This is a genomic window from Streptomyces sp. AC555_RSS877 (genome assembly GCF_019049245.1).
Lineage (GTDB): Bacteria > Actinomycetota > Actinomycetes > Streptomycetales > Streptomycetaceae > Streptomyces.
Genome location: NZ_JAGMUK010000060.1, coordinates 1 through 57,671, shown reverse-complemented (window position 1 = coordinate 57,671; position 57,671 = coordinate 1). Strand labels below are relative to the sequence as shown.

The following is a 57,671-nucleotide window of genomic DNA, read 5'->3' as shown; positions in this document are numbered from 1 at the left end:
CCGCGGCGGCTGGCGGGCCGTCGGACGGGACGACGCGGGGGTCCTGGTGCCGGGCGCACCCGCGGACTACGCCGTCTGGCGCACCGAGGAACTCGTGGTCCAGGCCCCGGACGACCGGGTCGCCCGCTGGTCGACCGACCCCCGCTCCGGGACCCCCGGCCTGCCCGACCTGACCCCCGGCCTGGACCTCCCCGTCTGCCTGCGCACCGTGGTGGGCGGACGGACCGTGTTCGTACGGCCGGGCGAGTGATCTACCGGGGTGGCGCACCGCCGATCGGTCGTCGCCGCCTCTTCTCGCGACCTGCGTATCCTCAGCGCTGACCAGGGCTTTGACAGAAGAGGCGCAGGTGAAACGGCTGTTGACAGCCGACGGCAGCGGGCCGGTAGGTTCGGCCGAGTCCACCACCGGACGCCCGACCGGGGAACGTCCGCGTACTCGCCGCCGCGCCGCTGGGTCAGGGACGGTGTGCCGCACCGGGGCACCGCCACTGGGAGCCAGGCCCAGCGCCCGCGCCACGACGAGGGAACGTTCCGGCCGGTCGGGGAGGTGTGACCCGGGTGGGGCCCGGGCGTTCAGTAGACAACGGCTTTCGGTCGATCCGCAGCCAGCGGGTCCCTGGTCGGCCCGAAGGGCGCCGGGCCCCCATCCGCAGCACGCACAGCCGTCGACACCGTACGCACAGTCCCGAAGAGCGCACTCTTACCCCGCTTTTGTGGAAACGACACCACCATACTTACGTCCTGTCACGTCATCGCAGGCGGCGGCCACTATGGTGGACCTCTGCGTACGGACTTGAAGGGGCAGCAGTGAACGACGGCGACGGGACTCTCGCGGCACAGGACCGGGGGAGGCAGTTCGGCCCGCTCGGCACGGCGTTGGTGATCATTCCGACCTACAACGAGGCGGAGAACATCAAGGCCATCGTGGGCCGGGTGCGCAAGGCGGTCCCCGAGGTGCACGTTCTCGTGGCCGACGACAACAGCCCCGACGGCACGGGCAAGCTCGCCGACGAACTGGCCATCGGGGACGACCACGTGCAGGTCCTGCACCGCAAGGGCAAGGAAGGCCTGGGCGCCGCCTACCTGGCAGGCTTCCGCTGGGGCATGGACAACGGCTACGGCGTCCTGGTCGAGATGGACGCCGACGGCTCCCACCAGCCCGAGCAACTGCCCCGCCTGCTGACCGCCCTCAAGGGCGCCGACCTGGTCCTCGGCTCCCGCTGGGTGCCCGGCGGCCGGGTCGTGAACTGGCCCAAGTCCCGCGAGTACATCTCCCGCGGCGGCAGCCTCTACTCCCGCGTCGCCCTGGACCTGCCGCTGCGCGACATCACGGGCGGCTACCGCGCCTTCCGCCGCGAAACCCTCGAAGGCCTCGGCCTCGAAGAGGTCGCCTCCCAGGGCTACTGCTTCCAGGTGGACCTCGCCCGCCGCGCGGTCAGGGCCGGCTACCACGTCGTCGAGGTGCCCATCACCTTCGTGGAGCGCGAGCACGGCGACTCCAAGATGAGCCGCGACATCCTCGTGGAGGCCCTGTGGCGGGTCACGACGTGGGGCGTGGGGGAGCGGGTCGGCAGGATCGCGGGCCGGGGCAAGCCCTCACAGTCGTAGTCGCAGGAGTTCACAGCCCCGGTTGATCGTCCCCTTACCCCGTGCTGAGCCGGGCCCAGGCACACTGGAAGCATGACGACTGGCGCTCCGACTCCCACGCACCCCGCCCGGCCCCGGCGCTCCCGGCTGCTCACCTACCTGCCGCTGGGCGTCGCCGCCTGGCTGGTGCTGGAGATCTGGCTGCTGACCATGGTCGCCGGCGCGACCGGCGGGATCACGGTGTTCCTGCTGCTGCTCGCCGCCCTCGTGCTCGGCTCGGTGGTCATCAAGCAGGCGGGCAGGCGCGCCTTCCAGAACCTGAACGAGGCGCTGCAGCGGGGTGGAGCCCCGTCGGGCTCGAACGGCGGCGGAAACGGCCTCATGATGCTCGGCGGCCTGCTCCTGATGATCCCCGGCCTGATCTCCGACGCGCTGGGGCTGCTCCTGCTGATCCCGCCGGTGCAGCAGGCTCTCGGCCGCTACGCGGAGCGCACCGTCGACCGCAAGCTCCGCGAGGCCACCCAGGGCACCCTGGGCGGTGCCTTCCAGCAGGCTCGCATGCACCGCCCCGACGGCAAGGTGGTCCAGGGCGAGGTCATCAGGGACGAGCCCAGCGACGAGCCCAGGGACCCGCCTCAGGGTCCGCGCCCGCCGCTGACGCACTGAGTGGTCCGGGCCGCCGTGACGCACCGAGCTGTGCGGCGGCCCGGACAGCAACGCGAAACCGCGGGCGCCGTACGTGAACTCACGTACGGCGCCCGCGGTTACTTGGTGCGTTGTTCGTCCGCCCAGACCCCGAAGGGACTACGCCGACTTCCGGCTGTCTCGCGGATGGACCGCAATGTTCATCGCGCCGGAGCGAAGAACTGCCAGGCGCTCCTCGAGGACCTCTTCGAGTTCCTCGCGGGTGCGCCGTTCCATCAGCATGTCCCAGTGTGTACGCGCGGGCTTGGCCTTCTTTTCCTCAGGGCCGTCGCCGTCTACGAGGAGTGCCTGGGCCCCGCAGACCTTGCACTCCCACTCCGGCGGGATCTCCGCCTCGACCGAGAAGGGCATCTCAAAGCGGTGCCCCTTCTCGCATGCGTACTCCACGGCCTGGCGCGGGGCCAGGTCGATGCCGCGGTCCGTCTCGTAGCTGGTCACCACGAGGCGCGTGCCGCGAAGAGCTCGCTCACTCATGAATCGTGCCTCCCGGGCTTGTCGCCCACAGGACAGGTGTCGCTGTCGTCGTCATCCGGTCAACGTCCGGTCGGCGGTAAAGATTCCCGTTCCGGGTCCCGTCCCGGGCAATGGTCGCCGTCGTAGCCGCCCTTGTTGTACCCACCAGTGCCCGGTTTGTCACATCTGCTAACAGATGTGACACAGCGTTTCGGCATCTTTGACGCGCAGTAACGGTACGCCTGGCAGGCCAAACGCGTACACTACAGCGCTTTCGTGTTGAACGCTAAATCCTTTCGGGAATCGGATTGCCCGCGTCGCCGATCGCCCGCCGTACCGGAACCCGTGCCAGGAGCACGAACCCGATGACGAAGAAGGCCACCAGCGAGATGATCGCGTCCCGATAACTTCCGGTCACCTGGTAGGTGATCCCGAACAGCAGCGGGCCCAGCCAGCTCATGCCCCGGTCGCTCATCTCGTATGCCGAGAAATACTCGGCCTCTTTGCCGGGCGGCACGAGATGGGAGAACAGCGACCGGGACAGTGCCTGGCTGCCGCCGAGGACGAGGCCGATCCCGGCGGCCAGGACGAAGAACCACCCGGGCGCCCCGGCCGGCAGGAAGTACCCGGCGCCCAGGGTCACCGTCCACGCGACCAGCGAGCCCAGGATCGTGCGCTTCGCACCGTAGATCCGGGCAAGTCGCCCCATCGTCAGCGCGCCTGCCACGGCCAGCACCTGAACCAGCAGCACGGCGCCGATGAGCGTCGACTGCCCGAGGCCGAGCTCTTCGGAGCCGTACACCGAGGCCTGGGAGATCACGGTCTGGATGCCGTCGTTGTAGATGAGGTACGCCAGCAGGAAGGCGAGGGTGTGCGGGTGGCGGCGCATGTCGCGGACGGTCGCGGCGAGCTGGCGGAGGCCGGGGGCGGTCCCCTCCGGCGCGGCCTTCGTTTCGGAGCGGCGATCGCGCAGCCGCCGTAGCGGAATGAGGGCGAAGGCCCCCCACCACAGGCCCGCGGAGGCCAGGCAGATGCGGACCGCGGCGCTCTCCGAGAGGCCGAAGGACTCGTGGCCGGTGTAGAGGACGAGGTTCACGACCAGGACCAGTGCGCCCGCCGCGTATCCGAAGGCCCAGCCCCGGGAGGAGACGGCGTCGCGTTCCTCGGGCGGGGCGATCTGCGGCAGGTAGGAGTTGTAGAGCATCATCGCCACGGACTGCGCGGCGTTCGCGACGATCAGCAGGGCGCCGCCGAGCAGATAGCGGTCGCCGCCGAGGAAGAACATGCCCGTCGTCGCGGCGGCCCCGGTGTACGCGGCGGCCGCCAGGAGAGGCTTCTTGCGGCCGGTGCGGTCGGCGGCGGCGCCCACCAGGGGCATCACCAGCACGGCCACGACCACCGACAGGGACACCGAGTACGCGAAGAAAGACCCGGCGCGCACCGGGATCCCCAGCGGATGCACGAAGCCGTCCGCGTCCGAGGCCGACTTGGCGACCGAGGTCAGATAGGGGCCGAGGAAGACGGTGAGCACGCTCGTCGAGTAGACGGAGCAGGCCCAGTCGTAGAAGTACCAGCCGCGCTGCTCGCGCCGCCGTTCGGCGGCCTCGTCCGCCGATCCCGCCCGCACGGTGTCGGTGCCCATCCGTGCCCTCCCCTCCCCGTGAAGGTGCCGCGCGCGGACGTGCGGCCCGAGGGCTTCCGGGGTGTCAGACCCAGACGCCGCGGTCCTCCATCACCCTGCGCAGTGTGTCGATGTGATCGGTCATGATGCCATCGACTCCCAGGTCCAGGAGCCGGTGCATGCGTTCCGGCTCGTTCACCGTCCACACGTGCACCTGCAGCCCGAGCGCGTGGGCGGTGCGCAGGAAGCGGTGGTCGACCACCTGGATGCCAGACTGGATCTCCGGCACCTGCGCGGCGACCGCGGAGCGACGCACGGCCGCCGGCAGCCCCCAGGAGCGCAGCCGCAGGTTGAGGACACCGCGGGTGCCGTACGACGTCGCCAGGCGCGGGCCGGCCAGCCGCTGGGCGCGGACCACACGCGCCTCGGCGAACGAGCCGAGGCAGATCCGGTCCCAGGAGTTCGTGCGTTCGACGAGCTCCAGGAGGGGGAGCAGCGCGGACTCTGCCTTGACGTCGATGTTCCAGCGCGCCTCGGGGAAGGTCTCCAGAAGCTCCTCGAAGAGGGGCACCGGTTCCTCGCCCGCCACACGCGCGTGCCGTACGTCCTTCCAGGGCAGGTCGGCGATCAGGCCCGCCCCGTCCGTCACCCGGTCCAGGGTCGCGTCGTGGAAGGCGACGAGTCTGCCGTCCGCGGTGGCGTGGACGTCGGTCTCCAGATAGCGGTAACCCGCCTCGACCGCGCGCCGGAACTGCAGCGCCGTGTTCTCCAGACCGTCCGCCGCCCCGCCGCGGTGGGCGAAGGCGATCGGGCCCGGATGGTCGAGGTAGGGGTGGCGTATCCGCGAGGTCACGGTCGAAGTATCGCCTGCCGGGGTTGCCCGGTGGCAACGACCGCGCTGCCGTCGGATGCCGGCCGGACGGCGAAGACGCGCAGGAAGACCTGGGCGAGCGGGCCGATCGACACCGCGTACAGCAGAGTGCCGATGCCGATGGTGCCGCCCAGGGCGAAGCCGGTCACGACGACCGCCACCTCCACGGCCGTCCGCATCAGACGGATCGAGCGGCCCGTGCGCCGGTGCAGGCCGGTCATCAGCCCGTCCCGCGGGCCTGGTCCGAAGCGGGCCGAGATGTAGAGGCCGGTGGCCACCCCGTTGAGCAGGATCCCTGCCAGCAGTAGCGGAACGCGTACGGCGAGGGTGTGCGCCGCGGGGACGGCGGCGAGCGTGCCATCCAGGGCGATGCCGACCACGAAGACGTTGGAAACGGTGCCGAGGCCGGGGCGTTGGCGCAGCGGGATCCACAGGAGCAGCACCGCCGCGCCCACGGTGATCGACACGATGCCGATCGTCAGGCCGGTGAGTTCGGCCAGCCCTTGATGCAGCACGTTCCAGGGCTCCAGGCCCAGACCGGACCGGAGGAGCAGCGCCGAACTCGCCCCGTACAGCCCGAGGCCGACGTACAGCTGGATCAACCGTCGCCCGGTACGGCTCGGGCTCTTCGTGGACAAGAGGTCCCCCTGGAGTGTGGTGGCAGTGGCCTGATGCATGACACCCTGTGGCTTGGGTGGAAACATCATCTATGGCCAATTCGGGGAAGGTGGACTGATTTCCATGGCGCAGTGGACCTCGGCAATGGGTGCCGCGCAGCTCGCCCGGCTGCTCAACTCCCAGCAGGACCGTCCGGCCGGCCCGGGCACCCGCCGCCCGCCCGCCTACCGTGCGCTGGCCGACGGCATCCGGCTGCTGGTGCTGGAGGGCCGGGTGCCGGTCGCCGCCAGGCTGCCCGCCGAGCGCGAACTGGCGCTGTCCCTGTCCGTCAGCCGTACGACGGTCGCGGCGGCGTACGAGGCGCTGCGCGCCGAGGGCTTCCTGGAGTCCCGGCGCGGCGCCGGCAGCTGGACGGCGGTGCCGGCCGGCAACCCGTTGCCCGCGCGCGGCCTCGAACCCCTGCCCCCCGAGGCCCTCGGTTCGATGATCGACCTCGGCTGCGCGGCGCTCCCCGCCCCCGAGCCGTGGCTGACCCGAGCCGTGCAGGGGGCCCTGGAGGAACTGCCGCCGTACGCCCACACGCACGGTGACTATCCGGCCGGGCTGCCCGCGCTGCGCGCGATGATCGCCGAGAGGTACACGGCACGCGGGATCCCGACGATGCCCGAACAGATCATGGTGACGACCGGCGCGATGGGCGCGATCGACGCCATCTGCCATCTGTTCGCCGGGCGCGGTGAGCGCATCGCCGTGGAATCGCCCTCCTACGCCAATATCCTCCAGCTGATGCGGGCGGCGGGTGCCCGGCTGGTGCCCGTCGCGATGGCCGAAGGGCTGACCGGCTGGGACATGGACCGCTGGCGACAGGTCCTGCGGGACGCCGCGCCCCGGATCGCGTACGTCGTCGCCGACTTCCACAACCCGACCGGCGCGCTCGCCGACGAGGACCAGCGGCGGCAGCTGGTGGAGTCCGCGCGCTCGGCCGGCACGGTGCTGGTCGCCGACGAGACGATGAGCGAGTTGTGGCTTGACGAGGACATCGCGGACGTGATGCCGCGGGCCATGTGTGCCTTCGACCCGGCCGGCTCGACGGTCGTCACGGTCGGCTCGGCCAGCAAGGCGTTCTGGGCGGGGATGCGGATCGGATGGGTGCGCGCCGCTCCCGACGTGATCCGCAGCCTGGTCGCCGCCCGCGCGTACGCCGATCTGGGCACCCCCGTGCTGGAGCAGCTGGCGGTGAACTGGCTGTTCAGCACGGGTGGCTGGGCGAAGGCCGTGGACGTGCGACGACGTCAGGCCAGGGACAACCGGGACGCCCTGGTGGCCGCCGTGCGGCGGGAGTTGCCGGACTGGGAGTTCGAGGTGCCGAAGGGCGGGCTCACGCTGTGGGTGCGGACGGGCGGGCTGTCCGGGTCACGGCTCGCCGAGGCGGGTGAACGGGTGGGCGTGCGGGTGCCGTCCGGACCACGGTTCGGGGTGGACGGGGCGTTCGAGGGGTATGTGCGGCTGCCGTTCACCGTGGGCGGCGCGGTGGCAGAGGAGGCGGCGGCGCGGCTGGCCGCGGCGGCGCGGTTGGTGGAGAGCGGGGGATCCGGGGGTGGCGAGGCGCCTCGTACGTTCGTGGCGTGAACGGGGCCGGGCGGGCGCCGGAGGGGCCGCGCCCACCCGCGGCGCCCCGGCGGCGCGACCGCCCAGCTACGGAGCTTTCGCCGCCATGGCCTCTGCCGGCACCGGCTCCGTGGGCACGGCCTCCGTGGGTGCGGCCTCTGCCGGTACGGCCTCCGTGGGTGCGGCCTCTGCCGGTACCGCCTCCGTGGGTGCGGACTCTGCCGGTGTGTCGTCCGCGGGTACGGCCTCCGCGGGTACGGCCTCCGTCGGCTCCGTGGGTACGGCCTCCGTCGGTTCCGCCTCGGTGGGCACCGCCTCCACCGCTCCCCCTTCCGGTACATGCTCGCCGTCCGCCGGTGTCGTCCGTGGGGGCAGCAGGGCCAGGACCGCCTGGCGGTCCGCCTCGCTCGTCGCGTCGTCGTAGGGGTCCGGCGTCGACGGGACCTGGAGCCGGTGGACCGGGCCCGCGCCGAGGCGGGCGTAGCCGCGGCCGGGCGGGACGTGGGTGACCGGGGTCGTGTGCGGGGGCGCGCCCAGGACCGCCTCCAGTTGGTCGGCCGTGGCCGGCCCGAGCACGACACGCGCGCGTGTGTGCTGGCGTACGGCGTCGCTCAGGGCCTCCGCGCTGTCGAACTGGTCGGCGACGACCACCGTCACGTTGGCCGCGCGGCCGTGCCGGAGCGGGAGCTGGAGCAGGGCCTGCGGGTCCTCGCGGCCGTCCGCGGCGGCCACGTGGGTGAAGGCGCTCGGCCGGTCCAGGAGGATCCACAGGGGGCGTTTGGTGTCGTCCGGCGGCGGGTCGCCCGCTTGGCGGGCACTGTTGACCGCGATCAGCCGGCGCTCTGTCTCCGCGGCCGCCCACTCCAGGCTCGCCAGCGCCCCGGTCAGCCCGCACTCGACCGCGAGGACGCCGTCCCGGCCGGTGAGACAGGCGTACTCGCCGGTGCCGCCGCCCTCGACGATGACGAGGTCGCCGTGCTGGAGGGCCTGCAGGGCGATGGAGCGCAGCAGCGTGGAGGTGCCGCTGCCCGGCTGGCCCATGACCAGCAGGTGCGGCTCGGTGGAGCGGATGCCGGTGCGCCAGACGACCGGCGGTACGTCGTGCTGTTCCTCATCGTGGGTGAGGGGGAGTGTGCGCCGGACCTGGGTGGGGTCGGTGAAGCCGAGGACCGTCTCGCCGGGGGACGTGACGAAACGCTGGGCGGCGATGTCGGTGGGCAGGGGGGCGAGGGCCGTCACGGTGAGCTGGTTGTCCTGCTCGTCCCAGATGAAGTGGTACTCGCGGTCGCGGCCCGACTTGGCGTGCAGCAGATGCTCGATCCGGGCCCGGGACTCGGCCTCACCGTCCGTGAAGTACGCCGGGTAGTGGATCAGCAGGTGCGTGATGCGGCCGCTGCCGTCGAAGTCGTAGGCGGTGAAGGCCTTCTCCCACTCGCCGCCGTGGGAGTACAGCGGGGTCGGGTCCTCGGCGGCCGAGAAGTACGGCACCAGAGCCTCGTACAGCGACTGGAGGCGCTGGACCTGGGACTCGTCGGGGCCGTCGGGCTCCGGCTGCCCGCGGTCCCGGCCCTGCCATGCTGCCGCCGCCATCAGGGTGATGACGGCGAGCAGCGGGCCGTACGGCGCGAGCGCCACGACCAGGACCACCGACGCCACCAGGAAAAGCAGCGGTCCGCGCTTGTCCTTTGGGGTGTCGGCCCACTTGCGCCGCCCGGCCGAGGCCAGCCGGCGCAGACCACGGGTGATCGTGATCAGCGGATGGAGGACGTCGGTGGCGCTGTCGGCCGCCGTCCGGGCCAGCTCCCGGCTCCGGGCGATCTGCGCGCTGCCTGTGCTCAGGATGCGGGGGAGGGGGCGCCGGGCCACTGCTGTCTCCTGGTGGTGCGTACGGATGGTGGTGCGTACGGACGTGCGGGCGTCAGAACTTGATTCCGCCGAGGAGGCTCGCGAGGCTCTCGCCGCCTGCCTTGATGCTCGGGGCGATGGCGGTGCTCGCGAGGTAGAAGCCGAAGAGTGCGGCCACCAGGGCGTGGGAGGCCTTGAGTCCGTCCTTCTTGAAGAAGAGGAAGACGATGATTCCGAGCAGGACCACACCTGAGATGGACAGGATCATTTGAGTTCTCCTGGTTCGTGGGGACAGTCACCATGAGTACTTCCAGGATCACAGCATGTATCCATACGATAAAAGGTGCAACTAGGTGAATTTCCGACGATTACCCCCAGGTGGCGGAGTCGTCTTGGTCCGGTTGGGCAGGCTCTTGCGCCCGACCGGGCCTGCGGTGATCTTTACCTCCGGCACATCGGGTCATGTGCGGCGCGAGCCAGTACCCTGGCGATTCACCTGAACGGTTGCACTGAGAGGCGGACCGGCCGATGACTGAAGCCCCCGACCCCGAGGTCGTGGAGCTGGCGACCAAGATCTTCGATCTGGCCCGGCAGGGGCAGACCGAGGCGCTCGTGGCGTACGTCGACGCGGGCGTTCCGGCCAACCTCACCAACGACCGCGGCGACTCCCTGGTGATGCTCGCCGCCTACCACGGCCACGCCGACACCGTGCGTGCCCTGCTCGCCCGCGGCGCCGAGGGCGACCGGATCAACGACCGGGGTCAGACCCCGCTCGCCGGTGCCGTTTTCAAGGGCGAGGAGGAAGTGATCAAGGCGCTTCTGGAAGGCGGTGCCGACCCCGCCGCGGGTACGCCGTCGGCCGTCGACACCGCACGCATGTTCGGCAAGACGCAACTGCTCGAACTGTTCGACACGCACTGACACGTCCGCTCTGACCAGGGCGGACACGGAAAACGGGGGAGGCGGTAACCGGCCGCCGAAATTTCGGTCGCGGTAGATGGAACTGCCGAGTCATCATGACGTCGTGATTCACGGACGTGATGGCCGGGCAGGTGATGCCGCACCGCGCGGACCGTGATGCGGTCCGCATGGGCCACCGACGAGAGGCAGAGGAAGATGGCTTACAGCAAGCAGGAAACGGCGGGCGCCCCGACGTGTTGTCACGCGGCCAGGTAATGCACGTCCCCGGTTGCGTCGACGCTTGATGTGAGGCTGTTTCCCATGTTCGATCCGGTCATAGCGCCCAGCGGCACGCTGCTCGGCCTGCTCCAGCGGGGCCGCGGCGACGGCACACTGCACGCGCTCACCGCACCGCGCGCCGAAGCGCTCGCGGCGCTGAACCACTGTGTTCTGCGTGATCCCCGCCACGACTGGCAGGTGGAGAACCGCTCCCTCTACTACGCCCGTCTCTACCTCGACCTGAACGGCGAGCTGGACGAGATCGAGGCGCACCTCTTCGATGTCGAGGACGTCTTCGACTCCGAGGAGTCCCGCACCGGGCTCACCCTGGCCGTCCTCGGCCATCTCGCCTCGTACGGCAGGCGGGACGCGCTCGAACTGCTGCGCAGGTACGCCGCCTCGGGCGCCAACTGGGCCTGGGCCCTGGACGAACTGGCGCTGCGCGACGACGACGCCGGACTGCGGGCCCTCGCGGCCCCCGTCCTGGCGCGTTTCGCGACCGACGCCGAGGGCGAGGCCGAGCTGGCCGCCGTGGTGCGCGACGCCTTCGAGCCGCGGCCCTGGCGGCTGTGGGCCGACGATCCACGCGAATCCATCGCCACGCGTGTGCGTGCCGCCCACGAGGCGGGCTGCTTCGACCGCTGGCAACGGCAGATGCGACCAACCGGGCCCCGTCCGGGGTGGAGCGTGCAGGCGGTCTTCGAGTGGGCCCAGCAGGGCGTCGAGCGCGGCGCCGCGCTCCACGTCCCCGCCGCCCGCTGCCTCACGGCCGTCGCCGGTCCCGAGGACCGGCCGGAGATCCTCCGGGCCGCCAAGGACGGCACCGACGGCGCCCGCTGCACCGCTTTGCGCTATCTCGCCGACAGCAATGATCCGGAGGCCCTCCACCTGATCGAGGTCGCCGTGGTCACCGGCTCGGCGGCCGTGGTGGAGGCTGCCGTGGACGCCTTCGAACGCATGCGCAGTGTCGCCGCGGTGGACCGGGCACGCGGCTGGGCCCGCCGACCCGACCCCCTCGGCGACGCAGCCGCACGGATGCTCGCGTGCCGGGGCGGAGCCCAGGACGGCGAACTCGTCCTCGCGGCCCTCAGGGAGGCCGTACGGGGCGAAGGCCCCGACGCGCCGACCCTGTGGACCCTCGTCGACGGCACCGGGCGCCTCGGCATCGCCTGCGCGGCCCCCGTGCTCCGGCACGTCTACCGCGAGACCGCCTCCTCCCATCTGCGCGGCCGGGCCGCTCGTGCCCTCGCCGCCACCGACCCCTCCTTCGCCACCGGCTTCGCCGTCGAGTGCCTGTGGGACTGCGAGGAGACCACCCGCGAGATCGCCGCCCGGCATGCCGAGACCGGTGACGCCCGGGTCGTGGAGCGACTGCGCAGGCTCGCGGCCGATCCGGCCGAGGAGGCCGAGGTCCAGACGGCGGTACGCAGCCGCATCGGACCGGACGCGCCCGCCATGTGAACGATTGGTGACCCGCGGGTCAGGCGGGCATGGACGCGGTCCGACCTGCTCGGGTGTGCGGCGCAACGCTCACACGACGTTCCTCGTCCGGAAAGATCCACGTTGACGCGGCCACGTCCAGCCCGGCGAGAACATCGGTATGCGTGTCGTCATCGTGACCGAATCCTTTCCCCCCGATGTGAACGGCGTGGCCCACTGCGCGTTCCAGACCGCCCGGCACCTCGTAGACCGCGGTCACCTTCCGCTCGTCGTCGCGCCGGCCACCGTGGCCGGCAGCGGGCCCGACGCCCTCGCGCCGTGCCCCGTCATCCGTGTCCCCTCCCTCCCGCTCCCGGGTTACCCCCAGGTCCGCGTCGCCCTCCCCAGCCGACGCGTGGCCGCGGCGATCGCCGAGCACCGTGCCGACGTCGTCCACCTGGCCGGTCCCTTCGTCCTCGGCGTCCGCGGCATGGCCGCCGCCGCCCGGCTCGGCATTCCCGCCGTGGCCGTCTACCAGACCGACCTCGCGGGATACGCCCGCACCTACCTGGGCGCCGGCGAGGCCGCCGCCTGGCGCCGCATCCGCTCCGTCCACTCGGCCGCCGACCTCACCCTCGCCCCCTCCAGCGCCGCCCTGCACGACCTGGAGACCCACGACGTGCCCCGGGTACGGCTGTGGCGGCGCGGCGTGGACACCGCCCGCTTCCGCCCCGCACTGCGAGACGAGGCGCTGCGCCGCGAACTCGCCCCGAACGGCGAGCTGATCGTCGGCTACGTCGGCCGGCTCGCCCCCGAGAAGCAGGTCGAGCTGCTGGCCGGCGTCTGCGGCCTGGACGGCGTCCGGGTCGTGGTCGTCGGCGACGGGCCGAGCCGGCCGAGCCTGGACCAGGCGCTGCCGGGCGCGGCCTTCCTGGGCCGCCGCACCGGCGACGACCTCGCCCGGATCTTCGCCTCCTTGGACGTCTTCGTCCACACCGGCCCCTTCGAGACCTTCTGCCAGACAGTGCAGGAGGCCATGGCGAGCGGTGTGCCCGTCGTCGCGCCCGCCGCCGGCGGCCCGCTGGACCTGGTCGCCCACGGGCGCACCGGGCTGCTGGTCCCGCCGAGCGACCCGCACGCCGTACGGGACGCGGTGTGGTCCCTGGCCGCCGACCCCGGCCTGCGCACCGCGTTCGGCGCCGCCGCGCGCGCGACGGTCGAGGGACGCACCTGGGCGGCCGTCGGCGACCAGCTGATCGGTCACTACGAGAGCGTGCTCGCCGCGCGGAAGACGGTGGTGGCGGCATGAGCTCGTTGCGGATCGTGCGGCTGGCCAACTTCGTCGCACCGGCCTCGGGCGGTCTGCGCACCGCGCTGGGCGAGCTCGGCAAGGGCTACAAGGCGGCCGGGCACCAGCCGGTGCTGATCGTGGCCGGTGATCGCGCGAGCGACCGGGAGACCGAGCAGGGGCGGGTGATCACCCTGCCCGGTCCGCTGCTGCCGGGCACGGGCGGATACCGCGTCCTCACCGACAAGCGGGGCGTGGCGCGGCTGCTGGAGGAGCTGGCCCCCGACCGTCTGGAGGTCTCCGACCGTACGACGCTCAGGTGGACCGGCAAGTGGGCGCGGCGGGCCCGGGTCCCGGCCGTGATGGTCTCCCACGAGACCGCCGACGGCGTGCTGCGCACCTGGGGACTGCCTGAGGGCGCCGCCCGGCGCGCCGCGGACGCCCTCAACGTCCGTACGGCACACACGTACGCGCGCGTGGTGTGCACCACGGAGTTCGCCGAACGGGAGTTCGTGCGGATCGGGGCGCGCAACGTCGTACGGGCGCCGCTCGGCGTCGACCTGGTGCAGCGGCACCCCGCACTGCGCGACCCCGGGCTGCGTGCCCGGCACGCGCGGGTGGACGAGGTGCTGCTGGTGATGTGCTCCCGGCTGTCCGTGGAGAAGCGGCCCGGCACCGCGCTGGACGCCCTGGAGGCGCTGGTACGGCGGGGGAGGCGGGCCGTGCTGGTGGTGGCCGGGGACGGGCCCCTGCGGCCGCGGCTCGAACAGCGGGCGCGGGAGCGCGCGTTGCCGGTGACGTTCCTCGGGCACGTCGCCGACCGAGCGTCGCTGGGCGGGCTGCAGGCGTCGGCCGACGTGTGCCTGGCGCCGGGGCCCGCCGAGACGTTCGGGCTGGCCGCCCTGGAGGCGATGGCATGCGGCACGCCCGTCGTGGCCAGCGCCTCGTCCGCACTGTCGGAGGTGATCGGCTCCGCCGGGGCCGTCGCGGCCGACCACGGGGGCGCCTTCGCGGACGCGGTGGACATGCTTCTTGACCGGCCCGTGGAGGAGCGGCGGGAGGCCGCACGCACGCGTGCCGAGTGCTTCGGGTGGGACACGGCGGTCGCCGCGTTCCTCGACGCGCACGACGCGGTGGCCTCCGTACAGCCCTTCGCGCCCGGAGGCGTGACATGAGACCGCTGCGGTTCGTCGCCCTCGGCGACTCGCTGACCGAAGGTGTGGGCGATCCCGTCGGCGAGGAGTGGCGTGGCTGGGCCGCGCTGCTTGCGGGCGGGCTCGCCGCGGAGTCCTCCGGATCCGTGGAGCGGGTGGAGGGCGTGCACTGCAACGAGGCCGTCGCGTCCGTCGCGTCCGTGGAGTTCACCAACCTCGCGGTGAGCGGGGCGCAGACCGGTGACGTGCTGGAGAGGCAGCTGCCCGCCGGGCTGGCGGTGCGGCCGGACCTCGCGTCCGTCGTCATCGGGGTCAACGACACCCTGCGCTGCACCTTCGACGTCCGGGCCGTCGCCGCGCGCCTCGACACGGTGTACTCGGCCCTCACCGGGCAGGGCGCGGTCCTGCTCACCGCCTGCCTGCCGGACCCCGGTGCGATGCTCGGGCTGCCGGGTGCCCTGGCGCGTCCGCTGGCGCGGCGGCAGCGGGCGGTCAACGCCGTGGTGCACGCGCTGTCTGAGCGGTACGGGGCCGTGCATCTGCATGCGTGTGAGGGGGCCTGGCTCATGGACCGCGCGATGTGGAGCGCGGACCGGCTGCACCCCGGCGAGCGGGGGCACCGGCAGCTGGCCGTGCGCTTCCACGCGCTGCTGGCGGAGCGTGGCCTCGCGACGGGGAGCGCCCCTTCGCCCGAGCCCGAGTTTCCGGCGCCCACCCGGTCGGCGAGCCTGTGGTGGCTGGCCACCGCCGGCACCGGCTGGGTGGCCCGGCGGTGCACCGACCTGCTGCCGCAGCTTCTGACACTCGCCGCCGACGAGGTGCGCCATCGCGCGCGCGGGACGAGCGCCCGGCTCGATCTCCGGGCCTCCGCGGCGGTGTCCGCGGCGCTCGCCGCACTGTCGGTGGCGGATCAGCAGCCGGACGCCGCTTAGGGGTTCACCGGCGGCGTACGGCCACGAAGCGCACCGGCGTGCCCGGTACCGCCTGTGCGGCGGCCGGGAGGTCGGCCGTGCGGACGACGCCGATCACCGGATAGCCGCCGGTGGTCGGATGATCGGCGAGGAACACCACCGGCCTGCCGTCGGGCGGGACCTGGACGGCCCCCAGCACCATGCCCTCGCTGGGGAGTTCGCCGGACCGGGCCCGCTCCAGGGCGGGTCCCTCCGTGCGCAGTCCGATGCGGTTGCTCGCGGAGGACACCCGGAAGGTGCGCGTGGTGAAGGCCCGTACCGCCTCCGGCGTGAACCAGTCGTCGCGCGGGCCCGGCGTCACGCGCAGGACGAGTTCGGCCGGGGGAGCCGGCTGCGGGCCGACGTCGACGTGCGTGTGGGGCTCTTCCGGTCTCCCCAGCGGCAGCACCGCGCCGTCGCTGAGGGGCGGCGGGCCGAGCCTCGACAGCAGGTCCGTGGAACGGCTGCCGAGCACCGGTTCCACGGTGACGCCGCCGGAGACGGCCACGTAGCTGCGTACTCCGAGGACGGCCGCTCCGACCTCCAGGAGCGCACCGGCGGGTACGCGTACCGGCGCGCCCCAGGCGACCGCGCGTCCGTCCATGGTCACCCGGCAGGGCGCGCCCGTCACCGCCACGGTGACCGTCGAACGCGGGCGTACCGCACAGCCGTTGAGCGTGGTCTCCAGAACGGCGGCCTCGGGGCGATTGCCGACCAGCCGGTTGGCGAGGCCGGCCGCCGGTTGGTCCAGTGCGCCGGAGCGGGGCACACCCAGGTGCGCGTGCCCCGGGCGCCCCCGGTCCTGGACGGTGGTGAGTGCTCCGGCGCGTACGACGGACAGGGCGCGGTCCGTCATGACGTCCTCTCCGGCCCCGTCGCGACGAAGCGCACGCGCGTACCCGGCGACAGCAGGGCGGCCGGCACGCGCGCGTGGTCCCACAGCACGGCGTCCGTGGTGCCGATCAGCTGCCAGCCGCCCGGCGACGAGCGCGGGTACACGCCCGTGTAGGGGCCCGCCAGCCCCACCGAGCCCGCCGGGACGGCCGTACGCGGAGTGGCCCGGCGCGGCACGTCGTAGCGCGACGGCAGGCCGGCGAGGTAGCCGAAGCCGGGGGCGAACCCGCAGAAGGCGACACGGAACTCGGTGCTCGCGTGGATACGGGCCACCTCCGCCTCACGGACGCCCCAGAGAGCGGCGACGTCGGCCAGGTCGGGCCCGTCGTAGCGCACCGGCAGCTCGATCACGTTCCCCGCGCGCGGGGGCTCGGGCGGGACTTCGGCGGCGGCCAGTTCGGACGCCAGGCGGGCCGGGTCGGTGAGGCCGTCGAGGAGGACCGTGCGGGCCGCGGGGACGATCTCGCGGACCGTCAGCGAGCCCTCCGCGCGGCGGCGCACCAGCTCGGCGTGCAGGGCCTGGGCCTCCTCGCCCGAGGCCACCTCGACGAGCAGGGCGTTGTCACCGACGGGCAGGGCCTTCATACGAAGGCCTCCACCTTGACGCCGGACGACTCGAGCCGTTCGCGGACCCGGCGGGCCAGGTCCACCGCGCCGGGCGTGTCCCCGTGCAGGCACAGAGAACGCGCGCGTACCTCGATCGGTGCCCCGGAATGAGAGATGACGGTACCGGTGCGGGCCAGGCCCAGCGAGCGCTCCACGACCGCTTCCGGGTCGGTGAGCACGGCACCGTCCCGGCCGCGTGGCACGAGCGTGCCCGCGTCGGTGTACGCGCGGTCCGCGAAGGCCTCGGTGACGGCCGGAAGGTTCGCCTCCCGGGCCAGTTCCAGCAGGCGGGAGCCGGGCAGCCCCAGCAGGGGCAGCGTGCCGCCCGCCAGGAGCACGCCGGCGACGACCGCGCCGGCCTGCTCCTGGTCGTGCACGACACGGTTGTAGAGCGCGCCGTGCGGCTTGACGTACGACACCCGCGAGCCCGCCGCGCGCGCGAAGACCTCCAGGGCGCCGATCTGGTATGTCACCTCGGCCGCCAGTTCGTCGGGCGGCACGTCCATCGCGCGCCGCCCGAACCCGGCCAGGTCCCGGTAGGAGACCTGGGCGCCGATCCGGACCCCGCGCGCGGCCGCCAGCTCGCACACCCGACGCATGGTGGCCGGGTCCCCGGCGTGGAAGCCGCAGGCCACGTTGGCGCTGGTGACGACGGTCAGCAACTGCTCGTCGTCGGTCAGCCGCCAGCGGCCGAAGCCCTCGCCGAGGTCGGCGTTCAGGTCGATCGAGGTCATGTGTCCAGTGTCTCCTGCTCAGCCACGCGGTACTGCTCGTCGCGGGCGTCGGTGAGGAACATCTGTCCCGGTGCGTGAGTGATGGCGAACGGTGGGCGTGAGGCCATCACCGCGGCCTGCGGGGTCACTCCGCAGGCCCAGAACACCGGGATGTCGTCCGGCTCGGCGTCCACCGGGTCGCCGAAGTCGGGGCGGCCCAGATCGTCGATGCCGAGCGCCGACGGATCACCGCAGTGCACGGGGCTGCCGTGCACCGCCGGGAGCAGACTGCTCTCCCGGATCGCCGTCGCCACGTGCTCCGGGGGCACCGGGCGCAGGGACACCACCATGGGGCCGTGCAGCCGCCCCGCCGGGCGGCACTGGCGGGTGGTGACGTACATCGGCACGTTGCGGCCCTGTTCGACGTGACGGATGGGGACGCCCGCCTCGGACAGCGCCCATTCGAAGGTGAAGCTGCAGCCGATCAGGAACGACACCAGGTCGCCGCGCCAGTGCGCCCGCACGTCCGTCGGCTCGTCGACCAGCTCGCCGTCCTGCCACACCCGGTAGCGCGGCAGATCGGTGCGCAGGTCGGCGCCGTCCGCGAGGACGGTGGTCCAGGAACCGGCGTCCGTCACGTCCAGCACCGGACAGGGCTTGGGATTGCGCTGGCAGAACAGCAGCATGTCGTACGCCCAGTCGGCGGGCACCGAGATGAGGTTGGCCTGGGTGTGGCCCGCCGCGACCCCGGCGGTGGGGCCCGCGAGCCCCGCGCGGAAGCGCATCCGGGCGTCTGCCGGTCGCCACGCGTGCGCGTGCTCGTCGAGGAGGGTCAGGGGGCGGTCGTTCGTCACCGTGAGGGCTCGGTCTTCCGTGCGGTTCACGCGAGCTCCTTTCCGCGCGTCTCCGGCAGCCCCAGCAGTGCCAGGGCGGCGAGGCCGTAGCCGATCGCGCCGAAGACCAGCGCGCCGCCCACACCCCAGCTGTCGGCCAGGAAGCCGACCGTGGTCGGGAAGACGGCGCCCACCGCGCGACCGGTGTTGTACGTGAAGCCCTGCCCCGTGCCGCGTACCGCCGTCGGGTACAGCTCGCTCAGGAAGGACCCGAAGCCGCTGAAGATGGCCGACATGCAGAACCCGAGCGGGAAACCGAGGACCAGGAGCAGGGTGTTGGAACCGCTCGGGATGTTCGCGTACGCCAGGATGCACAGGGCCGAGAGCAGGGCGAACAGCCAGATGTTGCGCCGGCGGCCGAGCCGGTCGGTGAGGTAGCCGCCGGTGAGGTAGCCGAGGAAGGCGCCGGAGATCAGGAACGTCAGGTAGCCGCCGGTGCCGACCACGGAGAGACCGCGCTCGGTCTTCAGGTACGTCGGCACCCAGGTGGCGAGGGTGTAGTAGCCGCCCTGGACGCCGGTGGAGAGCAGGACCGCGAAGAACGTGGTGCGCAGCAGGCCGGGCTTGAAGATCGCCGAGAACGAGGCCTTCCCGGTCCGCTGTTCCCGCACGGCGATCGCCTCCGGTGCGTCCTGCACCCGGCGCCGCATCCAGATGACCAGCAGCGCGGGCAGCGCGCCGGTCCAGAACATGATCCGCCACGCCCAGTCGTCGCCGACGAACGAGAACACCAGCGTGTACATGATCGCGGCGAGCGCCCAGCCGACGGCCCACGAGCTCTGGATCGCGCCGAGCGTGCGGCCCCGGTGCTTGGCACTGGCGTACTCGGCGACCAGGATCGCGCCGACCGCCCACTCGCCGCCGAAGCCGAGGCCCTGGAGGGCGCGGAAGACCAGCAGCGTCTCGTAGTTGGGCGCGAAACCGCAGGCGACGGTGAAGACCGCGTAGGTGATCACCGTGATCATCAGCGCCTTGACGCGGCCGATCCGGTCCGCGAGCACGCCCGCCAGGGCGCCGCCGACCGCGGAGACCACGAGCGTGACGGTGGTGAACAGGCCGGTCTGGCCGCTGTCCAGGCCGAAGTAGGCGGCCAGGGCGACCATGCTGAGCGGCAGCGTGAAGTAGTCGTAGGAGTCCAGGGCATAGCCGCCGAACGCGCCGGCGAAGGCGCGGCGGCCGCGCGGTCCGAGGGCCCGCAGCCAGCCCAACGCCCCTTCGTCGTCGAGGTGTTCGTCCGGCGAGGGCTGCGCGCCGGTGGTCAGGGACTGAGGTGGAGGGGTCGTGCTCATGGGCACCTCGCAGAAGGAGGACGGAGGGTGCTTGGGGACTGAGCCGTGCCGTGCGGGGGCGTTGGACGCCGCGGAGAGGTGATGCGCCGTTCGTAGCAAGGTAGAGGATCGTTGAACGATCCTTCAATACCCGTGTTGTTTCGTTCTTGTATCTACGATTGAATTCCGGGCATGGCAGAGCAGCTGGCGGGACTGGCCGACGACCGCGCCCTCCTGGGCCGCACGAGTACGGCCGAGCGGGTCGCGGACATCCTCCGGAGCCGGATCGCCGAGGGGTTCTTCCCGCCCGGGACCCGGCTGTCGGAGGACAGCATCGGCGGCGCCCTCGGGGTCTCCCGCAACACGCTGCGGGAGGCGTTCCGGCTGCTCACGCACGAGCGCCTGCTCGTCCACGAGTTGAACCGGGGCGTCTTCGTCCGGGTCCTGACCGTCGAGGACGTGGAGGACATCTACCGGACCCGCGGCCTCGTCGAGTGTGCCGTCGTACGGGGTCTCGGTGAGCCGCCGTACGCTCTGGACGGTCTCGCGGAGGCCGTGGCGGAAGGGCAGCGCGCGGCGCGTGACGGCGACTGGAAAGTGCTCGGTACCGCCAACATCCACTTTCACCGGGAGCTGGTCGCGCTCGCGGCGAGCAACCGGACCGACGAGCTGATGCGCAGCGTCTTCGCCGAACTGCGCCTCGCCTTCCACGTGGTGGACGACCCGCACCGGCTGCACGAGCCGTACCTCGCGCGCAACCAGCAGATCCTGCGGGCGCTGCAGGCGGGGGACAAGGACGAGGCCGAGAAACTGCTCGCCGTGTACCTCGCCGACTCGTTGGAGCGAATCGTCGAGGTGTACCGGCGGCGGGTCGGCGAGGAGGGCTAGCTGGGCCGCCGCAAGGGTGTGATCACCGTGACGCCGGGTCGCATCTGCGTCGTTTGGGTCGTTGTCAGACCGAGGACCTAGTCTGTGCACCGTGACTTCGCCTGCATCGACGGACAGTGTTCCGCCCCAGCTCAGCGCGGGGCCGCGCCCCGCACCGGGACCGGCCGCCGACGAGGGACTGGCGCGGCGGCTGCGCGCGCTCGCCTGCACCGCGCCGCTGCACGACCTCGACGCCCGCAAGGCCAACCTCGCCGGCGAGTACTCGGTGTACGGCATGGCGGAGGTGGCCCTCGCGGCCATCGACCTGGTCACCCTGAACATGGACTTCGACACCGGCGCCGACCACGACCAGATCGTCGCCCGGCTCATCCCGCGCATCGCCGCCCAGGCCCCGCAGCGGCCCGTCGCGGAACACGAGCGGGTGGCCCGCTGGGTCCTGGAGAACCTGATCAACGTCGGCAGCGTGGACCGCGGCTTCCGCGCGGTGTACGGCACGTTCGCGCAGGACGGCACGTATGTGCGCCGTGACTACGACTTCAAGCTGATCGAGGAGGTGCCCGGCCCCGGCGGCTCGGTGTATCTCCGGACGACGGACGAGGCGGTCAACGTCCTCGTCGGCGCCCTCGACACCGATGTCACCAGCGCGCAGATCGCCGCCGAGGTCAAGCTGGAGGTGCTGATCAGCCGGGGCCGCCTCGCCGACGCCCAACTGGCCGCCGAACAGGCCCGCTACCGCACGGTCCAGTACTCGGAGACGCTGCGCAGAGCACTGGACGCGACCCGGCGCAACGTCCGCGCGGTGGACTGGCTCAACACCGTCCCCGACATGATCGCCGAGGCCCTCGACCATGTCGCCGACCGGTACCGCCACGAGAACGCGATCCTCACGAACATCCGCAAGGCGCGTGACGAGTCCGAGGACCCGGAGCAGAAGCGGCGCGCCGCCGAACTGGTGGACATCGTCAAGGACTGCATCCGACGGCACACCCAGTTGCAGTCCCGGCTGCTGGAGGCCGGGCCGCTCTTCCGTGCCGAGCAGGACCGGCAGGCCTTCGCCACGCCCATGACGACATCGGGCACGGACCTGTACGGGCATCTGCTCGCGCCGGTCCTGCCGCTGGCCCTGGAGCAGGCGGTCCGGGTCACCGACGCGTTCTTCGCGAGCGGAACGGGATTGCGTACGCCGGTGTCGGTGCGGGTGGGGGACCTCGTCGACATACTGCTGACGCCGCCGATGGAGCGGGAGCATCTGGGTGCGGAGATGCCGGAGCCGGATCTCATCGCCACGCCGGACGGCAGCCGGTTCAGCGAGGAGCAGTTGGCCTGCGCCATGGTGTTGCTCGATCTGCCGGCGGATGCGCCGCGCAGGCTTTCGGGGCTGCTCGCCGAGGCGCGGCGCCAGGATCCTGATCTGCCCTATCTCGTCGCGCTGTTGGCGGTGCACGCGGCCAGCCCGCCGGTCGGCACGGCGTATCGGCAGGGCGAGGAGAAGCTGTTGTTCGCCGTCGACGACGGGACCGAGCTGGACGATCCCGAGTTCGGTGGGGCCGATCTGATAGTGGGGACGGCCTTGTTGGATGCGGCGGGGATGGCGGCGGGTCGGACGGAGGCGGCGTGATGTTCTCTTTCGGCTGCGGGTCCGTCGTGGCTGGTCGCGCGGTTCCCCTCGCCCCTGAGGGAGTTGCGATCGCAGTCGTTTTCAAGATCAAGGAGTTGCAGTCGTGAGCGAGCATGTCGAGTGGAGTGAGCCGGACGCCGGGCCTGCGCCGGTGACCGCCGCCGTCACACCCGCCGACGCCGCCGACGCGGCGCGGCTCGTCGCCTTCGGGCTGCAGCCCAAACTGCAGCCCGCCCGGGACCAGGAGTACACGGAACTGCTGCGGCGCTACCGCGAGGATCCGCCGTTCGCGCGGCTCGCCGACGCCGTGGCGGCAGGGCTGGGACTGGTGGTGCTGGAGGTGTCCCCGCGCGCGGGGATGGCCGTGACCGCCGCGGAGGACTCGGTGTTCGCCGTGCGGATGGGCGACTACGCGCGACGGACGTCCGCCGACGGCGGCGACCGGTTCCTGCACGGGCTGGCGCACCTCGCCGTCGCCGCCATGGCGTTCCCGCGGCCGGAGGATCTCGCCGACGACGGCTATATCGGGCGCGTCTCGGTCAACGGCGTCGACGCGTTCGTACGGCAGGCCTGCCGGCGTCTGGAGGAGCGTGCCGAGGAGCAGGGCGAGAACACCGACCCGGCGACCGACGCGCCCGGTCTGGAGGCCGCCTGGCGGATCTGGGTCAGACGTAGCGCGACCGGCGCCACCAAGGACGCGCGCCGGCTCGCCGGTTCGACGACCGGCATCGTCGGCAAGGCCGTCGCCTTCCTCACCGAGTCCGGGTTCCTGCAGCGGACCGGGGACGACAACGGCGGTACCTACCGGACCACGGCCCGCTACCAGCTCCAGGTGCGGGACATGGCGGGCAGCGCGGCGATGGCCGAGTTGCTGGAGCTGGGCGTCGTTCCCGTCACCGACGGGACGCCGACCCTGCTGCCCGCCGAGGACACCGACGACCTGGAACTGGTGGCCGACGCCGGGCTGCCGTTCCACGCGCCGGCCCAGTCCTGAAACCGTCCTGAATCCCCTCACCTGCCGAAGACTTACGAGAGTCCGCCATGTACGAGCTGTCCCGGGTCCGCCTCTACTCCATCGGGCCCGCCGGTGCGCGCTACGCCGACACCGTGCTTGACCTGCGCGGTGTGGGCCGGCCCGTGCCCGACCCCGCGCCCACCCAGGCGGAGTTCTTCGAGGAGGAGCCCGTCGGCCCGCCGCGCCGGCCGGCGCCCGCCGGTGTGCTCTTCCTGGAGAACGGCGGCGGCAAGTCCGTCCTGCTCAAGCTGATCTTCTCCGTGATGCTGCCGGGCCACCGCAACACCCTCGGCGGCGCCAGCTCCGGTGTGCTGCGCAAGTTCCTGCTCGCGGACGACTGCGGTCACGTGGCGCTGGAGTGGCAGCACGTGCTGACCGGCGAGAGCGTCGTCGTCGGCAAGGTGAGCGAGTGGCGTGGGCGCCAGGTCTCCAACGACCCGCGGAAGTTCGCCGAGGCCTGGTACTCCTTCCGGCCCGGGCCCGGTCTGAGCCTGGACAACCTGCCCGTCGCCGAGTCCACCGCCGTACGGTCGTCCGTCGAGGGCCAGTCGGGTGCGCAGGGCCGTCGGCGCACGATGAAGGGCTTCCGGGACGCCCTCACCGAGGCGGGAAAGGCCTACCCGCATCTGGAGGTGCACTGGGAGGAGATCCACGACCGGTGGATCGAGCACCTCGGCGAGCTCGGCCTGGACCCCGAACTCTTCCGCTACCAGCGGGAGATGAACGCCGACGAGGGCGAGGCCGCCGGCCTCTTCGCGGTCAAGAAGGACTCCGACTTCACCGACCTGCTGTTGCGCGCGGTGACCGACACCCGCGACACCGACGGCCTCGCCGACCTGGTCAGCGGCTTCGGCAACAAGCTGGGGCGACGCGCCGAGCTGATCGCCGAACGGGACTTCACCGCCGGGTCGGTGGACCTGCTCGGCCGGATCGTCGAGGCCGCCGAGGCCCGCTCCCGCGCCCGTGACATCCACACCGGGGCCGAGCGCCGCACGCGGACCCTGGCACGGCGGCTGTCCGCGCGCGGTGCCCGGGAACGCGTACGAGCCGCCGACCTCGCCCAGGGGGTCACCGCCGCCTCGGACGCCGTCACGCAGGCCGAGGGGGCTCGGGAGCGCAGCGCGCTGATCGCCGCCGAACTCGCCTACCGGCACGCCTCCTTGGCGCTCGCCGCCGGCGAGAAGTCGGCCGCCGCGCAGAAGCGTGAGCTCGCCGAAGCACGCACGCTGCACTCCGCCTGGCAGGCCGCCGAGGCCGTGCTGCGCCACCGCGCCGCCGCCGACCGGGTGGCCCGTGTGGCCGTCGCGATCCAGGAGGCCGAGCGGGACGCGGCCCCCGCGCTGGCCGCCCGGTCCAGGGCCGCCGTCGATCTCGTACGGGCTTTGCACGCGGCCGCCGAGGGCGCCGAAACCCTCGCCGACGAGGAGGAGGAGCGCTCCGCCGCCCTCCAGGAGGTCAGCGACCGCGCGCACCGGGACTCCACGTCCGCCGCCACCGAGGCGCAGCGCGCCCGCAGCGAGGTCGGGCATCTGCGGCAGCGGCTGAGCGAGGTCGAGCAGGAGACCGCCGAAGCGGTGCGCGCGGGCTGGCTCGACGACAGCGCGCCCGACGCCGACCCCGCGCGCGCGGCCCTTGCCGCCAACGACGCCGAGAAGGCCGCGGTCGCCGCCTGGGACACCGCACGGGAGGCCGCCGGCCGAGCCACCGAGCACGCGCGTGAAGCGGCGGCGGCCGAGTCCCGCGCGGAACTGACCGCGGCCCGCGCGGAAGACGCGGCCACGGCCGCCGAACGCTCCTACGAGGCCGAGCGCCGCCTCGCCGAGGCCCTGGCCACCGAGGAACGGCTGGCCGAGCTGCTGAGCCTGACCGGCGGCGACAAGCGCTCCTCGGTGGTTCCGCAGCCCCGACAGGAGACGGACGACAACGACCGGGGGGCGCTCACCCCCGAGGACCTCGACCGCTTCGCCGACGAACTGCGCGAACTGCTCGACGACGCCGTCTCCTCCGCCGAACGGCAGCTCTTCGACCTGCGCACGGCCGCCGCCGACGACTCCCGCATCCTCGGCGCGCTCGGTGACGGCGGACTACTGCCGCCCGGCCCGGACGTACTCGCGACCGTCGAGTACCTCGGCGAGCACGGCATCCCCGCGCTGCCCGGCTGGCGCTACCTCGCGCAGGCCGTCGACCCGGCCGACCACGCGCGCGTGCTGGCCGCGCGGCCGGAACTGGTCGACGGTGTGATCATCACCGACCCCGGCACGCACGCGCGTGCCCGTGAGGCGCTGAGCGAGGCGGCGCTGCTGCCGCGGTCCGCCGTGGCGGTCGGCACGGCGGCCGCCCTCCTCGCGCCGACTCCGGCGCCCGACTCCGACAACGGCGACGTCTTCCTCGTACCGCCCAACCCGGCCATGCACGACGAGCACGCCGCCGACGAGGAGCGGCAGGCGCTGCGCGCGCGGGCCACCGAGCGGGACGAGGAGATCCGGGACCTCGCGGCACGGCTCGGGAAGGACCGGGAGCTGGCGGCGCGGCTCGCCTCCTGGCGCACCGGCTGCCCGGCCGGGCACCTCGTCGAACTGGGCCGGGCCGCCCGGCAGACGCGGGAGTTCGCCGAGGAGACCGAGGCCGAACTCGCCGAGGCGCGGACCGTACGGGCCGAGGCCGACGAAGCCGCCGCCGAGGCCGCGCAGGTCCGCGACGAGCGGCAGGACGCCGCCCAGAAGGCGCGGCGCGCCGCCGACGCCCTCGCCGGGCTCGCCTTCCGGCTTCGGGAGCGGGCCGGCTGGCAGGTCAAGGTGCGCGAACTCGCCGACGAGGCGTCCGAGTCGGAGGCCCGCGCCCAGACCTGCCTGGACCGTGCCCGCGCCGCCGACGAGGACCGGCGCGCCGCCCAGCGCGCGGCCGACGACGCCCGCCGCACCGCTCGCGCGCTGCGCGCCGAGCGCGCCGAGATCGCGGGCGCCCCCGACGACGTACCGGAGAGCGACGCGGCGGATCCGACGGCGTCCCTGCCCGCCCTCCGCGAGGCCTATCGGGCCGCTTCGCAGTTGTACGAGAAGGTCGGCGTCGGCGCCGATCTGCGGTCCGAGCAGGCGCGCGCCGAGAGTGACGAGAGCGCCGCGCGCGCGGACCTGGACCGGCTGAGCAACAAGGTCCGCACGCGCGCGGAGCAGCTGCTCCAGTCGCCCGACGGATCCGACGGCCCGTCCCGGCAGGCCGCCGTTGCACGGGCCGAGGAGCTGGTGCAGCTCCTGGAGACCCGGATGTCCGGGGCGAGCGAGCAGCTCGGGCGGCTGCGCGGCGAGGCCGAGCGGCACGCTCCCGAGGACGGCGAGACGCACACCGAACTGCCCGAGGAGGTCCAGCCGCGCGACGCCGAGCACGCACAGGCGCTGCTGCGGACGGCCACGTCCGAACTCGCCTCGCGCACCGAGGCGTTGAGCCAGGCCCGGGAGACGCACGCCGGACTTCTCGACGCCCACCGCGCCGCCGAGGACGCGGCCGGCGGCTTCGACGAGATCGCCGCGATGCTCCGCGACCTGCTGCGTGAACCCGCCTTGGAGGAGGAGCCGGAGGAGACCGAGGCGTACCCCGGCAGCCCGGAGGAGGCCCGGCAGTCCGCTGCCGAGGCCCGCCGGTCCCTGCGCGGCTGCGCCGCCGACCTGTCGGCCGCCGAGGCCGCGGTGCGCGAGGCGAGCGACATCCTCGTCCGGCACGCCAACTCCACGCGCTACGAGCAGGTCCGCACCCCCGCCCGGCAGCAGATCCGCGAGCTGCCCGCCTCCGCGCTGCCCGAGCACGCCCAGAAGTGGGCCGACGCCTTCGCGCCCCGACTGCGCGTCCTCACCGACGAGCTGGAGCAGCTGGAGCGCAACCGCGACTCGATCGTGGACCGGCTGCGCGGGCTCGTGGAGTCGGCCCTGGCCACGCTCAGGTCCGCCCAGCGGCTGTCCCGGCTCCCCGAAGGGCTCGGCGAGTGGTCCGGGCAGGAGTTCCTGCGCATCCGCTTCGAGGAGCCCGACCAGGCCACCCTCACCGAGCGGCTCGGCGAGGTCGTCGACGAGGCGACCAGGGCCGCCGTCAAGAAGAACTCCGACCTGCGCCGCGACGGCATGTCCCTGCTGCTGCGCGGGGTCGGCGCGGCACTCCACCCCAAGGGCGTCGCCGTCGAGATCCTCAAGCCGGACGCCGTCCTGCGCGCCGAGCGCGTGCCCGTCGGACAGATGGGTGACGTGTTCTCCGGCGGTCAGCTGCTGACGGCCGCCATCGCCCTGTACTGCACGATGGCGGCGCTGCGTTCGAACGATCGCGGACGCGACAAGCACCGCCACGCCGGCACGCTGTTCCTGGACAACCCGATCGGGCGCGCCAACGCGACCTATCTGCTGGAACTCCAGCGTGCCGTGTCGGACGCGCTCGGAGTCCAGCTCCTCTACACCACGGGCCTGTTCGACACGACCGCGCTCGCCGAGTTCCCGCTGGTCATCCGGTTGCGCAACGACGCCGACCTGAGGGCCGGGCTGAAGTACATCAGGGTGGAGGAACACCTCCGGCCGGGACTGCCGCATGAGGCTCCCGCCGGGGAGGGCGGGCACAGTGAGATCACCGCGACGCGGATGTTCAAGCGGCCGGCGCCGAGCGCACCGTAGCCGACGGTGGACGGGGAACCGCGGGACCGTCGTGGCTGGTCGCGCAGTTCCCCGCCCCCCTGACGGGGCGCTTGTCTACGCGTCCTCCTTCACGAGGTCGGCGCACTCGGCGCTCCAGCCCGTACAGCCCTGGGCGGCCCAGCCGTCGAGGTCCTCGGCCGGTGCCCAGAAGGCGATGCAGGAGTTGTGGGACGAACAGCCGCCCAGTACCTTCGCGCGGGCGTGCCGCATGAAGCTGTTGCCGCTGGCCTGCGGCTCGATGGGGTAGTCCCAGTCGTAGCCGGACTCCAGCAGGCCCATCCAGCGCTCGAGTTTGAGGACGTCGTCGTCGCCAACATCGCTCGGACACGCCTCCAGGACGCACACCGTGACCGAGGGGTCCTCGGAGAGGCGGGCCGCCACGACGTTGCCCGCTGTGCCGCCGCCGACCACCACATAGTCGAACTCATCGGTACTCATGAGTGGTTGACCTCCTTCAGTCGGCCGCCGGGGCGGCGAGGGGAGTCGTGGTGGCCTGCAGCTGGTGCTCGGCGAGCACACCGGTGCGGTGCCGCTGGACGAACCAGTAGTAGGCGAAGCCGCCGCCCATGATGACGGCGACGAACAGCACGGCACCCCAGCGCAGGTACCAGTGGTACGGAGCGGCCGCGTTGTAGACCTCGGCCCGCGGCCAGATGAGGTTGATCGTCATGGCCGTGCCCCAGACCACGGCGACGATGTTGACGAGCAGTCCCCAGCGGCCCAGCGAGAACTTGCCGTCGCCCGCGGGCTGCCACTTGCCGCGCAGCCGGGCCACCAGCATCGGCCCGGTGACGCCGAGGTAGGCGAGGTAGATCATGATGATGCCGATGCTGGTGACGACGGTGAAGATCTGCGGCTGGCGGATGTTGACGACGAGGATCGCCACGGCGAGGATGCCGATGATCACCGCGGGCAGCACCGGTGTCTGGAAGCGCGGGCTGACCTTGGCCAGCTTGGAGGACCCGGGCAGGTTGTTGTCACGGGCCATCGCGAAGGTGAGACGGATCGCCGCCGTGTGGACGGCCAGCGCGCACACGGTGACCGCGATCAGCACGCACCACAGCATCGCCTTGCCGGCCGTCGAGCCGAGCACGTCGAGGACGATGTACTGCAGACCGTCCGTGGACAGCTTGTCGCCCTTCAGGCTGGAGACGCTCATCAGCGCGAGAAGCAGGATCAGACCGCCCAGGACGAACGAGGCGACGATGGCGCGGATGATGGCGCGCGGCGCGTTGCGGGACGGGTCCAGCGACTCCTCGCCGAGCGAGGCGGCCGTGTCGAAGCCGTACATGACGTACGCGGACGCCAGGGAGGCCACGAGGAAGGCGCCCATGTAGCCCGCCTGGTGCCCGGCCCCGGTGCCCGCCGTGTCGGTCACCACCTGCGGACCTCGCGTGATGTGGACGGCGAACATCACGATGAGGACGACGGTGGCGATCAGCTCGATGAGCACGCCCGCGCTGTTGATGGTGGCCATCAGCTTCACACCGAAGGCGTTCACCAGGGTCGTGAACAGGATCAGCACGGTCGCGAGGACGACCGCGTTCGTCGCCACGTCGTACTTGCCGGAGCCGTCACCCACGAACTGGAACGCCGACGAGATCTGCGGGAGCGTCAACTGATAGGCGAGCGCCACCGCCGAAATCGACACGATCGAGGCGATCAACATCATCCAGCCGGCGAGCCAGCCCAGATGCGGATTGCCTATCTTCTTCGACCAGTTGTAGACGGAGCCCGCGACGGGATAGCGGGCGGCCAGTTCCGCGAAGCACAGGGCGACCATGAACTGGCCGACGAAGACCATCGGCCACGACCACCAGTAGGCAGGGCCGCCGCTGCCGTAGCCGAAGTAGAACAACTGGAAGGTGCCGGTGAGGATCGAGATGTAGCTGATTCCGGCGGCGAAGGTGTGGAAGTTGCCGAGGGTGCGCTTGAGTTCGGGCTTGTACCCGAACTCGGCGAGTTCGGCGTCGTCTCTTTCTCCGGACGTTGGTTTCTCGGTCGTCGTCATGAGCGGACTCCTGGTGGGCCGGGGAGGGAGGAGCGACTGCTGCGGGTGCCTGGATCAATGTGGGCCGTTATACGCGTAGGCCATGTGCATGGTGTTACAGGAGAGTCAGGCGAACCAGCCCTGCGGCACGGGGGCCGTGTTGCGCCAGATGTGCTTCGTCTCGCGGTACTCGGCGAGGCCGGACGGCCCGAGTTCGCGCCCGAAGCCGGACTGCTTGAAGCCGCCCCACTCCGCCTGCGGCACGTAGGGGTGGTAGTCGTTGATCCAGACCGTGCCGAGCCGCAGCCGCCCCGCGACCCGGGCCGCCTTGCCCTCGTCGCTCGTCCAGACGGCGCCGGCGAGGCCGTAGATGGTGTCGTTCGCGACGCGCACCACCTCGTCCTCGCTGGTGAAGCGTTCGACGGTGAGCACCGGTCCGAAGGACTCCTCCTGGACGACCGACATCTGGGCGGTGCACTCGTCCAGCACGGTCGGCGGATAGTAGAAACCGTCGTCGAGACCCGGTCCGGACGGGCGCGCACCCCCGCATCGCAGCACCGCCCCCTCCTCCAGGCCCTTGGCCACATACGCCTCGACCTTCGAGCGGTGCGCGGCCGAGATCAGTGGCCCGGTCTGCGCCTGTTCGTCGAACGGCCCGCCCAGGCGGATCAGTTGGGCCCGGCGTACGACCTCGTCCACGAACCGGTCGTGCAGGGAGTCCTCCACCAGTAGCCGGGCTCCCGCCGAGCAGACCTGCCCGGAGTGCAGGAACACCGCCGTCAGCGCCATGTCCACGGCCGCCTCGAAGTCCGCGTCCGCGAAGACGATGTTGGGATTCTTGCCGCCGAGTTCGAGTGCCACCTTCTTCACGGTCGCGGCCGCGGCCACCATCAGGCGGCGACCGGTCTGCAGGCCACCGGTGAAGGACACGAGGTCCACGTCCGGATGGTCGCCGAGCGGCGCACCCGCCTCCGGGCCGGCGCCGAGGACCAGGTTGCCGGCCCCGGCGGGCAGCCCGGCCTCCGTCAGGAGCCGCATGAGGTGGATCGCGGTGTGCGGGGTCAGCTCGCTCGGCTTCAGCACGAAGGTGTTGCCGGCGGCGATCGCCGGAGCGACCTTCCAGGCCGTCTGCAGGAGCGGGTAGTTCCACGGCGTGATCAGGGCGCAGACACCGACCGGCTCGTACACCACCCGGCTGTCGACGCCCTCCGTTCCCGTGTCCACGACCCGGCCGGTCTCGCTCGCGACCAGCCGCCCGAAGTAGCGGAAGCAGTTCGCGATGTCGTCGATGTCGTACTCGCTCTCGACGAGCCGCTTCCCGGTGTCCAGGGACTCGGCGCGGGCGAGTGCGTCCTTGTCCCGGATCAGGAGGTCGGCGACCCGCAGCAGCAGGTCACCGCGCTCGTTCGGGGACGTGCGCGGCCACGGCCCCCCGTCGAAGGCCCGGCGGGCGGCGGCGATCGCCTCCACCGTGTCCTTGCCGCCCGCCTCGTCCACGACCCCCACCAGGGAACCGTCGGCGGGACAGCGGATCTCGCGGGTGCGCTCGTCGACCGCACTGCGCCAGGTGCCGTCAATGAACAGGTCCGGCATGACTGCCTCCCAGTTTTTCCACGAGCCACTCGTGGAAGATCCCGATGTGGTGCTCGGTGGGGACCAGCACACCACCCCTGCGGTACGCACGCGACGCCATCGTCGGCTGCGTGCGTTCACAGGCCTCGAAGTCCTGCTCGTTCACCCGGTGGAAAAGCTCCACCGACTTCGACACGTCCGCCCCGGACTCCACGACCTCCGGCGCGTACAGCCTGTCGCACTCTACGACCGTGCGGTCCTCGGCCAGGGGGAGCATGCGGTGAAGGATCACATGGTCCGGTACGAGGTTGATGAAGACCGTCGGCTTCACCGTGATGGCGTAGTAGCGGCGGTCCTGGTCCGCGGAGACCGAGGGCAGCTTGGCGAAGCCCTCACTGCCGTCCACCGTGAAGCCCCTGATCTCCTCGCCGAACTCGGCGCCGTGGCCCACGTAGTACTGGGCCGCGTAGCCGTCGGCGAACTCCGGGAGCACGTCGGTGAGTTCGGGGTGGATCGTCGCGCAGTGGTAGCACTCCATGAAGTTCTCGACGATCAGCTTCCAGTTCGCCTTCACGTCGTAGACGATCCGCTTGCCGAGCGCCAGGTTCTCGGTGCCGTAGTGGTCGATGGCGGCCACGTCGCCGAGCCGTTCCACGGCGGCGTGCATGACCGTCTCCTCGAAGGAGGGCGGTTCGTCGGCGAGGCACACCCAGGCGTAGCCGAGCCATTCACGCAGGGACACCTTGATCAATCCGTAGGCGACCCGGTCGACGTCCGGCATCTTGATCAGGTTCGGCGCGGCGATCAACTTGCCGTCGAGGTCGTATGTCCATGCGTGGTACGGGCACTGGAGGTTGCGGCGCACCTCGCCGGACTCCTCCGTGCACAGCCGGGCACCGCGATGGCGGCAGACGTTCAGGAAGGCGCGCAGCTCGCCCTTGCGGCCACGCGTGATGAGGACGTTCTCGCGGCCGGTCTGGACGGTCCGGAAGGCGCCCGGCTTGGCCAGGTCGGCGCTGCGGACCGCGCAGAACCACATCGACTCGAACAGGTGCTCCTGCTCCTGCCGGAAGATCTCCGGATCGGTGTAGTAGTCCCCGGGAAGGGTGGCGATCAGGCTCGGGGAGATCTGGGGGGCCTCGGAGAGCGGGGTCCGGGGGGGGCGGGGGTCGTCGTCACGGGCGTGCTCCTCAGGCGGGCGCGGCGGCGAGGCGGGAGGGGTCGAACAGGCCGATGGGGTGCTCGGTGGTGCCGGTGAGGGCCAGGTCGGCGAGGATCTCGCCGACGACGGGCACGAACTTGAAGCCGTGCCCGGAGAACCCGCAGGCCACGGTGACGGACTCCGGGTGCGCGGGGTGCCGGGCGATGACGAAGTGCTCGTCGGGGGTGTTGGAGTACATGCAGGTGGCGGCCTTGAGGAAGGTGCCGGCAGGTCCGGGATGCAGCCGGCCATGTGGTCGGCCATCGCCTTGATCTCGTCCTCGTGGACCGTGCGGTCGATGGTCTCCGGGGTGGTGACCTCGCCCTTGCGGAAGAAGGCGACCTTGGCGCCGAGGTCGGGGCCGTCGATGGAGGGAAAGCCGTAGACCTGGACGCCGGCCGCGTCCTCCCAGATGTAGATCGGGTGGTTCTCGGGCAGGAAGGGCTGGACGTCCCCGGTCGGCTGGAACCAGTACATGACCTGCCGCTCGACGGTGAACGGCACCCCGATGTCGGTGAGCAGCTGAGGCGCCCACGCGCCCGGGCAGATCACCAGCTGGGACGCGGTGCAGGTGTTCTCCGCCGTATGGACGTGAACCCCGTCCTTGTACGGCTCCCAGCTCGTCATCGGCTCTTCGAAGTGCAGGTCGGCGCCCTGCCGGGTGGCGAGCTGGAGGTGCGCGGCGACGGTGTTCTCGGGCCGCAGAAGACCGGCCTTCGTCTCGAACAGCGCCACCTCGTCGTCGTTCGGCGCGAGGGTCGGGAAGCGGCGGCGGATCTCCTTGGCGTCCAGCATCTCGTGCGGCAGGTCCCACTGCTGGGCGGAGAGCAGCGAACCGGAGACGGTCCGGGACTCGGGGTGGCCGATCATCACGCCGCCGGGGAGGATCGCGATCTGGCGGCCGGTCGCCCGCTCCAGGTCCTCGTACAGCTCGTAGGCGCGCAGCAGCAGGGGAACGTACGCCGGGTCCTCGAAGTACGACTGGCGGGTGATCCGCGAACCGCCGTGGCTGGAGCCGCGGTTGTGCACCGGGCCGAACTTCTCCAGGCCCAGCACACGGGCACCGCGCGCGGACAGGTGGTGGGCGGCGGCGCTGCCCATGCCGCCGAGACCGATGACGATCACGTCGTAGGTGGGGGACATTGCATGCCTCCAGAGGGTGCGTCAGTGCTCGACAGCGGGCGTCATCGGCGGATGCGGGTCATCTTCGGGTCGAAGAGCGGTTCTTCGGCGACCGTCGCGGGGACCTTCTCGCCGAAGTACTCGATGTGCACGCCGGTGCCGGTGGTGAGCCCGGCCGGCAGCCAGGCGTACGCGACGCAGCGGCCGAGCGTGTAGCCGTACGAGGCACTTGTCACGTAGCCGGCGGGGGTGCCGTCGACGTAGACCGGTTCCTTGCCGAGGACCACGGCGGCGGGGTCGTCGAGGAGGAGGGGCGTGAGTTTGCGGGTCAGGGGAGCGTCGGTGAGCGCCGCGCGCCCCAGGAACTCCTTGTCCGTGCGGACCGCGAAGCCGACGCCCGCCTCATAGGGGGAGTGCTCGTCGGTCATGTCGGTGCCCCAGGCCTGGTACCCCTTCTCCAGGCGCAGGGAGTTGAAGGCCGAGCGGCCGGCGGCGACCACGCCGAGCTCCTGGCCGGCCTCCCACAGCGTGTCCCACAGACGCAGGCCCAGGTCGGCGGTGGTGTACAGCTCCCAGCCGAGCTCGCCGACGTAACTCAGACGCATCGCCGTCACCGGGACGTGCCCGAGGTAGGTCTCCTTCGCGCGGAAGTAGCCGAAGGCCTCGTGCGAGAAGTCGTCGCGGGTCAGCGGCTGGACGAGGTCCCGGGCGAGGGGCCCCCAGACGCCGATGCAGCAGGTGCCGGAGGTGATGTCCTTCCCGGCTCCGGCCTCACCGGCGTCCACACCCTGCGCACCCTCGACGACGCGCGCGCCCTGCGGGACGAACTCGGCGGCGGCCCACGTCAGGTCGTCGTCATCGGAGGAGGCTTCATCGGAGGCGAGACCGCGTCCTCCTGTACCGCCCTCGGCCACAGCGTCACCGTCGTGGAGGCCGCTCCGCTCCCGCTCGTGCCCCAACTCGGCCCCGAGATGGCCGCCGTGTGCGCCGCACTGCACCGGCGGGGCGGCGCTGACCTGGTCACGGGCATCGGGGTGGCCGCACTGCGCGGCACGGTCGCCGTCACCGGCGTCGAACTGTCCGACGGCCGCTTCCTGCCCGCCGACACGGTGATCGTCGGCATCGGCGCCACTCCCAACACCGCCTGGCTGGCGGGCTCGACGCTCGCCCTGCACGACGGTGTGCTGTGCGACGACGGCTGTGCGACGGCCCTGCCGCAGGTGGTCGCCGTCGGCGATGTCGCCCGCGTCGGCGGCACCCGCGCCGAACACTGGACGTCCGCGACGGAGCAACCCCGGGTAGCCGTGGCCAACCTGCTCGCCGGACGCACGCGGGAGACTGCCGGCTCGCTGCCGTACTTCTGGTCGGACCAGTACGGCGCGCGCATCCAGTTCGCCGGCCGCCGGCAGGACGGGGACGGTGTCCGCATCGCCGAGGGCGAACTCACCGACGGCACACCCGGCGAGGGCGGCTTCCTCGCCCTGTACGAGCGGGACGGCCGTACGACCGCGGTGCTCTCCGTGAACCGGCCGCGCCCCTTCATGCGGGCGCGACGGGAACTCGCACGCGGAGGGAGCAGGCCCCAGCCGGCCGCACTCTGAACGCCAGGACCGGAGCCGCAAGACGTTCGCCGGACCGGCCTTCCAGGACGTCAGGAGTGCGACAACTGCCCCGCGCCGCCCTGCCTGCGTATCCGCTCCTGGGCCCGCTCGGCGCCCCGTGCCTGTCGCCGTGCCTTGCGCCGCTCGCGTCGCAGGGCACGCGCACTGCTGCTGGGCGTCGACACCACGCCGTGGCGCTGGTTCCACACCTGACGGGTCACCCAGACGTCCAGGGCGCCCCAGGTGGCCACCACCGTGCTGGCGACGCTGCTGAGCACCATCGGGAACGCCAGCCAGGAACCGGCCATGGTGCACAGGAAGGCCACCATGGCCTGAATCAGCGTCACGGCGATGATCAGCACCGCCCGCACCGCCGAGGTCCGCACGGGATCGGGCAACCGGCGCCGCTGCGCAGGCTCCTCGATCCACAGCGGCCGGTAGGAGGACTGTTCCGGTGCCGCGCGGCCCTCGGCGCGCTCGACGGGCTCGGCCGGCCCGGCCGCGCTCCGGTACGCCACCGCCTCGCCCTTGTCCGTCGGAATGTCGTGATCCAGCGCCTCGGGGGCGCGCTGCGCCACCACGTGCGCCACCCTGCTGTCCGGCAGCGTCTCTTGTCGCTCCGCCGTGCCCATCACCGTGTCACTCCCCACCGCCTGCAGACCGCTCGCCCCGGATCCGAAGACCCGGCTCTCCAGTGGCTGCCCGGCTTACGCTGATTTACGCCGCCCGGGTGCGGGTCGCGACTCCTGTGGCCGATTCCGCCCCCAACTCCCATGAAGAACGACGAACGAATCCCCTCCAAGATTCCCAACGAACGCAAAATTCCGGCCAACTGGCCGGGAGGGCCGGTCGCGTCCGCACCAGCAGCTGCCAAGGAAAGGCAGGAGGCAATCTCCTGTCATGAGCGGACTTCTCACCATGTCTCGCCCTCGGCGCGGAAGTTCAGCTTCCGGACGGGTCTTCGAGTTACGCGTGCGTCAGTAGTAGGCTCGCGCCGTTTGTTGACGCACATCTGTACCCCTGCCGGTGGGGGGTCGAGCTGGGGGAGGCCATGCGCTTTCGCGGGAAGTCGATCCGCCGGAAGATCGTGGCGCTGCTCCTCGTGCCGCTGGTGTCCCTGATCGCGATCTGGGGCTTCGCCACGGTACTCACGGGCCGGGAAGTCGCCCAGCTCTTCCAGGTGTCGTCCATCGTCGAGAAGATCGGCTACCCCACCGAGGACACCGTCCGGGTCCTCCAGCAGGAACGCCGGCAGACCCTCGTCTACCTCGCCGACCCCCGGGCCTCGGACGCGCTGTCCGCGCTGCGCAGCACGCGCAGCGCCACCGACGAGGCCATCGTCAAGATCCGCCAGAACGCGAAGGACCCCGACGTCCGCGACGGACTCGACCCGGACGACGACGAACACCTCACCGCCGTCCTGGACGCGTTCGACGGCATCGACTCCCTGCGCCGCAGCGTCGAGGAGGGCACGGTCGACCGGTCCTATGCCCTCGACCAGTACAACCGTCTCGTCGACCCCTGCTACGCACTGCTCGCCTCCGTGGACGGAGTCGACAGCGTGGAGCTGGACAAGCAGGCCAGGGCCCTGGTGAACATCACCCGGGCCCGTGAACTGCTGTCCCGCGAGGACGCCTTGCTGGGATCCGCCCTGGTGGTCGGGAAGCTCACCCGCGACGAGGTCCGCGAGGTCTCCGACCTCTCCGCCCAGCGCACGCTGCTGTACGACATCAGCCTGCCGGTCCTGCCCGCGGCGGAACGCGAACGCTACGAACGCTTCTGGAAGAACGCCACGACCGCCCCGCTGCGATCGGCGGAACAGGCCGTCATCTCCTCCGGACCCGGCACCACCCCCGGCTCGGTGAGCGCCAAGAGCTGGGACGCCGTCGCGGGCAGCGCCCTCGACGAGCTCGCCACGCTCAACGACCAGGCCGGCGACCGCTACCAGGACCGCGTTCGCCCCGACGCCATGGGTGTCATCGTCAAGGCGGCCGTCGCCGGCGTCCTCGGCCTCGTCGCCCTGCTCTTCTCCCTGGTCCTGTCCGTGCGGGTCGGCCGCAGCCTCATCCGCGACCTGCGGCAACTGCGCCTGGAGGCCCACGAGGCGTCCGGCGTACGGCTGCCCAGCGTGATGCGCCGCCTGTCCGCGGGCGAACACGTCGACGTGGAGACCGAGGTCCCGCGCCTGGAGTACGACAAGAACGAGATCGGCGAGGTCGGCCAGGCCCTCAACACGCTGCAGCGCGCCGCCGTCGAGGCCGCCGTCAAACAGGCCGAACTCCGGGCCGGTGTCTCCGAGGTCTTCGTGAACCTCGCCCGCCGCAGCCAGGTCCTCCTGCACAAGCAGCTCACCCTGCTCGACGCCATGGAGCGGCGGACCGAGGACACCGACGAACTCGCCGACCTCTTCCGCCTCGACCACCTGACCACCCGGATGCGCCGCCACGCCGAGGGCCTGGTGATCCTCTCCGGCGCCGCGCCCTCCCGGCAGTGGCGCAAACCCGTCCAGCTGATGGACGTCGTACGCGCCGCCGTCGCCGAGGTCGAGGACTACGAGCGCATCGAGGTCCGCCGACTGCCCCGCGTCGCCGTCACCGGCCCTGCGGTCGCGGACCTCACGCACCTGGTCGCCGAACTCCTCGAGAACGCCACGGTGTTCTCCCCGCCGCACACCGCCGTCCAGGTGCTCGGCGAGCGCGTCGCCAACGGCTTCACCCTGGAGATACACGACCGCGGCCTCGGCATGGCCGCCGACGCCCTCCTGGACGCCAACCTCCGGCTCGCCGAGACACCGGAGTTCGAGCTCTCCGACACCGACCGGCTGGGCCTGTTCGTGATCAGCCGGCTCGCCCAGCGGCAGCACGTCCGGGTCTCCCTGCAGCCGTCCCCGTACGGCGGCACCACGGCCGTCGTCTTCATCCCCGACACCCTGCTGACGGACGACGTCCCGGACACCAACGGCCTCGGCTTCCGCCTCGACCGGCCCCGGCCCTCCAAGGAGGCCGAGCTGACGGAGGCCCGCCGCGCCCCGCTCTCCCAGGCGCCGGCCCAGCTGCCCGGCCTGCCGGCCGCACTCCTGGACGGCCCGGTCGAACTGGAGGCGCCGGTCGACCTCGACGCCCTCGCCGGCTTCCCGGGTGCCCTGGACGACGAGGACAGCGAACGGGGCGGACTGTTCCGCCCGCGCCGCTCCCTCACCGGTACCGACGACGAGCCCGCCTCCCGGCCCGGCGCGCCGCAGCACGCGTCCGCCGAGCCGCGCGACGCCGGCCAGGCCGACGACGATCTCATCGCCCCGGTCCCGCTGCCCGCCCGCCGCGCCCCCAAGCTGGTCAGCTCCCACGGACGCCCGGTCACCGACCAGCGCGGCCGGCGCGAAGAGGCGGACGTGGAACATCCGGCCGGCCCGAGCCGTTCGCGCCCCCAGCCGGCCGTTCCACTGGGACCGGCTCCCCTGCCCACCCGCCGCCGCGGCGCGAGCGCACTGCGCCGGAACCCCGGCGCGACGGACCGCGTCGACGACCAGCACACCGATTCCCCCACGGGCGCGGGCCCCGGCTTCGACGACCGCCGCACGGGGGCCGCGACCGGCGCGGGCCGTGAACGCGACGACCACGGCACCGGAGCACCGACCGACTTCGGCCGCGAAACCGGCGGACACCACACCGACTCTCCGTCCGCCGAGCGACCCGAGCCTTCCGGCCTCCCCAGGCGCACCCGGCGCGCCGAGATCACGTCGAGCGGTCCGAGCACGTCCGCCGGGCGTCCCGGCAGCGCGACACGGGGAACCGGATCCGGCTTCGGCACGGACTCCGGCTCCACTCCGGATTCCGGCTCCAGCCCGGATTCCGGCTCCGGCACCGCTCCGCTGCCCCGCCGAGTACGCCAGGCCAGCCTCGCCCCGCAGCTGAAGCAGAGCGCCGGGCGGCGCACCGACGTCAAGGCGGAGCCGGAGGAGCGGGACGCCGACGAGGTACGCAGCCGTATGGCCTCGCTCCAGCGTGGCTGGCAGCGCGGCCGCGAGGAGAACGCCGCGGGCGACGACGCCCACAGCGGCACAGCACCACAAGGAACAAAGGGGGACGGTCGATGACCGCACCGAAGGCGACCGGCCACACCGCGGGCAACAACAACGGCGAGCTCAACTGGCTCCTCGACGACCTGGTGGACCGCGTCGCGAGCATCCGCAAGGCCCTCGTGCTCTCCGGCGACGGCCTGCCGACCGGCGTGTCCAACGACCTGACCCGGGAGGACAGCGAGCACCTGGCCGCCGTCGCCTCCGGCTTCCACAGCCTCGCCAAGGGCGTGGGCCGCCACTTCGAGGCGGGCAGCGTCCGGCAGACGGTCGTCGAGCTCGACGACGCCTTCCTGTTCGTCACGGCCGCCGGCGACGGCAGCTGCCTGGCCGTCCTTTCGGACGCGGATTCGGACGTGGGCCTGGTGGCGTACGAGATGACGCTCCTGGTGAAGCGGGTCGGCGTGCATCTGGGTGCCGCTCCGCGCACCGATCTGCCTCAGAGCGGGTAGTGGGATGACATGAGCTCAGACGGTCAGGGAAGAAGTCACTGGTTCGACGACGAGGCCGGACCGGTCGTCCGTCCGTACGCCATGACGCGCGGCCGCACCACCACTACGGGGCAGCACCGCCTCGACCTCATCGCGGTGGTCGTCACGGAACCCCAGGCGGACGACCCCGAAGGCGACCACACGCTGTCCCCCGAACACGTGGACATCGTCGACCTGTGCCGTGACACCCCTCAGTCGGTCGCCGAACTCGCCGCCGAACTCAACCTGCCCATCGGCGTGGTGCGGGTCCTCGTGGGGGACCTCGTGACCGGGGAGTTCGTCCACGTCAACCGGCCCGTGCCCCCTGCCGAACTGCCGGACGAAGGCATTCTGCGGGATGTGATCAACGGCCTCAGGGCGCTGTGACCGACCGCCCCGCCCAACGAGGAAGCCGGTTCCGTGAGCGCCGCGAGGCGCTCACGGACGGCGTCGGGGAAGGGAGTCGCACGGCCGGCGGGTGCGTACGGGAGCCGGCCGGTGCTGCGCAGGAACGCTGCGACGCCCCGGTCACGTTCGGCGCCCGTTCCGTCGGGTCACCCTCCGCCCAGCCACCACGCCATGTGAACGCCCGCGTCTTCGAGGTGAAGACACCACCAGCCCTGCCCGAGGCGCCCGGCCACCGGATCCGGACCGGCCACCGGATCCGGACCGGCCACCGGATCCGGACCGGCCACCGGATCCGGACGGCCACCGGATGCAGACCGGGCACCGCGGAGGGACCGGGCACGGAAACCGCACTCCCGTTATGATCTGACCGATCGTCGACGACCATCCGCAGCAGTTCCCCGCCGGCCTGCGGGCACGGTGCCGAGCAGTGCCATCGGAGAGACAGACGTGACGACAGGCTGGCAGTTCCGGGTCGACCGAGGCGGCACCTTCGCCGCCCGGGAGCCTGTCGAGGCCGTTCGCATGGGGACGACCGTCGCCACCGACGCCCTCGGCCGACCCGGTGCGGCGGGCGCCAACGGCGTGGAACGCGCGGCCGGTTCGGCCGGCGGCGGCCTCGCCGGAGGCGACGCGGCGGACGTCGGCCCGGCGATGCACTCGTCATCGCAACCCCCGGCGGCAAAGGCTACGGCCCTTTGGCGCCCGACCCCCATCAAGCAGGAGTAGAGATCGATGATCTTCGGGCGTTCTGAGCGCGGCAAGCCCCCGGTCGAGCCCGTCACGTTCAAGATCCTGGTGGCCGGCGGATTCGGCGTGGGCAAGACCACCCTCGTCGGCGCGGTCAGCGAGATCAGGCCGTTGCGCACCGAGGAACTGCTCACCGAGGCAGGACGCCCGGTCGACGACACGAGCGGCGTGGAGGGCAAGAACACCACCACCGTGGCCATGGACTTCGGCCGCATCACGCTGCGCGAGGACCTGGTGCTGTACCTCTTCGGCACGCCCGGCCAGGAGCGGTTCTGGTTCATGTGGGACGAGCTCTCCGAAGGCGCCCTCGGAGCCGTCGTGCTCGCCGACACCCGCCGCCTGGAGGACTGCTTCGCCGCCGTCGACTACTTCGAGCGGCGCTCCATACCCTTCGTCGTCGGCGTCAACTGCTTCGAGGGAGCGGCCCGTTATCCGGCCGAGGACGTACGCCAGGCCCTCGACCTCGACGACGGCGTACCGCTCCTGCTGTGCGACGCCCGCGACCGGGAGTCCGTCAAGCAGATCCTCATCGGCGTGGTCCAGCACGCGATGGCGTACGCGGCGGAGCGCCGCCAGGCCGTCACGACGTGACACGGGCGCGGCCCGTACCCCCGCCGACCGGGGTACGAGCCGCTGTCCGTGGGCCGCCCACGGGGGGGACGCACGCGCGCGTGGGCCTAATCGTCGTCCACGCGCGCGTGCCCTCAGTTCTCGTCCTCCAGCCAGCCGAAGCTCTTCTCAACGGCCTTGCGCCAGTTGTGGTATTCACGGTCGCGGGCCGACGCCTCCATGGCGGGCGTCCACTCGACGTCCTTCTGCCAGTGCGTCTTGAGCTCGTCCAGGTCGTTCCACACACCGGTGGCGAGGCCGGCCGCGTACGCGGCGCCCAGACAGGTCGTCTCGGACACCTTGGGCCGGATCACCGGCACGCCGAGCACGTCCGCCTGGTGCTGCATGAGCAGGTTGTTCTTCGTCATGCCACCGTCCACCTTCAGGGTGGTGATCTGCACCCCGGAGTCCTGGAACATGGCGTCCACGACCTCCCGCGTCTGCCAGCTCGTCGCCTCCAGCACCGCGCGGGCCAGGTGCGCCTTGGTGACGTACCGGGTGAGCCCGGTGACGACACCGCGGGCGTCGGACCGCCAGTACGGCGCGTACAGGCCGGAGAAGGCGGGCACGATGTACGCACCGCCGTTGTCCTCGACGCTCGCCGCCAGCGGCTCGATCTCGTCGGCGGTACGGATGATGCCGAGCTGGTCCCGGAACCACTGAACCAGCGCCCCCGTGATGGCGATCGACCCCTCCAGGCAGTACACCGGCGCCTCAGTGCCGATCTTGTATCCCATCGTCGTCAGCAGGCCGTTCTTCGAGGGCACCGGCCGGTTGCCCGTGTTGAGCAGCAGGAAGCTGCCCGTGCCGTACGTGTTCTTCGCCGTGCCCACGTCGTAGCAGGCCTGACCGAACACCGCCGCCTGCTGGTCGCCGAGCGCCGAGGCGACCGGCACGCCCGCGAGCTGGCCCACCGCCGTGCCGTACACCTCGGCGGACGACCTGATCTCGGGCAGGACGGCCTCGGGCACGTTCATCGCGGACAGGATGGCGGCGTCCCACTGGAGGGTCTCCAGGTTCATCAGCATGGTCCGCCCGGCGTTGGTCACATCGGTGACGTGCCGTCCGCCGTCGGTGCCGCCGGTGAGGTTCCAGATCAGCCAGGAGTCGATCGTGCCGAAGGCGATCTCACCGCGCTCGGCACGCGTCCTGAGGCCGGGCACGTTGTCGAGCAGCCAGGCCGCCTTGGGCCCCGAGAAGTAGCTGGCCAGCGGCAGCCCCGTCTGCTCGCGGAAACGGTCCTGCCCGTCCGGGCCGCCCAGTTGGCTGCACAGCGCGGCCGTACGCGTGTCCTGCCACACGATCGCGTTGTGCACCGGCTTGCCGGTGGCGCGGTCCCACAGGACCGTCGTCTCGCGCTGGTTGGTGATGCCGAGCGCGCTGAGCTGGTCGGCGCGCAGACCGGCCTTGGCGATCGCCCCGGCGACCACCGCCTGCACCTTGGACCAGATCTCGGTGGCGTCGTGCTCCACCCAGCCCGGCTTGGGGAAGATCTGGCGGTGCTCACGCTGGTCGACGGCGACGATCGCGCCGTCGTGGTCGAAGACGATGCAGCGGCTGGAGGTGGTGCCCTGGTCGATTGCGGCGACGTACTTCGCGGCGTTGTCCGTCATGGCTACCCCTTGGGCTGGGATTCAGGATGCTGCTCGAAGCTGTTCGGCGGTTGCTGGTTCGGAAGCTGCTCCATCCGGAAACCGCTCAGAAGGCTGCGTTGTAGATGAGGCCCGCGAGCGCTCCGCCGATCAGCGGGCCGACGACCGGGATCCAGGCGTAACCCCAGTCGGAGCCGCCCTTGTTCGGGATCGGCAGCAAGGTGTGCACGAGGCGCGGGCCGAGGTCGCGCGCCGGGTTGATGGCATAGCCGGTGGGCCCGCCGAGGGACAGACCGATGCCGACGACCAGCAGCGAGACGATCAGCACGAGGGTTCCGGACTCACCGAGTCCTGTGGTCAGCCCGAAGGCGAGGATCGGCAGGACGAGCGCGACGGTGGCGATGATCTCCGTGACCAGGTTGGCGACCGGGTTCCGGATCTCCGGGATGGTGGAGAAGATGCCGAGCGTCGGCAGCGGTTCTTCCGCCGTGCCCTCGGTGGTCCCCGTCTCCCGGACGTTGGCCTGGAACTGGGCGAAGTACGTGAGATAGCACAGGACGGCGCCGAGCATGGCGCCCACCATCTGGCCCAGCAGATAGACCCAGACCTTGCCCCACTCGCCGGTGTCCACGGCGATGCCCAGCGTGACGGCCGGGTTGAGGTGCCCGCCGGACAGGGGAGCGGCGGTGTACGCGCCCGCCAGCACACCGAATCCCCAGCCGAAGGCGATCACGATCCATCCCGAGGCTCTCGCCTTGGAATATCTCAGGGTGACGGCGGCGCAGACGCCGGCACCGAACAGGATCAGGATCGCGGTACCGATGATCTCGCCGACGAAAATGTCTCCGTTGCTCATGGCGGCTCCTAGGCCCTGGGCCGTGGGCCCGTGACGAGCGGCCCCGGCCCTCCGTGCAGGATGCGGTTCCCTTGGCGAACTGCCGAGGGCAGGGAGAGTCCCGCGCCCCGCCCGGCGTCCGCGACGAGCGTGCCGTCGCAGCCGAATCGCCCACGGGGTTCGGGCCTCGGCTCGGATGGGCCCGCGCAGCGCAGTGCCTGAATACGCCGAGAATGTACGGCGATGTCGACTGACACCGGAAGTGTTCACCGGCGCCCCGAGAGCGTCAAGGTCGCCGACGACAACGGTTGAGGGGCATGCGGCCACCGACTGCCCGCCCGCCTCCCACACGCCGCCGACCGCCCCCGCTCCCCCTCACCTACACCGCTCGCACAGCCGTCACACCCGCCCCCCGACGGATCTCGTGCCCCGGCATCCCGGCGCGCCCCACCACCCAACTCGCCCCGTCCAGCGACTTCGCGGCCCCTTTCAGCGGTGCCAGACAGGCCGCCGCTTCCCGGTGGTCCGTCACACTGCCCGGCACGCACAGCACCGTGGCCAGGGACAGCGTGACGGCACGCCCGCCCGCCGACCAGGGGACGTCCAGCACGGAGGCGGCCAGCGGTTCCAGCCCGTCCGGATCGGCGAGCACCAGGAAGTCGTCCCCGCCGATGTGGCCCACCCGGGCACTGCCGGACACGGCGTGCAGCAGTGCCCGCCCCACGGACCGGATCAGCTCGTCGCCGGCCGCGAAGCCGGCCCCGTCGTTGACCTGCTTGAAGTGGTCCACGTCCAGCCAACTCAACGCGAACGTCCGCCCGTCCGCGATCCGCCGGTCCACCTCGCCGGTGATCGCGTCCGAACCGGGCAGCCGGGTCAGCGGATTGAGCCCGGCCGCCTCCTCGACCCGGCTCTCGGCTAGCGCCCGGACCAGGTCCGCGAGCCGTACGACGCCCACGCACCGGCCGTACCGGTCGACGACCGCCACGTCGTCCGACGTACGGTCCCGGTCGCCGACCGCCAGCACGTCCAGGACCTCCCACGCGGTGGCGTCGACGCCCACCGTCCTGGGCGGGTCGCCGAGCTTGGCGGCGGGCCGGTCGGCGTACAGGGCATGGCCGTAACGCCCCGACATGGACAGCAGGAAGCGGGACCTGTGCACCGACCGCACCGGCACCCCGTCCTGGTCCACGAGCAGCACGCCGGACACGTCCGGCGACCCCGTCAGCAGCGCCCGCACCTGGCTCGCGGACGCGGTGACGGGCAGCAGCGCGGCGGGCCGTACGAACTCCCGCACCGTCGGCCCCGAACGCGGCGCCCCGACGACCTCGGGGGAGCGGGGCGGGACGTAGACCTCCGCGACCGGCAGCCTGGACGGTGGCGCGAACAACTCGCCCTGCGCGAGCTGCGCACCGGCCGCCAGCGCCCCGGCGCACTGCGCCTCGGTCTCCACCCCCTCGACGCACAGCAACGCACCCACCTCGTCGCACAGGGTCCGCATCGCCCGCACCGCAGCCGGCCGCGCCAGCAGCGACGCGTCGAGCTTCACCAGGTCGGGCCCGATATCGGTGAGCAGCCGCAGGGGTACGTCCCCGTCACCGACGCCGTCCGCGCTGATCCGGAACCCCTGCCGGCGCAGCCCGGCCACCGCCTCCAGCAGCGCTTGCTGCGGTACGTGGATGTACGGCGGGCCGACGTCGATCGTCACCTCCCACGGCAGTCGCCCCGCCTGGCGCACGGCGTCGTGCAGCGGCGTGAGTCCGCCGAGGTCGGCGAGCGTGCCGGCGAACACGTTGACGTGCAGCGGCAGCAGCGTCTCCCTGCGAACCGCCGAACGCACCGCCAACACCGCGAGTCGGCCGTCGAGTTCGGGGTCACGACGGGCCTCGGCCAGAATGTCCCCGGTCTCCGGGCGGGCGAGTATCTCCAGACCCGCGACCCCGCCGGTCGTCAGATTGATCACCGGCTGGAAGGCGAAGCGGAGAGTATCCATCCAGGAGTGCACGGGAGCATGATGGCGTCGTCGGCGCACGCCCAGGCCCAGTTCATGAGACGTTCACGCAGCATTCCCGGGCGGTCACGCAGCGTACGGGAAAGCCCTTGCATCCACTGTGGCTCGCTGATGGCCGCCCGGACTCCGGCCCGCTCGCCGCTCACCGCACCGCGATCACCGCCGAACCGTGCCCGAACAAGCCCTGGTTCACCGTGATCCCCACACGTGCGCCCGCGACCTGCCGGTCACCCGCCACCCCCCTCAACTGCCAGGTCACCTCGCAGACCTGGGCGATCGCCTGCGCCGGCACGGCCTCCCCGAAGGAGGCCAGCCCGCCGCTCGTGTTGACCGGTATGCGCCCGCCCAGGGTCGTCGCCCCCTCCCGCAGCAGCTTCGCCCCCTCGCCCTCCCCGCACAGCCCCAGATCCTCGTACCACTGCAACTCCAGCGCGGTGGAAAGGTCGTACACCTCGGCGAGGGAGACATCCTCGGGCCCGATGCCGGCCTCCTCGTAGGCCGCCCGGGCCAGGGACGCCCGGAAGGTCTCGGCGGCGGGTTCGGCGGCCACCGCGGAGTCCGTCGCGATGTCCGGCAGATCCAGCACGGTGTTGGGGTACCGCGGCGTCACCGTGGACACGGCCCGGATCCGCACCGGATCGGCCACCCCGTGACGGCGCGCGAAATCCATGCTGGACAGCACCACGGCTGCGCCGCCATCGGAGGTCGCGCAGATGTCGAGCAGCCGCAGCGGATCGGCGACCACGGCGGAGGCGGCGACCTCCTCGGCGGTGACCCGCTTGCGGTAGCGGGCATGCGGATTGAGTGCGCCCAGGGCGGAGTTCTTCACCTTGACCTGCGCGAAGTCCTGCGTGGTGTCGCCGTGTACGGCCATCCGTCGGCGCGCGTACAGCCCGAAGTAGGTGGGGTTGGTCGCTCCGAGGACCCGGAAGCGCAGCCAGTCCGGATCATCGGGCCGGTCTCCGCCCGCCGGCCGGAAGAACCCCTTTGGCGCGGCATCGGCGCCGACCACGAGCACCACTTCCGCGAGACCGGACAGTATCTGCCCGCGCGCGACGTCGACGGCCTGCGCCCCAGACGCGCACGCCGCGTACACGCTCATGACCCGGGCCCCCTGCCAGCCCAGCGCCTTCGCGAACGTCGCCCCCGCCACATATCCCGGGTAGCCCCCGCGCACGGTGTCCGCGCCGACGATCGAGCCGACGTCCCGCCACTCCAGCCCGGCGTCGGCAAGCGCCGCGCGGGCCGCCACCACTCCGTACCCGACGAAGCCGCGCCCCCATTTGCCCCACGGGTGCATGCCCGCGCCGAGCACCGCCACCTCACCTGTCACTCCGTCACCCCCGTCGGCCGCCACTGCCAGGTCGTCCAGATGGTCTCCGCGTCCTCATGGAGCACCCCGGGCACGACCTCCACCTCCATACCCACCGCCAGATCACCGACGGTGACCCCGGGAACCGCCTGCCCCAGCACCACCATCCGCTCTGCCTCCAGCTCCACAGCGATCAACGTGCACGGCTCCCACGGAAGTTCCGGATCGGTCACATAGGGTGACGGAGGCCGGTACTGGCTGTCCGTGTACGACCAGATGCGTCCGCGCCGGGAGAGCGGAACCGCCTCCAGGGCGCCGCCGGTACACCCGGGATTGCGGCAGTGGTTGTCCTCGCGGGGGAAGAACACCGAAGCGCATGCGCGGCAACGCGTGCCGAGCAACCTGAAGTCGTCCCCGTCGCCGGCGAACCACCCCTCGACCACAGGCGTATGAGTAAGCGACAAGGTCCCTCCCCGACACCAGATCTGACGGAACGTCAGAAGTGTGCCACGGGCGGCGCCGCATGGGCAGGCCGCCGTCGCAGTGCTCCTGTGGAGGCGGACCGCATCCGATCGCTTCCCCTGCGGAACACACTCCTGATAGACGCAGGAGACATGACACGACTGACGAGCACACTGCGCGGGCTGGTCACCCTGTGCGCCGCCCTGCTGGCCGTGGCCACCGCCTCCGCCACGGCCGGGGCGAGCACCGACCCGAAGGCGCCGGAGAACTTCGTGGCCCTGAGAACCGTGGACCCGACGATCCTCCAGGAGATGCGTTACTTCACCCCGCACAACTTCGTCGGCGAGCGCATCGACGGCTACCGCCAACCGCTGTGCATCCTCACCCGCCCCGCCGCCGAAGCACTCCACCAGGCACAGGTGAACCTCCTGCGCCAGGGCTACACCCTCAAGGTGTACGACTGCTACCGGCCGCAGCACGCCGTGGACCACTTCGTGCGCTGGGCGAAGGACCTCGACGACGAGGCCATGAAGAGCGAGTTCTACCCGGACGTCGACAAGACCCGACTGTTCGAGGACGGTTACATCGCCGAGAAATCCGGTCACAGCCGCGGCTCGACCATGGACCTCACGATCGTGAAGCTCCCCGCGAAGCCGACCAGGCCGTACGTCCCGGGGGAGTCCCTGGTGCCCTGTTACGCCCCCAAGGACGAGCGTTTCCCGGACAACTCCGTCGACATGGGCACCGGCTTCGACTGCTTCGACACCCTCTCGCACACCCTCGACCCGCGCATCCAGGGCGAACAGCGGACCAACCGGCTGCTCCTCAAGAGCACCCTGGAGAGCCTCGGCTTCGTGAACCTCGCCGAGGAGTGGTGGCACTACACCTACAAGCCCGAGCCCTGTCCGGACACCTACTTCGACTTCCCGGTGTCCGCGAAGTCGCTGACCAACAGCCGTTGAACCCCGACCGACCGCAATGAGGCCACCTCCGGAAGACGCTCTTCCGATGATCGGATACAGTCCGCCGCGTGTCCGAAACTCAGCACTCCATCCCCAACTCCCCGCCCGGCTCCCACTGTTCCGCCTGTGGAGCTCCCTACGGAGCGGGCGTCTCCGGCTGGCCCCGCACCTGTCCGGCCTGCACGACCGTCGCCTACCGCAACCCGCTCCCCGTCGCGGTGGCCCTCCAGCCCGTGTACGACACCCAGGGCTCCGCTCTGGTGGTCATCACCCGGACCGTCGCCCCCGCGCGCGGAGGCATCGCGTTGCCAGGCGGCTACATCGACGACCGCGAGGACTGGCGGCACGCCCTCGTCCGTGAACTCAAGGAGGAGACCGGCATCGACGCGGCGAGCCGCGACGTACGACTCGTCGACGCGCTGAGCTCGCCCGACGGGCACCTCCTGCTGTTCGGTGCTCTGCCGGACCGCCCGGCCGACGGCCTCGGGCCCTCCGAGGCCACGGACGAGACAGAAGGCTGGCACCTCCTGCGACGGCCGGAGGAGCTCGCCTTCCCCCTGCACACGCTGGCCGTCCGGGCATGGTTCGAGGGCCGGTACCTCTGACCTCAGCCTGTCTGCAGCCCTCGTACGCGCACCGGGTGAGGCGGCTCGCTCACGCCGTCCTCACCCTCCCGCTCGACGACCACCCGTGAGCCCTCCCAGCGAGTGACATAACGCTCGATCTCCGGCTCCTCCCAGCCGTCACCCCCGTCCGGCACCACCAGCCCGCCCCCGGTACGTCCCCGGGCGGGCGCCCAGACCTCCAGTTCCAGCCCGCCGTCGTCGCCACGCACCGGGATGACGGCGCCCGCCCGCGCGAGCACGGGTATCCGAGACAGCGGAGCGTCCACGAGGACCTGCGCCGGCCCCTCGTAGGCCCGCCCCGTAGCCGTGTCGTACCAGCGCCCCCGCGGCAATCGCACGGCGCGCCGGTCCGCGCCCGGATCGAGCACCGGCGCCACCAGCAGGCAGTCGCCCAGCACGAACGCGTCCTCACAGTCCCGCAGCGCCCGGTCCTCGGGCGCCGACCACCACAGGGGGCGCACATAGGGAGCCCCCGTATGGCGGGCCAGATGCGCGAGCGTCACGAAATACGGCAGCAGGCGACGGCGTTCGACCAGGGCCACGCGCGCGTGCTCCAGCACCTCCGCACCGAACTCCCACGGCTCCCGGCGTCCGGCCCGCAGACTCGCATGCGTGCGGAAGAGCGGCAGATACGCGCCCAGCTGGAACCATCTCAGATAGAGCTCGGGCGACGGGCTCCCGTCGAAGCCTCCCACGTCCGGCCCGGAATACGGCACCCCGCACAGCCCCAGCCCCATGACCAGCGACAGTGACGCCCGCAGCCCCGGCCAGCCCGTGGCGACATCGCCGGACCACGCCCCGCCGTAGCGCTGCATCCCCGCCCAGCCGGAGCGCGAGAAGACGAAAGGACGCTCCTGGGGGGCCAGTTCGCGCAGCCCCTCGTATCCCGCCCGGGTCATGCACAGCGCGTACACGTTGTGCGCCTCACGATGGTCCCCGCCCCGCCCCTCCAGGAAATGTCTGGCCGACCGCGGCAACGTGGACTCGCCGAACGCCGTGAACGAGGTGGGTTCGTTCATGTCGTGCCAGAACCCCGAGAAGCCCTGCGCGAGCCGTTCCTCATAGAGGCGCCCCCACCACTGACGCACGCGCGCGTGTGTGAAGTCCGGATGGGCGGCCTCCCCAGGCCACACGACACTGCGCACGAGCCGTCCGCCTGCGTCCCGCACGAACGCGTCCTCGGCCGTCCCACTGTCGAACACGGTGTTGCCCGGCTCGGCCTTGACGGCGGGATCGACGATCGACACCAGCCGGATCCCGTCCCGCCGCAACTCCTCGGCCAGCACCGGCAACTTGGGGAAACGATCCTGATCGACGGTGAACACCTGGTGCGCGTCGTAGTGGTCGATGTCCAGATGGACCGCGTCGAGGGGCAGCCCCCGCTCCTGATAGCCCGAAACGATCCGCCGGACCTCCTGCTCATCACCGAAGCCCCACCGCGCGTGATGGTGACCGAGCGCCCAGACCGGCGGCAGCGCCGGCGCCCCGGTGAGCGAGGCCCAGGCGAGCAGCACGCGCGCGGGGGTGCCCACCACCACCCAGGAACGCAGCGGCCCCCCGTCCATCCGCAGATCGCACGTGCCTGCCCGGTCATGACCGGACCCGGCGCCCTCCTCGCCCTCCCGCAGCGTGACCGTGCCGTCCCACGAGGTGTCGTGGAACACCAGATGCGTGCCCGCGTCGGCCACCACCAGCTGCACCGGCATCGTCACGTACAGCGGATCGTCGCCCGGGCCGAACGGCCGGCCCGGATCCGTGTTCCACAGCCGGTACGCCCCGTCCCGCAGCCGGGGCCCCGAAGCACGCCCGCCGAGTCCGAAGAACCGTGCGTCCGAGGCCACCTCCGAGCGCTGCATCCACCGAGCCGGCCCGCCGCCGACCGGATCCCACCACCGGGGCGGCAGATCCCGGCGCAGCGTCACTCCTCCGGGCGTGAGCACCTCGATCGCGCCGTGCCGCGAGACGACGACCGTCACCCGCTCGGCCACGACCCGCCAGCCGCCGTCCTTGTCCGGTTCCAGCAGCGCCCGCGGGTCCGGCTCCGGACACCGGTCGGCGAGCGCGTACGACGGCTCGGGACCGGCCCCGTCCCAGCCCCAGAACACGGCTCCGTTCGCGGCGACGGTGATCCGCAGCTCGGAGCGGCTGAACCGGAGAAGACCGCCCCCCGGACCCGGCTCCACGTCCCGCACGGGCCCGGGCACCCGAGCCCGTTCGGACCCCCGCAGCGGCAGCCCGGAGGCATCGGCACGCCTCCTGCGCCACGCGGCTCGCACGGTACGCAACCCCTGGGCCGCCCCCGCCGAACCGACTGCCTTCACCGAACGCACCAGGTCACGACCGTCCATGCTGCTCAGCCTGCCATCGACCGGCCCACATATGCGTCTCGTTCAACTGCCGTTCACTCGTGCAGGGACCACATCTTCACGACACGGACTATGTGGGGCACACCCTGGTGTTGGAATTGATCACATGGCATCGTCCGTGTCAGCCGCGTCACGCGCACACCCAGCCCGTGCGCGGAGGACGCACACGACGCGCACAGTCCGGGAGCCGCCCCATGCCGACCATGAACCCCCAGCCGCTCTGGCAGCCCGATCCGGAACGCATCGCCCATGCACAGGTCACCAGATTCCAGACCTGGGCGGCGGAACGCCACGGCGCCCCTTCAAAGGGCGGCTACCCCGCGCTGCACCGCTGGTCCGTCGACGAGCTCGACACGTTCTGGAAAGCCGTCACGGAGTGGTTCGACGTACGGTTCTCGACCCCCTACGCGCGCGTGCTCGGGGACCGCTCGATGCCCGGCGCCCGGTGGTTCCCCGGAGCGACCGTGAACTACGCCGAGCACGCCCTGCGGGCCGCCGAGACCCGCGCGGACGAACCGGCCCTCCTCCACGTCGACGAAACCCACGACCCTGTCCCCGTGACCTGGTCCGAACTGCGCCGTCAGGTCGGCGCCCTGGCCGCCGAGCTGCGCACGCTCGGAGTTCGCCCCGGTGACCGCGTCAGCGGCTACCTCCCCAACATTCCGCAGGCCGTCGTCGCCCTCCTGGCCACCGCCGCCGTAGGCGGAGTGTGGACCTCCTGCGCCCCCGACTTCGGCGCCCGCAGCGTCCTGGACCGCTTCCAGCAGGTGGAACCGGTGATCCTCTTCACCGTCGACGGCTACCGCTACGGCGGCAAGGAGCACGACCGCCGCGACACGGTCGCCGAGCTGCGTCGCGAACTGCCCACCCTGCGCGCCGTCGTCCACATCCCCCTCCTCGGCACCGAGGCCCCCGAAGGCGCCCTGGAGTGGTCGGCCCTGACGGCCGCCGACACGGAGCCCGTCTTCGAGCAGGTCCCCTTCGACCACCCCCTCTGGGTGCTCTACTCCTCGGGCACGACCGGCCTGCCCAAGGCCATCGTCCAGTCCCAGGGCGGCATCCTCGTGGAGCACCTCAAGCAGCTCGGCCTGCACTGCGACCTGGGCCCCGAGGACCGCTTCTTCTGGTACACGTCCACCGGCTGGATGATGTGGAACTTTCTCGTCTCCGGCCTCCTCACGGGCACCACGATCGTCCTCTACGACGGCAGCCCCGGCTACCCGGACACAGGCGCCCAGTGGCGGGTCGCCGAACGCACGCAAGCCACCCTCTACGGCACCTCGGCCGCGTACGTCATGGCCTGCCGCAAGGCCGGCGTGCACCCCGGCCGCGACCACGACCTCTCCAGCGTGCGGTGCGTCGCCACCACCGGCTCGCCCCTGCCGCCCGACGGCTTCCGCTGGCTGCACGACGAGGTCCGCGAGGACCTGTGGATCGCGTCCGTCAGCGGCGGCACGGACGTCTGCTCCTGCTTCGCCGGAGCCGTCCCGACCCTCCCCGTGTACGTCGGTGAGCTCCAGGCCCCCGGACTGGGCACGGATCTGCAGTCCTGGGACCCGAGCGGAAAGCCCTTGATCGACGAGGTCGGCGAGCTCGTCGTCACCAACCCCATGCCGTCCATGCCGATCCACTTCTGGAACGACCCGGACGGCAGCCGCTACCACGACAGCTACTTCGACACGTATCCCGGTGTGTGGCGCCACGGCGACTGGATCACCGTCACCTCACGCGGCTCGGTCGTCATCCACGGCCGCTCCGACTCGACGCTCAACCGCCAGGGCGTCCGCATGGGCTCGGCCGACATCTACGAAGCCGTCGAACGCCTGCCCGAGATCAAGGAATCGCTCGTCGTCGGCATCGAACAGCCCGACGGCGGCTACTGGATGCCTCTCTTCGTGCACCTGATCCCGGGAGCCACCCTCGACGAGACCCTCCTGAACCGCATCAAGCAGACCATTCGCGAACAGCTCTCCCCCCGCCACGTCCCCGACGAGGTCATCGAGGTGCCCGGCATCCCGCACACCCTCACCGGCAAACGCATCGAGGTCCCCGTGAAGCGCCTGCTCCAGGGGACCCCCTTGGAAAAGGCCATCAACCCAGGCTCCATCGACAACCTCGACCTGCTCCGCTTCTACGAGGACCTGGCCCACAAACACGCCTGATCCACAGCTCCCCAGCCCGAGGCCGTGGGCGACCACCTCAACGCGGACACCGTTGTCAGTGCCGCCGATTACTGTGAGTGAGCATTGATCGAGCGCACACAGGGGGAACCATGGCGCACACCGACCACCAGACCATGCGACGCGTCCTGCGCCGCGAAATCGCCGGCACCATCGGCCTGCTGACCGACGAGCACGACTTCCGCGCCATGCGGCGCTACCGCAGCTTCACCTTCGACGACCACAGGACCTATCTGCGACAAGTCGAAGACCTCCTCAAAACCCGCGCCGCGCAGGGCAGCCACACCACCGTCGCCCTCTTCGACCCACAGGAGTACGCCGAATTCTGCACGGCCGCGGGCCTCGACCCGGACGTCCAGTCCAGCCGCACACGCTTCACAGCGGACCTCGCGACAACGGGCCCGACCATCCCCTACGACGGCCGGCCCCTGGCCGACCTCGTACCGGCCCTCGTCGACGAAGCCGTCCGGCAGGCGACCTGGGAGTACGCGAGCACCCTGCTGGCGCGCCTCGGCGCCTGTGCCGCCTGCGGCGAGGACATCGGCCGGGCAGCCTTCGTCCGCGCCTCCCACCTCCTCGTCCGCATCCTCGAAACAGCCGAGCGCGGAGACCGACACCTCGTCTGCAGCATCACGGGCACCCCGGAATCACTCGTGTCCGTTCTCCGCACGGAGGAGGAGAGCGACGGCACCACGCACCTCGACGAGGCCGAAGCCCTCGAATTCACCACCGTCCTGGCCCTCGGCCTCGCCACCCACGGACCTGGCGGCCTCGTCATGCGCACCAGCGCCCCTGGCGCCCCGGACCGCATCTACGGCTGGCGCATGCGGGGAGAGGGCCTCGAACCCCTCACTGCCGGAGAAGTCTTCGACGCCTACTGCACCGACATCGACTCCGGTGACCCCATCTCCCCGGAATCGGACGTCGACTACTGCGTGCCGCCCGAGCTCGGTGACATGGGGCAGACGCCGGGACACCACCACTGAACGCAGGAGGGGCGCCCCACCCGCAGGTGGAGCGCCCCTCACGACACGGCAAGGGTGGCCGGGCCGACTGCTACTCGCCGGACAACACGGCCTGTGCCGCGGTGCGCGCATCCTCAGCACTGTCCGAAGCCCGCGCGGCAGCCGCGGCCCGCTCACACTGCGCCAGCGTGTACTTCGCCAGCGTCGCCCGAACATAAGGGATCGACGCCGCACCCATGGAAAGAGAGGTGACGCCCAGACCGGTCAGCACACAGGCGAGCAGCGGGTCGGACGCGGCCTCGCCGCAGACCCCACAGCTCTTGCCCTCGGCCTTCGCCGCGTCGGCGGACAGCGCGACCAGGTCGAGCAGCGCGGGCTGCCACGGATCCTGCAGACGGGACACTGCCCCCACCTGACGGTCCGCGGCGAAGGTGTACTGCGCGAGGTCGTTGGTCCCCAGGGACAGGAACTCGACCTCCTGCAGAATCGAGCGCGCCCGCAGCGCGGCCGACGGGATCTCCACCATCGCGCCGAACTTCGCCCGCAGTCCGGCTTCACGGCACGCGTCCGCGAACGCCCTCGCGTCGGCACGGTCCGCCACCATCGGAGCCATGACCTCGAGGTACACCGGCAGCCCCTCGGCAGCCTTGGCGAGCGCGGTCAGCTGCGTGCGGAGCACATCCGGGTGGTCGAGCAGCGACCGCAGGCCACGCACGCCCAACGCAGGGTTCGGCTCATCGGCCGGCGTGAGGAAGTCCAGCGGCTTGTCCGCCCCCGCGTCCAGCACACGCACCACGACACGTCCCTCAGGGAACGCCTCGAGCACCTGACGGTAGGCGTCGACCTGCTTCTCCTCCGACGGAGCGTTCTTGCTGTCGTCGAGGAACAGGAACTCGGTACGGAACAGACCGACACCCTCCGCCCCGGCCTCGACGGCCGCCGGCACGTCGGCCGGACCGCCGATGTTCGCCAGCAGCGGCACCTTGTGACCGTCGGAGGTGACGCCCGGCCCCGTGGAGGCGGCCAGCGCGGCCTTGCGCTGGGCAGCCTCGGCCGCCATCTGCGTCTTCCGTTCCTCAGTGGGGTTCACGAAGATCTCGCCGGTGCTCCCATCCACCGCGATCATCGTGCCCTCGGCCAGCTCACTCGCTCCGGGCAGCGCCACCACTGCCGGTACGCCGAGAGCACGGGCGAGAATCGCACTGTGGCTGGTCGGCCCGCCCTCCTCGGTGACGAAACCGAGGACCAGGGTCGGGTCCAGAAGCGCGGTGTCGGCCGGCGCGAGGTCCCGCGCAATGAGGACGTACGGCTCGTCGCTGTCCGGGACACCCGGCATAGGCACCCCGAGCAGGCGTGCGACGATACGATTCCGCACGTCATCGAGGTCGGCCACACGACCGGCCAGGTACTCACCAGCTCCGGCGAGCAGGGCCCGGTAAGCGGCGAAAGCGTCGTACACCGCACGCTCGGCCGTGCTCCCGACGGTGATACGCCGCTCCACGTCCGCCATCAGCTCGGGGTCCTGAGCCATCATGGCCTGCGCCTCAAGCACCGCTTGGGCTTCACCCCCGGCCAGGTTGCCGCGTGCCATCAGGTCGGCCGCCACAGCCTCGACGGCTTTGCGGGCGCGCCCCTGTTCACGCCCCGCGTCCTCCGGTGGGCTCTGCTTGGCAGGCGGTTCCAGCACCGCCGTTCCCATGTGCCGAACTTCGCCGATCGCCACACCATGGCTCACGCCGACGCCTCGCAGCGTTGTCTCCATCTCACCCGTCCCGATAGTGCGGCGGGTCCCGCCGCCGCGGTGGTTGTCCCTACTTGCCGTCATCGGACGGCGCCGGCGTCACTTCCAGACGAAGAGACTGTCGCCGGACTTCACGTCGCCGTCCTCACGGAGCTCGGCGAGCGCCTCGGCCGTGGCCTCGAGTGCCACGATCGGGCAGACCGGAGACTTGCCGGCGGCCTCGACCGCCGCCGGATTCCAGCGCACCACACTCTGACCACGCGTGACGGTGTCGCCCTTGTTCACGAGCAACTCGAAGCCCTGACCGTTGAGCTGCACAGTGTCGATGCCGAGGTGGGTGAGTACACCGTGTCCTGTCTCGTCGACGACGACGAAAGCGTGCGGGTGCAGCGAGACGATGACTCCGTCCACGGGCGCGACAGCCTCGGAAGGCTCACGCACAGGGTCGATGGCCGTGCCGGGGCCGACCATGGCCCCGGAGAAGACCGGATCGGGCACCGCGGCCAGTCCGATGGCGCGTCCGGCAAGAGGGGACGTCACGGTGGTCATGGGAAGCCTCCCAGGGGTGGAGATCTATATGGACACCGTCACTGCATGTCACGGACGGCGCGCTGATCAGCAGGGTATGTCATACGAAGTACCGGTACGCACGGGAGATCCCGATTGGAGGTCTAGACCACATCTCCAATCGATTTGCACCCGCTCTGCGGCCCCGTGTACAGTCGTACTCCTGCTCGGGGCTGAGTGACGCACACCTGGCGTCCTTGCCCGGCAGCACCCAACTTGGCAGATCCTATCTCGGGGCCAACTTCTGCATGCCCGCAGGACGGTGGTCGGAGGGCCGGAAAATCACTGCTAGAGTTGGAAACGCAAGACCGAAGGGAAGCGCCCGGAGGAAAGCCCGAGAGGGTGAGTACAAAGGAAGCGTCCGTTCCTTGAGAACTCAACAGCGTGCCAAAAG

46 protein-coding genes and 3 pseudogenes (1 of these 49 running past the window's edge) are annotated in these 57,671 nt (G+C 71.7%); 23 read left to right on the top strand and 26 right to left on the bottom strand.

The features are described from left to right. The 3 genes from KUM49_RS27015 to fxsA all read left to right on the top strand — a co-directional run. Window positions 1-250, top strand: partial view of an amidohydrolase gene (locus tag KUM49_RS27015; RefSeq protein ID WP_217239560.1) — the end only. It extends 1,352 nt beyond the left edge of the window; 250 of the gene's 1,602 nt are visible here — the last part of the coding sequence; its start codon lies beyond the left edge, outside the window; the stop codon is at window positions 248-250. 557 nt (window positions 251-807) lie between these two features. After that, complete coding sequence (locus KUM49_RS27010) at window positions 808-1,608, top strand: polyprenol monophosphomannose synthase (protein WP_217239559.1); 801 nt, start codon at window positions 808-810, stop codon at window positions 1,606-1,608. A 72-nt stretch (window positions 1,609-1,680) separates the two neighbouring features. Next, window positions 1,681-2,253 (top strand): FxsA family membrane protein, encoded by a 573-nt coding sequence (gene fxsA / locus KUM49_RS27005; protein WP_217239558.1) that lies wholly within the window; start codon window positions 1,681-1,683, stop codon window positions 2,251-2,253. Between the two features lie 138 nt (window positions 2,254-2,391). On the opposite strand, the gene KUM49_RS27000 is transcribed toward fxsA, so the two are convergent. From KUM49_RS27000 to KUM49_RS26985, 4 genes are all read right to left on the bottom strand, one after another. Continuing rightward, window positions 2,392-2,766: an RNA polymerase-binding protein RbpA gene (locus KUM49_RS27000; RefSeq protein WP_003977404.1), complete on the bottom strand. Its 375-nt coding sequence runs from the start codon at window positions 2,764-2,766 to the stop codon at window positions 2,392-2,394. A 265-nt stretch (window positions 2,767-3,031) separates the two neighbouring features. Continuing rightward, on the bottom strand, window positions 3,032-4,387 hold the full coding sequence (locus KUM49_RS26995) for an MFS transporter (protein ID WP_217239557.1): 1,356 nt from the start codon (window positions 4,385-4,387) through the stop codon (window positions 3,032-3,034). A gap of 64 nt (window positions 4,388-4,451) precedes the next feature. Then, a complete protein-coding gene (locus tag KUM49_RS26990) occupies window positions 4,452-5,219 on the bottom strand; it encodes a glycerophosphodiester phosphodiesterase (protein WP_217239556.1) in 768 nt (255 codons plus the stop codon). Next, a complete protein-coding gene (locus KUM49_RS26985; RefSeq protein WP_217239555.1) occupies window positions 5,216-5,914 on the bottom strand; it encodes a hypothetical protein in 699 nt (232 codons plus the stop codon). Before KUM49_RS26985 ends, KUM49_RS26990 begins: the two co-directional genes overlap by 4 nt. Before the next feature lie 64 nt (window positions 5,915-5,978). On the opposite strand from KUM49_RS26985, the gene KUM49_RS26980 reads away from it, so the two are divergent. Beyond that, a complete protein-coding gene (locus KUM49_RS26980) occupies window positions 5,979-7,484 on the top strand; it encodes a PLP-dependent aminotransferase family protein (RefSeq protein WP_217239554.1) in 1,506 nt (501 codons plus the stop codon). A 66-nt stretch (window positions 7,485-7,550) separates the two neighbouring features. Here KUM49_RS26980 and KUM49_RS26975 read toward each other — a convergent pair whose 3' ends face one another. After that, on the bottom strand, window positions 7,551-9,329 hold the full coding sequence (locus KUM49_RS26975) for an ABC transporter ATP-binding protein (RefSeq protein WP_217239553.1): 1,779 nt from the start codon (window positions 9,327-9,329) through the stop codon (window positions 7,551-7,553). 52 nt (window positions 9,330-9,381) lie between these two features. Next, window positions 9,382-9,576 (bottom strand): hypothetical protein, encoded by a 195-nt coding sequence (locus KUM49_RS26970; RefSeq protein ID WP_015661880.1) that lies wholly within the window; start codon window positions 9,574-9,576, stop codon window positions 9,382-9,384. A gap of 260 nt (window positions 9,577-9,836) precedes the next feature. On the opposite strand from KUM49_RS26970, the gene KUM49_RS26965 reads away from it, so the two are divergent. The 5 genes from KUM49_RS26965 (at window position 9,837) to KUM49_RS26945 (ending at window position 15,280) form a co-directional block, all read left to right on the top strand. Beyond that, window positions 9,837-10,229 carry an ankyrin repeat domain-containing protein gene (locus KUM49_RS26965; RefSeq protein WP_217239552.1) on the top strand — a complete coding sequence of 131 codons (393 nt, stop codon included), beginning with the start codon at window positions 9,837-9,839 and terminating at the stop codon, window positions 10,227-10,229. Window positions 10,230-10,529: 300 nt separating this feature from the next. Further along, window positions 10,530-11,948: a HEAT repeat domain-containing protein gene (locus tag KUM49_RS26960; protein WP_217239551.1), complete on the top strand. Its 1,419-nt coding sequence runs from the start codon at window positions 10,530-10,532 to the stop codon at window positions 11,946-11,948. 139 nt (window positions 11,949-12,087) lie between these two features. After that, complete coding sequence (locus tag KUM49_RS26955; RefSeq protein ID WP_217239550.1) at window positions 12,088-13,215, top strand: glycosyltransferase family 1 protein; 1,128 nt, start codon at window positions 12,088-12,090, stop codon at window positions 13,213-13,215. After that, on the top strand, window positions 13,212-14,369 hold the full coding sequence (locus KUM49_RS26950) for a glycosyltransferase (protein ID WP_217239549.1): 1,158 nt from the start codon (window positions 13,212-13,214) through the stop codon (window positions 14,367-14,369). The genes KUM49_RS26955 and KUM49_RS26950 overlap by 4 nt, the downstream gene beginning before the upstream one ends. Beyond that, complete coding sequence (locus KUM49_RS26945) at window positions 14,366-15,280, top strand: SGNH/GDSL hydrolase family protein (protein WP_217239548.1); 915 nt, start codon at window positions 14,366-14,368, stop codon at window positions 15,278-15,280. Before KUM49_RS26950 ends, KUM49_RS26945 begins: the two co-directional genes overlap by 4 nt. 4 nt (window positions 15,281-15,284) lie before the next feature. Here KUM49_RS26945 and KUM49_RS26940 read toward each other — a convergent pair whose 3' ends face one another. The 5 genes from KUM49_RS26940 to KUM49_RS26920 are packed head-to-tail and all read right to left on the bottom strand — an operon-like array spanning window position 15,285 to window position 19,693. Then, entirely contained in the window at window positions 15,285-16,154 is an 870-nt protein-coding gene (locus tag KUM49_RS26940; RefSeq protein ID WP_217239547.1) for a biotin-dependent carboxyltransferase family protein, read from the bottom strand. Further along, the gene (gene pxpB, locus KUM49_RS26935; RefSeq protein ID WP_217239546.1) at window positions 16,151-16,777 is read right to left on the bottom strand and encodes a 5-oxoprolinase subunit PxpB; all 627 of its coding nucleotides are present in this window, start codon (window positions 16,775-16,777) and stop codon (window positions 16,151-16,153) included. Before pxpB ends, KUM49_RS26940 begins: the two co-directional genes overlap by 4 nt. After that, window positions 16,774-17,532 carry a LamB/YcsF family protein gene (locus tag KUM49_RS26930; protein ID WP_217239545.1) on the bottom strand — a complete coding sequence of 253 codons (759 nt, stop codon included), beginning with the start codon at window positions 17,530-17,532 and terminating at the stop codon, window positions 16,774-16,776. Before KUM49_RS26930 ends, pxpB begins: the two co-directional genes overlap by 4 nt. Then, window positions 17,529-18,395: a putative hydro-lyase gene (locus tag KUM49_RS26925; RefSeq protein WP_217239544.1), complete on the bottom strand. Its 867-nt coding sequence runs from the start codon at window positions 18,393-18,395 to the stop codon at window positions 17,529-17,531. The genes KUM49_RS26930 and KUM49_RS26925 overlap by 4 nt, the downstream gene beginning before the upstream one ends. Next, window positions 18,392-19,693, bottom strand: coding sequence for an MFS transporter (locus tag KUM49_RS26920; RefSeq protein ID WP_217239543.1), 1,302 nt, complete (start codon window positions 19,691-19,693; stop codon window positions 18,392-18,394). Before KUM49_RS26920 ends, KUM49_RS26925 begins: the two co-directional genes overlap by 4 nt. A 171-nt stretch (window positions 19,694-19,864) precedes the next feature. Between KUM49_RS26920 and KUM49_RS26915 the strand changes: the two genes are divergently transcribed. From KUM49_RS26915 to KUM49_RS26900, 4 genes are all read left to right on the top strand, one after another. Then, window positions 19,865-20,560 carry a GntR family transcriptional regulator gene (locus KUM49_RS26915; protein ID WP_217239542.1) on the top strand — a complete coding sequence of 232 codons (696 nt, stop codon included), beginning with the start codon at window positions 19,865-19,867 and terminating at the stop codon, window positions 20,558-20,560. A gap of 91 nt (window positions 20,561-20,651) precedes the next feature. Further along, window positions 20,652-22,178 carry a hypothetical protein gene (locus KUM49_RS26910; protein ID WP_217239541.1) on the top strand — a complete coding sequence of 509 codons (1,527 nt, stop codon included), beginning with the start codon at window positions 20,652-20,654 and terminating at the stop codon, window positions 22,176-22,178. A gap of 103 nt (window positions 22,179-22,281) precedes the next feature. Further along, complete coding sequence (locus KUM49_RS26905) at window positions 22,282-23,172, top strand: hypothetical protein (RefSeq protein WP_217239540.1); 891 nt, start codon at window positions 22,282-22,284, stop codon at window positions 23,170-23,172. A gap of 47 nt (window positions 23,173-23,219) precedes the next feature. After that, window positions 23,220-27,842, top strand: a complete 4,623-nt coding sequence (locus tag KUM49_RS26900; RefSeq protein WP_217239539.1) for a hypothetical protein — start codon at window positions 23,220-23,222, stop codon at window positions 27,840-27,842. A gap of 93 nt (window positions 27,843-27,935) precedes the next feature. Here KUM49_RS26900 and KUM49_RS26895 read toward each other — a convergent pair. The 6 genes and pseudogenes from KUM49_RS26895 to KUM49_RS26870 all read right to left on the bottom strand — a co-directional run. Next, window positions 27,936-28,301, bottom strand: a pseudogene (locus KUM49_RS26895) (GMC family oxidoreductase N-terminal domain-containing protein); the annotation flags it as partial. Window positions 28,302-28,317: 16 nt separating this feature from the next. Then, a complete protein-coding gene (locus KUM49_RS26890; protein WP_217239538.1) occupies window positions 28,318-29,874 on the bottom strand; it encodes an APC family permease in 1,557 nt (518 codons plus the stop codon). Window positions 29,875-29,979: 105 nt separating this feature from the next. After that, the gene (locus tag KUM49_RS26885; RefSeq protein WP_217239537.1) at window positions 29,980-31,446 is read right to left on the bottom strand and encodes an aldehyde dehydrogenase family protein; all 1,467 of its coding nucleotides are present in this window, start codon (window positions 31,444-31,446) and stop codon (window positions 29,980-29,982) included. Continuing rightward, window positions 31,427-32,554 carry an aromatic ring-hydroxylating dioxygenase subunit alpha gene (locus tag KUM49_RS26880; RefSeq protein ID WP_217239773.1) on the bottom strand — a complete coding sequence of 376 codons (1,128 nt, stop codon included), beginning with the start codon at window positions 32,552-32,554 and terminating at the stop codon, window positions 31,427-31,429. Before KUM49_RS26880 ends, KUM49_RS26885 begins: the two co-directional genes overlap by 20 nt. Window positions 32,555-32,747: 193 nt before the next feature. Then, a pseudogene (gene solA, locus KUM49_RS26875) lies at window positions 32,748-33,727 on the bottom strand (N-methyl-L-tryptophan oxidase); the annotation flags it as partial. 83 nt (window positions 33,728-33,810) lie between these two features. Continuing rightward, entirely contained in the window at window positions 33,811-34,533 is a 723-nt protein-coding gene (locus KUM49_RS26870; protein WP_374200202.1) for an aminomethyltransferase family protein, read from the bottom strand. Here KUM49_RS26870 and KUM49_RS26865 point away from each other — a divergent pair. Continuing rightward, window positions 34,480-35,349 (top strand): annotated as a pseudogene (locus tag KUM49_RS26865) (NAD(P)/FAD-dependent oxidoreductase); the annotation flags it as partial. The gene KUM49_RS26870 and the pseudogene KUM49_RS26865 overlap by 54 nt on opposite strands. A 50-nt stretch (window positions 35,350-35,399) precedes the next feature. Here the strand turns inward: KUM49_RS26865 and KUM49_RS26860 are convergent. Continuing rightward, window positions 35,400-35,981 (bottom strand): hypothetical protein, encoded by a 582-nt coding sequence (locus KUM49_RS26860; protein WP_217239536.1) that lies wholly within the window; start codon window positions 35,979-35,981, stop codon window positions 35,400-35,402. 419 nt (window positions 35,982-36,400) lie between these two features. Between KUM49_RS26860 and KUM49_RS26855 the strand changes: the two genes are divergently transcribed. From KUM49_RS26855 to KUM49_RS26835, 5 genes are all read left to right on the top strand, one after another. After that, window positions 36,401-39,442: a nitrate- and nitrite sensing domain-containing protein gene (locus KUM49_RS26855; protein WP_217239535.1), complete on the top strand. Its 3,042-nt coding sequence runs from the start codon at window positions 36,401-36,403 to the stop codon at window positions 39,440-39,442. Next, window positions 39,439-39,876 (top strand): roadblock/LC7 domain-containing protein, encoded by a 438-nt coding sequence (locus tag KUM49_RS26850; protein ID WP_217239534.1) that lies wholly within the window; start codon window positions 39,439-39,441, stop codon window positions 39,874-39,876. Before KUM49_RS26855 ends, KUM49_RS26850 begins: the two co-directional genes overlap by 4 nt. 9 nt (window positions 39,877-39,885) lie before the next feature. After that, a complete protein-coding gene (locus KUM49_RS26845; RefSeq protein WP_217239533.1) occupies window positions 39,886-40,281 on the top strand; it encodes a DUF742 domain-containing protein in 396 nt (131 codons plus the stop codon). Window positions 40,282-40,749: 468 nt separating this feature from the next. After that, window positions 40,750-41,028, top strand: coding sequence for a hypothetical protein (locus KUM49_RS50780; RefSeq protein WP_217239532.1), 279 nt, complete (start codon window positions 40,750-40,752; stop codon window positions 41,026-41,028). A gap of 6 nt (window positions 41,029-41,034) precedes the next feature. Then, entirely contained in the window at window positions 41,035-41,640 is a 606-nt protein-coding gene (locus KUM49_RS26835; RefSeq protein ID WP_217239531.1) for an ATP/GTP-binding protein, read from the top strand. Between the two features lie 113 nt (window positions 41,641-41,753). Here the strand turns inward: KUM49_RS26835 and glpK are convergent, their stop codons facing one another. From glpK to KUM49_RS26810, 5 genes are all read right to left on the bottom strand, one after another. Next, a complete protein-coding gene (glpK, locus tag KUM49_RS26830; protein WP_217239530.1) occupies window positions 41,754-43,271 on the bottom strand; it encodes a glycerol kinase GlpK in 1,518 nt (505 codons plus the stop codon). An 85-nt stretch (window positions 43,272-43,356) separates the two neighbouring features. Next, window positions 43,357-44,106: an MIP/aquaporin family protein gene (locus KUM49_RS26825; protein WP_217239529.1), complete on the bottom strand. Its 750-nt coding sequence runs from the start codon at window positions 44,104-44,106 to the stop codon at window positions 43,357-43,359. 358 nt (window positions 44,107-44,464) lie between these two features. Continuing rightward, window positions 44,465-46,090 carry a GGDEF domain-containing protein gene (locus KUM49_RS26820; protein ID WP_217239528.1) on the bottom strand — a complete coding sequence of 542 codons (1,626 nt, stop codon included), beginning with the start codon at window positions 46,088-46,090 and terminating at the stop codon, window positions 44,465-44,467. Between the two features lie 148 nt (window positions 46,091-46,238). Beyond that, entirely contained in the window at window positions 46,239-47,429 is a 1,191-nt protein-coding gene (locus tag KUM49_RS26815; protein ID WP_217239527.1) for a lipid-transfer protein, read from the bottom strand. Beyond that, window positions 47,426-47,851: a Zn-ribbon domain-containing OB-fold protein gene (locus KUM49_RS26810; RefSeq protein WP_217239772.1), complete on the bottom strand. Its 426-nt coding sequence runs from the start codon at window positions 47,849-47,851 to the stop codon at window positions 47,426-47,428. Before KUM49_RS26810 ends, KUM49_RS26815 begins: the two co-directional genes overlap by 4 nt. A 171-nt stretch (window positions 47,852-48,022) precedes the next feature. Here KUM49_RS26810 and KUM49_RS26805 point away from each other — a divergent pair, with 171 nt between their 5' ends. Further along, the gene (locus KUM49_RS26805; RefSeq protein ID WP_217239526.1) at window positions 48,023-48,832 is read left to right on the top strand and encodes a M15 family metallopeptidase; all 810 of its coding nucleotides are present in this window, start codon (window positions 48,023-48,025) and stop codon (window positions 48,830-48,832) included. Window positions 48,833-48,900: 68 nt separating this feature from the next. Further along, window positions 48,901-49,437 carry an NUDIX domain-containing protein gene (locus tag KUM49_RS26800; protein WP_217239525.1) on the top strand — a complete coding sequence of 179 codons (537 nt, stop codon included), beginning with the start codon at window positions 48,901-48,903 and terminating at the stop codon, window positions 49,435-49,437. 2 nt (window positions 49,438-49,439) lie between these two features. Here the strand turns inward: KUM49_RS26800 and KUM49_RS26795 are convergent, their stop codons facing one another. Further along, a complete protein-coding gene (locus KUM49_RS26795; RefSeq protein WP_217239524.1) occupies window positions 49,440-51,806 on the bottom strand; it encodes a TIM-barrel domain-containing protein in 2,367 nt (788 codons plus the stop codon). 212 nt (window positions 51,807-52,018) lie between these two features. Here KUM49_RS26795 and KUM49_RS26790 point away from each other — a divergent pair, with 212 nt between their 5' ends. Both KUM49_RS26790 and KUM49_RS26785 read left to right on the top strand, forming a co-directional pair. Beyond that, window positions 52,019-53,986 (top strand): acetoacetate--CoA ligase, encoded by a 1,968-nt coding sequence (locus KUM49_RS26790; RefSeq protein ID WP_217239523.1) that lies wholly within the window; start codon window positions 52,019-52,021, stop codon window positions 53,984-53,986. A 110-nt stretch (window positions 53,987-54,096) separates the two neighbouring features. Beyond that, window positions 54,097-54,990 (top strand): hypothetical protein, encoded by an 894-nt coding sequence (locus KUM49_RS26785; RefSeq protein ID WP_217239522.1) that lies wholly within the window; start codon window positions 54,097-54,099, stop codon window positions 54,988-54,990. 70 nt (window positions 54,991-55,060) lie between these two features. Here the strand turns inward: KUM49_RS26785 and ptsP are convergent, their stop codons facing one another. Together ptsP and KUM49_RS26775 are read right to left on the bottom strand one after the other, a co-directional pair. Next, on the bottom strand, window positions 55,061-56,731 hold the full coding sequence (gene ptsP, locus KUM49_RS26780) for a phosphoenolpyruvate--protein phosphotransferase (RefSeq protein ID WP_217239521.1): 1,671 nt from the start codon (window positions 56,729-56,731) through the stop codon (window positions 55,061-55,063). A gap of 78 nt (window positions 56,732-56,809) precedes the next feature. Next, window positions 56,810-57,259, bottom strand: a complete 450-nt coding sequence (locus tag KUM49_RS26775; protein ID WP_217239520.1) for a PTS glucose transporter subunit IIA — start codon at window positions 57,257-57,259, stop codon at window positions 56,810-56,812. Window positions 57,260-57,671 lie beyond the last annotated feature (412 nt).

Excerpts from the sequence above, each read along its gene's own strand:
- fxsA (WP_217239558.1), top strand. The coding sequence starts at position 1,681 with ATGACGACTGGCGCTCCGACTCCCACGCACCCCGCCCGGCCCCGGCGC.
- KUM49_RS27000 (WP_003977404.1), bottom strand. The coding sequence starts at position 2,766 with ATGAGTGAGCGAGCTCTTCGCGGCACGCGCCTCGTGGTGACCAGCTAC.
- KUM49_RS26995 (WP_217239557.1), bottom strand. The coding sequence starts at position 4,387 with ATGGGCACCGACACCGTGCGGGCGGGATCGGCGGACGAGGCCGCCGAA.
- KUM49_RS26985 (WP_217239555.1), bottom strand. The coding sequence starts at position 5,914 with ATGCATCAGGCCACTGCCACCACACTCCAGGGGGACCTCTTGTCCACG.
- KUM49_RS26980 (WP_217239554.1), top strand. The coding sequence starts at position 5,979 with ATGGCGCAGTGGACCTCGGCAATGGGTGCCGCGCAGCTCGCCCGGCTG.
- KUM49_RS26970 (WP_015661880.1), bottom strand. The coding sequence starts at position 9,576 with ATGATCCTGTCCATCTCAGGTGTGGTCCTGCTCGGAATCATCGTCTTC.
- KUM49_RS26965 (WP_217239552.1), top strand. The coding sequence starts at position 9,837 with ATGACTGAAGCCCCCGACCCCGAGGTCGTGGAGCTGGCGACCAAGATC.
- KUM49_RS26960 (WP_217239551.1), top strand. The coding sequence starts at position 10,530 with ATGTTCGATCCGGTCATAGCGCCCAGCGGCACGCTGCTCGGCCTGCTC.
- KUM49_RS26955 (WP_217239550.1), top strand. The coding sequence starts at position 12,088 with ATGCGTGTCGTCATCGTGACCGAATCCTTTCCCCCCGATGTGAACGGC.
- KUM49_RS26950 (WP_217239549.1), top strand. The coding sequence starts at position 13,212 with ATGAGCTCGTTGCGGATCGTGCGGCTGGCCAACTTCGTCGCACCGGCC.
- KUM49_RS26945 (WP_217239548.1), top strand. The coding sequence starts at position 14,366 with ATGAGACCGCTGCGGTTCGTCGCCCTCGGCGACTCGCTGACCGAAGGT.
- KUM49_RS26940 (WP_217239547.1), bottom strand. The coding sequence starts at position 16,154 with ATGACGGACCGCGCCCTGTCCGTCGTACGCGCCGGAGCACTCACCACC.
- pxpB (WP_217239546.1), bottom strand. The coding sequence starts at position 16,777 with ATGAAGGCCCTGCCCGTCGGTGACAACGCCCTGCTCGTCGAGGTGGCC.
- KUM49_RS26930 (WP_217239545.1), bottom strand. The coding sequence starts at position 17,532 with ATGACCTCGATCGACCTGAACGCCGACCTCGGCGAGGGCTTCGGCCGC.
- KUM49_RS26920 (WP_217239543.1), bottom strand. The coding sequence starts at position 19,693 with ATGAGCACGACCCCTCCACCTCAGTCCCTGACCACCGGCGCGCAGCCC.
- KUM49_RS26915 (WP_217239542.1), top strand. The coding sequence starts at position 19,865 with ATGGCAGAGCAGCTGGCGGGACTGGCCGACGACCGCGCCCTCCTGGGC.
- KUM49_RS26900 (WP_217239539.1), top strand. The coding sequence starts at position 23,220 with ATGTACGAGCTGTCCCGGGTCCGCCTCTACTCCATCGGGCCCGCCGGT.
- KUM49_RS26890 (WP_217239538.1), bottom strand. The coding sequence starts at position 29,874 with ATGACGACGACCGAGAAACCAACGTCCGGAGAAAGAGACGACGCCGAA.
- KUM49_RS26885 (WP_217239537.1), bottom strand. The coding sequence starts at position 31,446 with ATGCCGGACCTGTTCATTGACGGCACCTGGCGCAGTGCGGTCGACGAG.
- KUM49_RS26860 (WP_217239536.1), bottom strand. The coding sequence starts at position 35,981 with ATGGGCACGGCGGAGCGACAAGAGACGCTGCCGGACAGCAGGGTGGCG.
- KUM49_RS26855 (WP_217239535.1), top strand. The coding sequence starts at position 36,401 with ATGCGCTTTCGCGGGAAGTCGATCCGCCGGAAGATCGTGGCGCTGCTC.
- KUM49_RS26850 (WP_217239534.1), top strand. The coding sequence starts at position 39,439 with ATGACCGCACCGAAGGCGACCGGCCACACCGCGGGCAACAACAACGGC.
- KUM49_RS26845 (WP_217239533.1), top strand. The coding sequence starts at position 39,886 with ATGAGCTCAGACGGTCAGGGAAGAAGTCACTGGTTCGACGACGAGGCC.
- KUM49_RS26835 (WP_217239531.1), top strand. The coding sequence starts at position 41,035 with ATGATCTTCGGGCGTTCTGAGCGCGGCAAGCCCCCGGTCGAGCCCGTC.
- glpK (WP_217239530.1), bottom strand. The coding sequence starts at position 43,271 with ATGACGGACAACGCCGCGAAGTACGTCGCCGCAATCGACCAGGGCACC.
- KUM49_RS26825 (WP_217239529.1), bottom strand. The coding sequence starts at position 44,106 with ATGAGCAACGGAGACATTTTCGTCGGCGAGATCATCGGTACCGCGATC.
- KUM49_RS26805 (WP_217239526.1), top strand. The coding sequence starts at position 48,023 with ATGACACGACTGACGAGCACACTGCGCGGGCTGGTCACCCTGTGCGCC.
- KUM49_RS26795 (WP_217239524.1), bottom strand. The coding sequence starts at position 51,806 with ATGGACGGTCGTGACCTGGTGCGTTCGGTGAAGGCAGTCGGTTCGGCG.
- KUM49_RS26790 (WP_217239523.1), top strand. The coding sequence starts at position 52,019 with ATGCCGACCATGAACCCCCAGCCGCTCTGGCAGCCCGATCCGGAACGC.
- KUM49_RS26785 (WP_217239522.1), top strand. The coding sequence starts at position 54,097 with ATGGCGCACACCGACCACCAGACCATGCGACGCGTCCTGCGCCGCGAA.
- ptsP (WP_217239521.1), bottom strand. The coding sequence starts at position 56,731 with ATGGAGACAACGCTGCGAGGCGTCGGCGTGAGCCATGGTGTGGCGATC.
- KUM49_RS26775 (WP_217239520.1), bottom strand. The coding sequence starts at position 57,259 with ATGACCACCGTGACGTCCCCTCTTGCCGGACGCGCCATCGGACTGGCC.